Here is a 56379-nt window from a genome sequence, read left to right on the forward strand (position 1 = left end):
GCATGACCCATGCCTTTCATCGCAAGGCTGGGCGTCGTTGCAGGTCTAAGCCCTGTCGTCCTTCGGGCTGCCCATCACCACGAAGGTCGTGATCGACCGGACCTGCGGCAGGACGCCCAGCACCTCGGTGTGCCAGTGCTTGTAGGCGGCAAGATCGGCGGCCTCCACCCGCAGCAGGTATTCGACGGTGCCGGTGATGTTGTGACACTCCCGCACCTCTGGCGCGCGGGAAATGGCACGTTCAAACGCCTCTTGCGCGGTCTTGGTGTGGGTGCCAAGCCCGACCGTCACATAGGCGACAAAGCCCACGCCCATCCGCCCCGGATCAAGAACGGCGCGGTAGCCCCGGACCACGCCGCTGCGTTCCAGCGCCTGCACCCGGCGCAGGCAGGCCGAGGGCGAAAGCCCGACCCGGTCCGCAAGGGCAAGGTTGGACTGGCGACCATCACGGACAAGTTCGCGCAATATCCGGTGGTCAATATCATCGAGTGCGGTCATTTGTTGCAAGGATAAGTCACAGGGTCACAGCTTTGCAACCATTCACCGCCATAAGCGAAGCAGAGTTGCGCGCATGAGTTATGAAATCCTTCTCGCCCTTCTGGGCTTTGCCTTTGTCACCTCGGTCACGCCGGGGCCGAACAACATGATGCTCTTGGCCTCGGGGGTGAACTTTGGCCTCAAGCGGACGGTGCCGCATATGCTGGGGATCAGCCTTGGCCATGCGCTGATGGTGTTCCTGCTTGGCCTTGGGGTGGCGGGGACAATTCGCGCGTTGCCGCATGCCGGGACGATTCTGAAGGTACTGTCAGTGGCTTACATGCTGTGGCTGGCGTGGAAGATCGCCCATGCCGCCCCGCCAGGGGAAGGCAAAGCCGGGGGCAAGCCCTTCACCTTCCTGCAAGCGGCGGCGTTTCAATGGGTAAACCCCAAGGCATGGGCGATGGCGCTGGGCGCGGTCGCGGCCTATGCACCCTCGGGGTCGGTGGGGGCCGTGGCGATGATCGCGGTGGTCTTTGCATCGGTCAACCTGCCATCCGTCACGCTTTGGGCGGCGGCGGGGCAGGGCATCCGGGGCTGGCTGGAAGGGCCGGGGCGGCTGCAAGCGTTCAACTGGACGATGGCGGTGCTGTTGGTGCTGTCACTGTGGCCCGTGGTAACGATGGAGCTTTGACGGGCTGCGCTTTGGCGACGCGCGCGCCACCGGTTCAGCGGCCCGACAAGTCGACACGGTCGATGCCGGATCAGCGCAGCCAGAAACCTTCGCGCTTCAGGGTGTTGCGGATCATCTGTTCCCGGTGGGGCAGGGCGGCCCGGTCAAACAGCGCCCGGGCCTTCCGGCCCTTGTTCTGGTAGACCAGCACCCGCACCGCTTCCCAGTCGCGCAGCGTCGGGCGAATGGTCTTGTCCTTGGCCACCGCTTCCAGAACCGCCACGGCGTGATCGCTTTCCTTTGCGTAAAGCAGCGGCAGCGCCCGGTAGTGGCAAGTGGCGCTGCCATCCAGCGGCGCAAGCTCTGGCCCCGGGCGTCCTCCGCCGAACGAATGGATCACCAAGGGCAGGGTGATCTGGTCAAGCCATGGGAACAGCTCCTGACAGATCAGTTCGGCGGGCGGGGTGTCGCGGATGGCGGTGGCCCAGGTCAGAAACCGGCTGCCAAAGGCGCGGGGGCTTTCATGAAAGAACCAGCCGGCGTTGAAGTAAAGAAAGCGCTGCCAGTAGTCGTCGGGTTGTGTCAGATCAAGGCTGGCTGCGAAATCCAGACCAAAGCGGTCATGCAGCGCCTTCCATGTCTGGCTTGGGGTTGGCCCGTAAAGTTCAACCTTCGGCCAGGTATTTTCCCGCCGCATCGACGCTGAAGGCTTGGCAAAATCAAATGGCAGGGTCGAGACCGGGCCGGTGATCAACGTATCGGTGTCAAGGAACAGAAACGGCGCGTCGGGCAGGGCGGCAAGTGCCTCTATCTTGTTGCCATGGGGGTAGCTGGTCCCGAAGACCCGGTTTTCAAACGGCAGGATCACCGCGCCAAGGTCCGTCAGCAGCGCCTTTGTCCGATCAGACATCCTGGGATCATCTTGCCACTTCGGGCCGGGCTGAGGTTCACCAATGTAAAGCGTGCCGGAAAACCCGGGGTCGGAATGGCGCAGCGAGGCGGCAAGCAGGATCGCCTCGTATTCAAGGCGTCCGCCCTGACCGATGGCAAGGATGTTGAAGCTCATGCGCGGGGGGTAAAGCGCAGCGACAGGCAGGACATGCCGCCGTCCAGCTTGGCACATTCGGAATTGCCGATCTCGCGCAGGGCAAAGCCTGCGGCAAGGATCGCGTCGCGGGTTTTCGGAAAGCCTGCGGGCATCAGGACCACGTCGTTGAAGCGGATGGTGTTGGCAGCGGCTTCTTCCCCTTCGGCCACAGGGATCACCCGGTAGCCGCCAAAACAGCCTGATGCGGACAGGCGGGTGGTCGAAAGAATCGTATAGCTATCCAGCAGCGAACAATCGGTCTTGAAATGCAGCACCCCGGGTGGGGTGTGGACTTCGCGCACCGAATGGCCCCAGGGGGCGACAAGCCGGGTCAGTTCGGCAATCCCGGCGGCATTGGTGCGGGCCGAGCGGCCGACAAGGATTTCGCGTTCCGTGACCAGAATGTCGCCGCCTTCGATAAAGCTGTCAGCACCACTGATTTCCACGACCTGCCCGTAAAGCGCCCGCAGGTGCGGGGCCATCTCGGCCGCCTCGCCCAGACGCGACGGCGCGCCGGGGCGCATGATGACCGCGCCCTCGGGCAGGCACAGGGCAGTATCTTCCACAAAGACCGAATCCGGAAAAGCCTCCAGCGCCGGGAGTTCGATCACCGTCGCCCCGGTTTCGCGCAAGGTGGCGATATAGGCGGCGTGATGATCCAGCATCAGCGACAGATCCGGCGTGCCGATATCCACCGCGCGCAAGCCCGCAGTGATCGATGCCGCCGGACGGCGGGTGATGGCATGGGAGAAATGGGTCGAAAAGGACATGTGCGGCCCCGCAATTTTGGCCACTGTGTCGCACCACACCAAAACTTGTGCAAGACCCGCGCGGGAGCGTTGGGTGGGGTCAGCAGCCCCATGCCGAATGCAAGGATTGTGTGTGGGCCTATGCCCCGGCGATGTCACCATGCAAAACATGGTGGGCGACCCTGGAATCGAACCAGGCGTGGGTCGCCCCGGGGGAGTTACAGTCCCCTGCCGCACCTTGCAGCTCGTCGCCCGCCGGGGGTGGGTCTACTCAAGGGGGCGGGGGGCGTCAAGGGTCATTGGGTGACGTTTTCGGCTTGCATCGCCGGGCGGTCCTGCCACAGAGTCCGGGCCGGAATTCTGGGGGTAGGCCAATGAAGACGGGTGTGAAAAAGCCTGCCTGGGTGGTGGACAAGGAACGCGGCCACAAGCGGGAGGCGCGCGAGACGTTGTGGCTCTTCGGCCTCCATGCGGTGCGCGACGCGCTGGAGAACCCCAAGCGCGAAAAGCTGCGGCTGGTCCTGACGAAAAATGCGCTCGACAAGCTGGAGATGGCGGTTGCCGCCTCGGGGATGGAGCCGGAAATCGTTGATCCGCGCCGGTTTGACGTGCCGATCGACGAAGGCTCGGTCCATCAGGGGGCAGCGCTGGAAGTACGCAGCCTTGACTGGGGACGGTTGGAAGATGTCTGCATCTCGGGCGAGGGGCTGCCGCTGGTGGTGCTCTTGGACCGGGTGACCGACCCGCATAACGTGGGCGCGATCCTGCGGTCGGCCGAGGTGTTCGGCGCGCGGGCCGTGATTGCGCCCCGCCACCATTCGGCCCCCGAAACCGGCGCGCTGGCCAAGACGGCAAGCGGTGCCTTGGAGCGCCAGCCCTATCTGAAGGTCACAAACCTTGCCGAAGCGATGGAAGCCCTGAAAGACATGGGGTTCACGCTGATCGGTCTGGACGGTGAGGCCGAAGTCACGCTGGAGACGGCGGTGGCCGGTGCGGGCGGGCGGGCGATCGGGCTTGTGCTGGGGGCCGAAGGGCCGGGGTTGCGGGAAAAGACCCGCGAAACCTGTGACGTGCTGGCGCGTATCCCGTTTGCGGGCGGCTTTGGCAGCCTGAACGTGTCGAACGCGGCGGCGGTGTCGCTTTATGCGGCGACGCGCAAGTGATCACGAATCCGCGAAAGGTCTTTTATGGGGCGCTGGCGTTCCTAAATGACACTGTGGAGGCACGGGCCGGAACCCCGTCCTTGACTTCACTGTCCCTCGTTCCGCACTTGGCGCCCCGGGTATCCCCTGCGGGCGCCTTTTTCTTGTGCGGGCGCATTTTTCTTTGGGTGATGCGATGCCAACCGATGCTGAAATCCGCGAGATCCTGACTTCGGTGAAGACCATCGCGCTTGTTGGCTGGTCACCCAAGGCTGACCGGCCAAGTCACCGGGTTGCCGCCTATCTGGCCGGGCGGGGCTATCGGGTCATTCCGGTCAACCCCGGTCAGGCCGGACAGATGGCGCTTGGCGAAGCGGTGCGCTCCACCCTGGCAGAGGTCGGGCCGGTCGACATGGTCGATATCTTCCGCCGCAGCGAAGAAGCCGGCGCTGTGGTCGACGCAGCGATAGCGGCGGGTGCCAAGGTGGTCTGGATGCAGTTGGGCGTCATCGACGAAGCCGCAGCCGCGCGCGCGCGGGCGGCGGGGCTGCAAGTGGTTATGGACCGTTGCCCGGCAATCGAGATTCCACGGCTGGGGCTTTGAGCGGCAAAGTCCTTCGAAGGACTTTGCAAATCTTTTCGAAAAGATTTGCGGCCAGCGCCGTCAGCGTTGCGCCTTTTCCGTCAACCCCGAGGTGCCATCGCGCCGGTCAAGCTCGGCCACAACCTCGGCCAGCGTGACATCGCGAGAGGCAAGCATGACCAGCAGGTGATAAAGTACGTCCGCCGCCTCAGAGGTCAGCCTTGCGCGGTCACCCTTCACCGCCTCGATGATTGCCTCTATCGCCTCTTCACCAAATTTTTCGGCGCATTTTTCCGGCCCCTTGGCCAACAGCTTCGCGGTCCACGAGGTTTCCGGGTCAGCACCCTTGCGGGCGGCGATGGTGGCGGCAAGTCTTTCCAGTGTCATGACAGCCTCACGACAAGCGAACGGGGATGCCAGCTGCGGCCATGTGTGCCTTGGCCTGACCGATGGTATAGGTGCCGAAATGAAAGATCGAGGCAGCAAGGACGGCGCTGGCATGGCCTTCGGTGATGCCTTCGACCAGATGGTCAAGCGTGCCGACCCCGCCCGAGGCGATGACGGGGATATCCACCGCATCGGCAATCGCGCGGGTCAGGGGGATGTTGAAGCCCTGTTTCGTGCCGTCCCGGTCCATGCTGGTCAGAAGTATCTCGCCCGCGCCCTTGGCGGCCACGCTTCGTGCGAAGTCGACCGCGTCGATCCCGGTGGCCCGCCGCCCGCCGTGGGTGAAGATTTCCCAGCGGCCCGGGGCAACCGTCTTGGCGTCGATGGCGACCACGATGCACTGACTGCCGAAACGGTCAGCCGCCTCGGCCACCACATCGGGGCGGGCCACGGCGGCAGAGTTGAAAGACACCTTGTCGGCCCCGGCCAGCAGAAGTTTGCGCACATCTTCTGGCGTGCGGACCCCGCCGCCAACTGTCAGCGGCATGAAGCATTGTTCTGCGGTGCGGGTGACAAGATCAAACATGGTGGCGCGGTTGTCTTCGGTCGCCATGATGTCAAGAAAGCAAAGCTCGTCCGCCCCCGCGGCGTCATAGGCCTTTGCGGCCTCAACCGGGTCGCCCGCGTCGATCAGGCCGACGAAGTTCACGCCCTTGACCACGCGGCCATCGGCCACGTCTAGGCAGGGGATGATGCGGGTCTTCAGCATGGTTCTACCCTAGCGCGCGGGTGGGATCGGCGAAAGGGGGGCCAGCCCCCAAAGCTGCGTGCCGCAGCTTTTCCCCCCTGGGATATTTGGAGAAGGGAAAGCGTTCAGGGTTTCAGTGCCTGCATGGCCGATGCAAGATCAATCGCCCCGTCATAAAGCGCGCGCCCCGAGATTGCCCCGGCGATCACGCCGGTGTCGCGCAGCGCAATCAGGTCTTCCATCCGGGAGACGCCCCCGCTTGCGATGACCGGGATGGACACCGCGCGAGCCAGTGCTTCGGTCGCCTCGATGTTCGGGCCTTGCATCGCGCCGTCGCGGTCAATGTCGGTGTAGATGATGGCGGCAACACCTGCGTCTTCGAATGAGCGGGCAAGGTCTGTGGCCATGATGTCGGTTTCGGTGGCCCAGCCCTTGGTGGCGACGCGGCCCTTGCGGGCGTCGATGCCGACAGCGACCTTGCCCGGGAAGGTCTTGGCAGCCTCGCGCACCAGCGCCGGGTTTTCCACCGCCACGGTGCCAAGGATCACCCGGGCAAGGCCCTTTTCCAGCCATGCGGCGATGGTGGCCATGTCGCGGATGCCGCCGCCAAGCTGGCACGGCACGGTGACGCGGGCCAGGATGGCGTCAACCGCCGCGCCATTCACCGGTTGGCCGGCAAAGGCGCCGTTGAGGTCCACCAGATGCAGCCATTCGCAGCCCGCCGCCTGAAACTTGGCCGCCTGCGCCGCCGGGTCATCACCGAAGACGGTGGCAGCCTCCATCTCGCCGCGCAGCAGGCGCACGCATTGGCCGTCTTTCAGGTCGATCGCGGGATAAAGGATCATCGGCGGCCCCCTTGCTTTGGTTCGCCGGGTCTTTGGCATGGGGCGCGGCGAAAGAAAAGGTCCGCGACGCGACCCGAGGTCACGCGGTATCGCTGGTCTGCGTGGCGCAAGGGATGGGCCACAATTTCCGGAGCAGGAGATCCATATGGACCTGTCTGATCGCCGCAGTCCTTGCTGCCCGCTCGAAAGCATCTGGCAGACTCGCGACTGCGGCACATGGAAGTGGGTGAAGCAGGGCTTGGCGGGCTGGATTGTTCGATAAGGTCAAATAGAGGGCCGCGCGATTGCGAATTTACGGCTTCCATTGCAGGAAATTTGCAATCAGCCGCAGCCCGGCCGCCTGCGATTTTTCCGGGTGGAACTGGGTGCCTATGATGTTGTCGCGCCCGACGATGGCAGTGATCTCGCCGCCGTAGTCGCACCAGGCCAGACGCTGCGACGGGTCCGCGACGCGGAAATGGTAAGAGTGGACGAAATAGGCGTGATCGCCGGTCTTCAGCCCGGCAAGCACCGGGTGGGGGCGCTCGATCACCAGATCGTTCCAACCCATATGCGGCACCTTCATGCCGGGCGTGGCGGGGGTGATGCGTTCGACATCGCCCGCGATCCAGCCGAACCCTTCGGTCAGCCGGTATTCATGGCCACGGCTGGCAAGCATCTGCATGCCGACGCAGATGCCCAGAAAGGGGCGGCCCTTGCGCAGGACTGCATCCTCGATCGCCTCGAACAGCCCGCCATAGCTGCCAAGGGCGGCGCGGCAGGCCGGAAAGGCCCCGTCGCCGGGCAAGACGATGCGGTCAGCGCGGGCCACGTCTTCGGGGCGCGAGGTGACAAGAATATTGCCGCCCTCGCCCTCGGACGCCATGCGCTGAAAGGCCTTCTCGGCGGAATGGAGGTTGCCGCTGTCGTAATCGACCAGAACCGTCAGGCTCACAGCGCGCCCTTTGTCGTAGGCAGGGCGTCACCAAGGCGCGGGTCGGTTTCGACCGCTTCGCGCAGCGCGCGGGCGACGGATTTGAAGGCGGCCTCGGCGATGTGGTGGCTGTTCAGTCCGTGGATCAGATCGACATGCAGCGTGATGCCGCCATGCGTGGCCAGCGCCTGAAAGAATTCGCGCACGAGTTCAGTGTCGAAATTGCCGATCTTGGGCGCCGGGAAGGGCATGTTCCAGACCAGATAGGGCCGGGCCGAAAGATCCAGCGCGCAAGAGACCTGCGTGTCATCCATCGCCAGCCGGAAATGCCCGTAGCGACGGATGCCGCGCTTGTCACCCAGCGCTTTGGCGATGGCCTGACCAAGGGCGATCCCCACATCCTCGACCGTGTGGTGATCGTCGATGTGCAGGTCACCCTTCGCGCGGACGGTCATGTCGATCAGGCTGTGGCGGGCCAGCTGGTCAAGCATGTGGTCAAAGAAGCCGACGCCGGTCTTGCAGTCATGCGTGCCGGTGCCGTCGAGGGTAACGGCGACCGAAATTTCGGTCTCGGCGGTCTTGCGGCTTACCTCGGCACGGCGCATCACGGCTTCTCCCTTGCGATTGCGGCCTTATAGGGCGCGGGGGGCGTCATGGGAAGGCGGATCAGGGCAATTGCAACCGGCGCGCGGCCAGCCAACTGGCCATGGCCATGGCCCCGGCGGTGGCAAGGCACAGCGGCAGGCCGCCGAACTGGTAGCTGAGGCCAGACAGAAGCGTGCCGATCAGCCGCCCGGCGGCATTGGCCATGTAGTAAAATCCGACATCGCGGGTGATCCGTTCCGCCGATCCGAAGGCAAGGATCAGGTAGGAATGGACCGAGGAGTTGACAGCGAAAACAAAGCCGAAGAGCAAAAGCCCGACGACAAGCGTCAGGCTGAGCGCCAGCGAGGGCGCTCCGGCCCAAAGGGCGGCGGCGGCCAGCAGAAAGGGGATCGGCACGAGAAACCCCGCCCAGCGGATTGCCTTGGCGGCGATGGCGGCCTCGGGCTGACCCTTGCCGCCAAGCAGGCGCGGGGCCATGGCCTGCACCGCGCCATAGGCGATGATCCACAGCGCCAGAAAGCCGCCGATCAGAAAGAATGCCTCACGCCGGCCTTCGGGAGTGCCGTCGGACAAGACCATCTGGAAATAGATCGGCACGCCAACCACAAACCAGACATCCCGCGCGCCGAAAAGGAACATCCGGGCCAGCGACAAGCGGTTGACGCGCGGGTCTTTCGACCGCCAGCCGCCCCAGGCCTCGTCCGGTTTCATCCGGTCCGGCAGGCCTGCGGGCAGAAACAGGATCACCGCCAGCAAGATCAGAGCCAGCACCGCCGCCATTCCCCAGACTGCCGTCTGAAACCCGACCAGTGCCAGAAGGGCCGCGCCAAGAAAGAAGCCAAGCCCCTTGACCGCGTTCTTGGATCCGGTCAGCAGGGCCACCCAGCGGAAAAGGCCACCGCTTTCGGTCGGGGCCAGCAGCTTGACGGCGGATTTCGACGACATCTTGGCCAGATCCTTGGCCACACCTGACACGCCCTGCACCGCCATCACGAAGGCGACGGATGCCGCCACGCCCCAGCCCGGATCAAGCTGCGCGAGGGCCACAAGGGCCGCGACCTGAAGCCCAAGCCCGGCGTAAAGGGTGGCTGCAAGGCCAAAGCGCGCGGCCAGCCAGCCTGCCGCAAGGTTGGTCACGATCCCCGCCACCTCATAAAGAAGGAACAGCCATGCAAGTTGCAGCGGGCTGAAGCCAAGGCTGTTGAAGTGCAAGAGCACCAGCATCCGAAGCGCGCCATCCGTGGCCATGAAGGACCAGTAGGCCGCCGTCACCGCCGCATAGGCGCGCAAGGGGCTGGCGGTCATGTCCGGGGCCACCCCCGGGAGGGTACACCCCTCCCGAACCCACCCGGGATATCTGGAAACAGAAAATACGGCATCAGAACGCGCCAGCCACCATTCGGGCGATGTCGGCCAGACGGCAGGCGTAGCCCCATTCGTTGTCATACCAGGCGTAGACCTTCACCTGTGTGCCGTTGATGACCATGGTCGATTGCGCGTCGATGATGGCGGACCTTGGATCGTTGGTGAAATCCGATGACACAAGGGCGCGGGTCTCATGGCCGAGGATGCCTTTGAGTGGCCCTGCGGCAGCGGTCTGGAACAGGTGGTTCACCTCATCGACGGTGGTCGGGCGGTCGACCTCGAACACGCAGTCGGTAAGCGAGGCGTTCAGGAGCGGCACCCGAACGGCGTGGCCATTCAGGCGGCCTTTGAGTTCCGGGTAGATCAGGGTGATTGCCGTTGCACTGCCGGTGGTGGTGGGGATCAGGTTCAACAGGGCCGAACGCGCGCGGCGCATGTCCTTGGCAGGGCGATCAACGATGGTCTGGGTGTTGGTCACGTCATGGATTGTTGTGATCGAGCCGTGGCGGATGCCGATCCCTTCATGGATTACCTTTACCACCGGGGCGAGGCAGTTTGTCGTGCAGCTTGCCGCCGTGACAAGGGATTGCGAGCCGTCAAAGAGGTGATGGTTGACCCCGTAGACCAGATTGAGCGCGCCGCCGTCCTTGACCGGGGCGCTGACGACAACCTTTTGCACCCCGGCGGCATAGTAAGGGGCGACTTTGGCGGCGGTCTTGAAAACCCCGGTGCAGTCGATCACCAGATCGACGGCAAGCTCTGCCAGAGGCAGAGCCTCGATCGTCTTTTCATGGGTCAGGCGGATCGGCTGGCCGTTCAGCACCAGCGCGCCCGGTTGATGGCCGACCGGGGTTTGCCAGCGACCATGGACCGAATCAAACTCCATCAGCAGCGCGTGCTGTTCGGCGTCACCTGCGGGATCGTTCAGCAAGACGATCTCGCCCCCGGTGCCGCTGTCCACAAGGTTGCGAAGGACGAGTTTGCCGATCCGGCCCAATCCGTTCAAGGCGATGCGTGGCATGAGTCAGGTGTTCCCGTCGGTCAGGGCATCGGTGCCGATGGCATCGACGTGGGCTTGCAGGGACAGCCGCGACAGATTGTCGAACGGCAGTTCGACGAAGGCTGCGATCCGGCGACGGAGGGCGGCATAGGTCTGGGCAAAGACCAGCGCGCGTTCGGCCTCGGTGCCGGTGGCCTTGACCGGGTCGGGCAGGCCCCAATGGCCGGTGATCGGCTGGCCCGGCCAGGGAGGGCATTCTTCGGCGGCGGCGGTGTCGCAGACGGTGAAGACGAAATCCATCGTGATGGCACCCGGGGTCTGGAACTCTGCCACATGTTTCGACCGCAGGGTCGAGACGTCATGGCCGTTGCGCTGCAAAACCTCGATGGCCATGGGATTGAGGGTGCTGCCGGGGCGTGTGCCTGCGGAAAACGCCTGAAACTTGCCCTGCCCAAGGTCACGCAGCAGCGCTTCGGCAAAGATTGATCGGGCCGAATTGCCCGAGCAGATGAAAAGCACGTCAAATGCGGTGTCATGCATGGTAAACTCCTGTTGCGGGCGGAGAAGGGGAGGCAGAAGGTCGGGCCGCGCCCGGCCAAGATCGATTGCGAGGTAGCCGATCAGCGTTTCGGTCGCTTCCAGATCTGCCGCGTAGAACAGCGACCGCCCGTCACGGCGCATTTGCACCAGCCCTGCGGCGGCAAGTTCTGACAGATGATGCGACAGCGTGTTCTGCTTCAGCCCGAGCGCGGCGGCGATTTCGGTTGGCCGCACACCTTGTGGGGCAAAGCGCATCAAGAGCCGGAACACCGCAAGCCTGCCGGGGTGTCCCAGAGTGGCGAAGGATTGGGTTGCTTGGGCCAGTTCCATATTTCCAGAAATCAGGAAACAACTGGATCTGTCCAGTGAACTTTTCATGACAGGCGGCCATGATGACCGATGCCACAGAGCCACGGCGCGCCCGGAAACGACGAAGGCCACCCCGAAGGGTGGCCTTTGCGTTTGTCCCAACTGGAGCGGGCGAGGCGATTCGAACGCCCGACCCTAACCTTGGCAAGGTTATGCTCTACCCCTGAGCTACGCCCGCACCGGTTGGACGAGGGGTGATTTATTGCGCCGGGCGTTGGGCTGCAAGAGGTAAAGTGCAGAGGGAGCGATTTTTCCTGCGCGTGGCGGTTCCGGCTCGGTGCGAAAGCCCGGGCGGGCCATGCGGCCCGACCGATCTTGCGTCATTCAAGTTCGACCAGCAGATCCTTGGCGTCGATCTGCGCTCCGGGCTGGACGTGGATAGCCTTCACCACGGCCTCGCGGTCAGCATGAAGGCCGGTTTCCATCTTCATCGCCTCGATGGTCAGCAGAAGATCACCTGCCCGCACCTTCTGGCCCGGGGTCACGGCCAGCGAGGCGATGGACCCTGGCATCGGCGCGCCGACATGAGCGGGGTTGCCCTCTTGCGCCTTGGGCCGGGCCGCCGTCTTGGCTTTCACCGCACGGTTCGGCACGCGGATGACGCGGGGCTGGCCGTTCAGTTCGAAGAAGACCTTGACCTCACCTTCGTCGGTTGTCTCGCCCACGGCTTGCAGGCGGATTTCAAGCGTCTTGCCCGGGTCGATTTCAGCGGTGATCTCGTCTCCGGGGTTCATGCCGTAGAAGAAGGTCAGCGTGGGCAGCACCCGGACCGGGCCATAAAGCCGGTGGCGGGCGCGGTAATCCATGAAGACCTTGGGATACATCAGGTAGCCGTTCAGGTCTTCGTCATCCACCGTCTCGCCTTCGGCTTCTTCGGCCCCAAGGCGCAGCTCTTCGGCCAGTTTCGTGCGGGTGGCTTCAAGATCGACTGGCGGCATCGAGGCGCCGGGGCGGCCGGTCAGCGGGGCTTCGCCCTTGAGAACCTTCTTGAGGATGCCCGAAGGCCAGCCGCCCGGCGGTTGACCAAGGTTGCCTTTCAGCATGTCGGCCACGGATTCAGGAAAGGCAACCTCAATGCCGGGGTCTTCCACCTGCGCCCGGGTCAGGCCCTGCGCCACCATCATCAGCGCCATGTCGCCCACGACCTTCGAGGATGGCGTGACCTTCACGATATCGCCGAACATCTGGTTGGCGTCGGAATAGGCCTGCGCCACTTCGTGCCAGCGGTCCTCCAGCCCCAGACTGCGGGCCTGGGCCTTGAGGTTGGTGAACTGGCCACCCGGCATTTCGTGCAGGTAGACTTCGGACGCGGGGGCCGGGATTCCGGATTCAAAGGCCGCATACTGACCGCGCACCTGTTCCCAATAGTTGGAAATCTGCCGGATCGCGCCGATATCCAGCCCGGTGTCGCGTTCGGTATTTTTCAAGGCCTCGACGATCGACCCCAGGCAGGGCTGCGAGGTGCCGCCTGAAAACGCGTCCATCGCGGCATCGACGGCATCCACTCCGGCATCGCAGGCGGCGAGGATGGTGGCGGCCCCGGCACCCGAGGTGTCGTGGGTGTGGAAGTGGATCGGCAGGCCGACCTCTTGTTTCAGCGCCTTGATCAGCATCCGCGCGGCGGCGGGTTTCAGAAGGCCGGCCATGTCCTTCAAGCCCAGCACATGCGCGCCGGCGGCTTTCAGTTCCTTGGCCATGGCGACGTAGTATTTCAGGTCATACTTCGGGCGGGCAGGGTCCAGAAGGTCGCCGGTATAGCAGATCGAGCCTTCGCAGACCTTTCCGGCTTCAACCACCGCGTCCATGGCGACGCGCATGTTCTCGACCCAGTTCAGGCTGTCGAAAACGCGGAACACATCGACGCCGCTGTCGGCTGCCTGCCGGACGAAGGCCTGCACAACATTGTCGGGATAGTTGGTGTAGCCGACGCCGTTCGACGCCCGCAAAAGCATCTGCGTCATCAGGTTCGGCATGGCAGCGCGCAGGTCGCGCAGGCGCTGCCATGGACATTCCTGCAAGAAGCGATAGGCCACGTCGAACGTCGCGCCCCCCCAGCATTCCACGCTGAACAGCTGCGGCAGGTTCGCCGCATAGGTCGGCGCCACGCGGATCATGTCGATCGACCGCATCCGGGTGGCCAGCAAGGACTGGTGCCCGTCGCGCATCGTGGTGTCGGTCAGCAGCACCTTCGTCTGCGCCTTCATCCAGTCGGCCACCGCCTGCGGTCCCTTCTGTTCCAGAAGGTTGCGCGTTCCCATCGCCGGTTCGGCCTTCAACGCCGGGGGCTTCGGCGCCTTGGCCTCGGCCGCCGGCTTCGGGCGGCCAGCGGTTTCGGGATGCCCGTTCACCGTGATATCGGCGATATAGGTCAGGATCTTGGTAGCCCGGTCCTTGCGGCGCTTGAAGTTGAACAGCTCGGGCGTCGTATCGATGAACTTGGTCGTATAGGTGTCGTTCAGGAACGTCGGGTGCTTCAAAAGGTTGATCACGAACTCTATGTTCGTCGCCACCCCCCGGATCCGGAACTCGCGCAGCGCCCGGTCCATGCGGTGGATCGCCTTTTCCGGCGTCTGGGCATGGGCGGTGACCTTGACCAGAAGCGAGTCGTAGTACCGCGTGATCACCCCGCCCGCATAGGCCGTCCCGCCATCAAGGCGGATGCCATTGCCGGTGGCTGAACGGTAGGCGGTCAGGCGGCCATAGTCGGGGATGAAGTTGTTCAGCGGGTCTTCGGTCGTGACCCGGCATTGCAGCGCATGGCCGATCAGCGGCACGGCTTCCTGACTGGGAAGCCCCGTCGCTTCGGACAGGCTCTTGCCTTCTTCGATCAGGATCTGGGCCTGCACGATATCAACCCCGGTCACCTCTTCGGTCACCGTGTGTTCGACCTGTACCCGAGGGTTCACTTCGATGAAGTAGAACTGCTGGGTGTCCATATCCATCAGGAATTCGACGGTTCCGGCACATTCATAGGCCACATGGCTGCAAATGCGCTTGGCCATCTCGCAGACTTCGGCCCGCTGTTCGGGGGTCAGATAAGGCGCTGGCGCGCGTTCCACGACCTTCTGGTTCCGCCGCTGCACCGTGCAATCGCGTTCCCACAGGTGCCAGCAGTCGCCCTGCTTGTCGCCAAGGATCTGCACTTCCACATGGCGGGCGCGCAGGATCATCTTTTCCAGATAGCCCTCGCCATTGCCAAAGGCCGCTTCCGCCTCACGCCGACCTTCGCGGACCTTGGCCTCCAGTTCATCCTCGGACAGGATGGGGCGCATGCCCCGCCCGCCGCCACCCCAGCTTGCCTTCAGCATCAGGGGATAGCCCACTTCGGCGGCCTGCTTCTTGATCAGCGCCATGTCTTCGCCCAGCACCTCGGTCGCGGGGATGACGGGGACACCGGCTTCCACAGCCACGCGGCGGGCCGATGCCTTGTCACCAAGCGCGCGCATCGTCTCGGCGCGGGGGCCGATGAAGGTGATCCCGGCCTGATCGCAGGCATCGACGAAATCGGGGTTTTCCGACAAAAGCCCATATCCGGGATGGATCGCATCCGCCCCGGCCATCTTGGCCACACGGATGATTTCGGGGATGGAAAGATAGGCGCCGACCGGCGACAGCCCTTCGCCGATCCGGTAAGCCTCATCAGCCTTGAAGCGGTGGAGGCCCAGCTTGTCTTCCTCGGCATAGACAGCGACTGTCTTCTTGCCCATCTCGTTCGCGGCGCGCATGACGCGAATGGCGATCTCGCCCCGGTTGGCGATGAGGATCTTCTTGAACTCGGGCATTTGCGGCACTCCCAGCGGCAGAACCCGGACACCTTAGGGGCGCTGCGGTGCAGCGCAAGGGGGATTGCCGCCGTATACTCACAGAAATGCGACAGAGTGACCCCTGTGGCAATTGGCACAAACGGGCGCGTGTGATGGCCCGAACAATCTGTGAACGCGGGCCTTTCCCCGCGCGATGTTCCATATATACTGAGCGTCATGAATGGTTGGGATGAAGATGAGGCTTTTGCGGCTGCGGCTGCGGCTGCGCCCCCTGTGCCGCTGTCGCAGCGCGCATTGGCCGGGCGGGCTGCGCCCTATCTGGACGATCTGAACCCCGCACAACGGGCCGCGGTCGAGGCGCTGGATGGCCCGGTCCTGATGCTGGCCGGGGCAGGAACGGGCAAGACCAAGGCGCTGACCGCCCGGATCGTGCATCTGCTGCGCCAGCGGCAGGTGCGCCCGAACGAGATTCTGGCGGTGACCTTCACCAACAAGGCCGCGCGCGAAATGAAACTGCGCGTTGGCCGGATGCTGGGGGAAGTCGCCGAGGGCATGCCGTGGATGGGAACCTTCCACTCGCTTTCGGTCAAGATCCTGCGCCGTCATGCGGAACTTGTGGGCTTGAAGCCCAACTTCACCATTCTGGACACAGACGACCAGCTGCGCCTGCTGAAACAACTGATCGCCGCCGCGAATATCGACGAAAAACGCTGGCCTGCGCGGCTTCTGGCCAGCCTGATCGACGGCTGGAAGAACCGCGCCCTGACGCCCGAGAGGGTGCCATCGTCAGACGCCGGGGCTTATAACAACCGCGGGACGGAGCTGTATGAGGCCTATCAGGAGCGTCTGAAAACCCTGAACGCCACCGACTTCGGTGATTTGCTGCTGCATTGCGTGACGATCTTTCAAAAGCACGAAGACGTGCTTCAGCAATACCAGCGCTGGTTCCGCTATATTCTGGTGGATGAATATCAGGACACCAATGTCTGCCAATATCTCTGGCTGCGGCTTCTGGCACAGGCGCACAAGAACATCTGCTGCGTGGGCGACGATGACCAGTCGATCTACGGCTGGCGCGGGGCCGAAGTGGGCAACATCCTGCGGTTCGAAAAGGATTTCCCCGGCGCGACGGTGATCCGGCTGGAACAGAACTACCGGTCCACCGCGCATATCCTTGCCGCCGCGTCAGGCATCATCGAAGCCAACAAGGGCCGTCTGGGCAAGACGCTGTGGACAGCGGGTGAACCGGGCGAAAAGGTTCGTCTGATCGGCCATTGGGACGGCGAGGAAGAGGCGCGCTGGATCGGCGAAGAGATCGAGGCGGTGCAGCGTGGCACCCGTGGCCGCGATCCGGTGGACCTGAACCGTCAGGCGATCCTCGTCCGTGCCAGCCACCAGATGCGGGCGTTCGAGGACCGCTTTCTGACCATCGGCCTGCCTTACCGCGTCATCGGCGGCCCGCGTTTCTATGAACGGCAGGAAATCCGCGATGCGATGGCCTATTTCCGGCTGGCGGTCAGCCCCGAGGATGATCTGGCCTTTGAACGCGTGGTGAACCTGCCCAAGCGTGGCCTTGGCGACACGGCGCAGGCCAAGATCAACCAGCTTGCGCGCGGGGCGGGAGTGTCGCTTCTGGACGGCGCGCGTGAGGCGGTGGCCAAGGCTGTGATCACCGGCAAGGGCGGCGCGCAGTTGCAGGCCTTTGTCGAAGGCGTCGACCGCTGGCATACCGCCACCCTGCACCCTGAATATGACCATATCCGGCTTGCCGAGACGATCCTTGAGGAATCCGGCTATACCGAGATGTGGCAGAACGACAAGACGCCCGAAGCGCCCGGACGGCTGGACAACCTCAAGGAACTCGTCAAGGCGCTGGAGCAGTTCGAGAACCTGCAAGGCTTTCTTGAACATGTCAGCCTGATCATGGACAACGAAACCGAAGGGGCGGAAGAAAAGGTCACGATCATGACCCTTCACGCCGCCAAGGGCCTGGAATTTCCGGTGGTCTTTCTGCCCGGCTGGGAAGACGGGTTGTTCCCCAGCCAGCGCAGCATGGACGAAAGCGGGTTGAAGGGGCTGGAGGAGGAACGCCGTCTTGCCTATGTCGGCATCACCCGGGCGGAAGAACTTTGCACGATCAGCTTCGCCTCCAACCGCCGGGTCTATGGCCAGTGGCAAAGCCAGTTGCCCAGCCGTTTCATCGACGAATTGCCCGCCGACCATGTCGAGGTGCTGACGGCCCCCGGCCTTTACGGTGGCGGCTATGGTGCCGCAGCTCAGGTCGGCTTTGGCTCGCATCTGGAAGAACGGGTGTCCAAGGCCGATGTCTACAATTCCCCCGGCTGGCGGCGGATGCAGGAAAGTCAGGCCAACCGCCCGATGTCCCAACCGCGTGAAGCGCGGCATATGGTGATCGATGCCGAGGCGATCTCGCCCTATGTCCTTGGCGACCGGGTGTTCCACCAGAAGTTCGGCTATGGCGAGATCATGGGGATCGAAGGCGACAAGCTGGATATCGAATTTGACCATGCAGGGACGAAAAAGGTCGTCGCGCGCTGGGTGATTCCGGCCGATCAGGTGGACGACGTGCCGTTCTAGGTGCAGATCCCCGTCGCATGGATTAGGCACTCCTTTCGACAGGGCCTGTGGCTACCGCCGAAACCGTTCCAATCTGAAGACCGCCAGCCCCGCCACCAGCCCCCAGAAAGCAGCCCCGATCCCGAAGGCGGCAACGCCGGACGCGGTGACCGCCAGTGTCAGCGTCGCGGCAAAGCGTTGATCCGGGGCCGCAAAGGCCCCGGCCAAGGCCCCGGTCAAGGGTGACAGCAACGCCAGTGCCACCAGAGCCACGACCACCGGGCCGGGCAGGGCGGCCAGCAGCGCCAGCACCGTCGGGCTGAGAAGGCCAAGCACAACCCAAGCCCCCGCATAAGCCAGCCCCACCACCCAGCGCCGGTCCTTGTCGGGGTGGACATCCGGGCCAAGGCAGATCGCGGCCGTGATCGCCGCCATGCTGACGGTATGGGCGCCGAAAAAGGCGGTCACGCCGGAAATCAGGCCGGTGACTGTCAGGGCCGGGACCACCGGCGGTTCATACCCCGCCGCGCGCAGGGTGGCAAAGCCGGGCAGGTTCTGCGAGGCCATGGTGACCAGATAAAGCGGCACCCCAAGCCCAAGGATCACCGACAGCCGGAACTCCGGCAGGACCGGCACCAGCACAGGCGCGCTCAGACCAAGGCCGGACAGGTCCGCCCCGCCGATCAGGGCCAGGACGATCCCGGCGCCAAAGGACGCAAGCACCGCCAGCGCCGGGCTGACCAGCCGGACGACCAGAAAGACGGCCACCATCGGCAGCACGATGCCAGGCAAAGCCTCGGCCGCACCGGCACCTTTCAGGCAAAACGGCAGCAAGACCCCTGCCAGCATCCCGGCCGCGATCCCATCGGGAATCCGTGCCACCAGCGCGCCGAGGGGCCGGATCAGCCCGGTCGCAGCGATCAGCGCACCCGCCAGGATGAAGGCACCCACGCCCTCTGCCAAGGAAATCCCCGACGTCGCCGCAATCAGCGCCGCTCCGGGTGTGGACCAAGCCAGCACCACCGGCACCTTGGATTGCCATGACAGTACAGCGGACCCCACCGCCTTGCCCAGCGATACCGCCAGAAGCCAGCTTGCCGCTTGTGCCGATGTGGCCCCAAGCGCCAGCGCCGCCGCAAGAACAATCGCGACCGATGCCGCGTAGCCCACCAGCGCCGCCACGACGGCCGCCGAAATCACCGAAAGCCGCATGTCGTCCCCGCCGCAGTTCGCCGGACTATCCGGCGCGAACGAGCGATGTGCAAGGAGGGGCAATGTGGACGGGAAAGGAGGGGCGGCGACCCCAAGGGAGGAGGAGAGGGGCCGCCGCAATTTCAGGTGTCCAAGGGAGGAGGAGAGAACACCCGAAGCCGAAGGCGCGCATCCAGCCCGACAGGACGGGCGCGCCGGAATGAGGGGCGGCGGCTCCAGGGAGGAGGAGAGGAGCCGCCGCGGTATCAGACACCCAGGGAGGAGGAGAGGGCGCCCAATGCTGTTGGGCCAATCGGCCCGAAGAAGTGGGCGGCGGCGCCCGGGAGGAGGATAGGCACCGCCGCAGTCTCAGACGACCCAAGGGAGGAGGAGTGGGTCACCCGATGAGATGGAGCGCTTGGCCCCGTTGAAAAGATGCGGCGATATCAGGGAGGAGGTTGATATCGCCGCTGATCGCAAAGGCCCCCGGGAGGAGGTGGAGGCCTCACGAAAACTCACTTGCCGTAGGCGGCCTCATGCGCGATCCCGGTGATCGAAGCGCGGGCAATCCCCAGATCCGCCAGTTCGCGGTCGGTCAGGGCATTTAACTCGCTGACAGTCTGGCTGTAGACGCGACGCTGCTGGACCGCGGTCACGACGACATCCTTCAGGAACGCGACGCGGTCCATGAAGCCCTTGCGGGCAATGCGATTGGTGTTCACGTAAGCCATGTCTCTCAAGCCTCTCAAAGTCGCCAGCACCGTTCTTCCGTGCTGTTAGGGGTAACATGGGCCACTTGCTGCAACTGCACAATACCGGCGTGTTGCAATGCCGCCATGCAGCATTCGCATGGCTGCGTTCACAAGTTTGTCATGATTTCTCAGCGCCTTCGCCGGAATTTTGAGCATTTGGTCAACAGCCCTTGCCACAACCCTTGCCTCTGTGCGCAAAGATCACGACCTTAGTAGAAATCTTGTGCGGTGGAGGAAACGATGACGGTCGAACGCGAAGCGGTGATGCAGGTTCTGGCAGAGGTTGCGCACCCCGGCGGGGGGGATCTTGTCAGCCGTGACCTGATTCGCGCTCTGGTCATTGACGGGGGTGCGGTCCGTTTCGTGATCGAAGCCGCCACCCCTGATGAGGCCCGCGCGCTTGGCGCAGCACAGGCCGAGGCCGAGGCGAAGCTGAAGGCGCTGGCCGGGGTCACGTCCGTGCAGGCGGTCATGACGGCGCATGGGCCGGCGGCCAAACCCGCGCCGCCCAGCCTGAAGATCGGCCAGCACCCCACGCCGCAGCAGGGCGGGCCGCAGCGGATTTCCGGCATTGACCGGATCATCGCGATTGCCAGTGGCAAGGGCGGGGTGGGAAAATCCACCGTCGCTTCCAACCTTGCGGTGGCGCTGGCGCGGCAGGGCCGCCGGGTCGGGCTTCTGGACGCTGATATATACGGGCCAAGTCAGCCAAAGATGATGGGCGTCTCCAAGCGCCCTGCCTCGCCCGATGGCAAGATCATCGAGCCGTTGGTGGCGCATGGTGTGACCATGATGTCGATCGGGCTGATGCTGAAGGAAGATGAGGCGGTGGTCTGGCGCGGCCCGATGATCATGGGGGCCTTGCAGCAGTTGCTGGGGCAGGTGGCCTGGGGCAATCTTGATATCCTGATCATCGACCTGCCACCCGGCACAGGTGATATCCAGCTGACCTTGTGTCAGCGCACGCACCTGACCGGGGCCTTGGTCGTCTCCACCCCGCAGGACGTGGCGCTTCTGGATGCACGCAAGGCGCTGGACATGTTTTCCAAGCTCAAGACCCCAGTTCTGGGCCTGATCGAGAACATGTCCACCTTCTGCTGCCCGAACTGCGGCCATGTCACCCCGATCTTCGGGCATGGCGGTGTGGCGCTGGAGGCGGCGAAGCTTGACCTGCCCTTCCTTGGCGAATTGCCGCTTGCCCTTGATGTCCGCGTGGCTGGCGACAGCGGCACTCCGATTGCCGCCACCGACAGCCCGCTTGCCGCACCCTATATGGCGCTGGCGCAACGGCTGATCGCGGGCGGGATGGCCTGATCAGGCAGATCTGGCGGGATTCCGAATCATTTTCCATGGGAAACCATGGGAGAATGGGCCATTACGGCGCATTGGCTCTGGTTTTTCATGGGAAACTTGGTGAGGAACGCCTGTTCACGGCCTTGAATCCAACCAATGCGGAAGATTTTTCAACGCTGGCCAGCGTCAACGCATGGGCTGGGGGTTGAGAGCTTAGGCACAACATCTTGTGATCAGCTGGGCCGACTGGCCCACAAATTGCAGGTCGGGCTTGGCCGTGGCTTCTGCGGCCACATGTTCTGCTGGCTTTGCTTCACTCTCTCAGGTTTGATCCCCAAAGATTTCCATTGATTCCCATATCCTCCCATGGCATCCCTTTCCTCACGGCGATGCGATGGACAGTGATAGGCAGGGGCGGCTTCAAGACCCCGAACACCAGGCAAACGGCAGCTTCATACAGGCAGCTCCATTTCATCGTCGAAAAGAGATCCGGCGCGCGAGCGAGCAGACATCTCCCCCAGGTGGCGCGCGTAGCTGGACACCCAGCGATGGGACAGCGGCGGATCGGGTAGTGGCAGCAACCCGGTCCGCCTTTTCTATTTCATCGCACGGGAAAACGCAGGTTTTGAAAAGGCCGAAAGGCGATGGCAGAGGCGTTCAGAGGTGAGTTCTACCAGAAGGTAGATTCCAAGGGCCGGGTGTCGATCCCCGCCGCCTTCCGCCGCATCCTTGAAGCTGATGACCCCCCAAGCACCGATTTCCCCCGCGCCCGGGTCTACATGATCTACGGCGGGGCCAACCGGAATTTCGTGGAATGCTACACCAAGGCGGGCGCCGATGCGCTGGCCGAGGAAATCAGCCTGATGGACGAAGGTTCGGATGAACGCGAACAGGTTGAATTCGACCTTCTGGCCTGTTCGGTCATGGTCGAGGTCGAACCCGACGGCCGTATCGTGCTGCCGCCCCGGGTGCGCGAAAAGGTCGGGCTGGCGGGGGCCGATTTTTCGGGCGACGAGGCGGCGTTTCAGGGCCGCAACAACCGGTTCCGCATCTATCGCCGCGACACCTATGATGCCGCCGTGGCGCAGCGCCCGAATGCAGGCGTCGATGCGCTGGCCCTTCTGGGTCGTGCTAAGAAGGAGCGCGGAATGTGATGTCATCCCGCGACGCGCTGCCCCGTGAAGATCGCGCCCGTGACGATCTGCCCGCGCGAGACCCTCATATTCCGGTTCTCTTGCAACCGTTGCTTGCAGCCGTGGCCCCCGTGCGGGGTCTTTGGCTTGACGGGACACTGGGGGCCGGCGGCTATACGCGCGGGCTGCTGGAGGCCGGGGCGGATTGCGTGATCGGCATCGACCGTGATCCCCTCGCCTTGCAGATGGCCGCAAGCTGGGCTGCGCCCCATGGCGACCGGGTGCGTCTGGTCGAAGGCACGTTTTCGGCGCTGGATACCCTTGCGGGCGAGCCCCTTGACGGGGTGGTTCTGGATCTGGGCGTGTCCTCGATGCAGCTTGATCAGGCCGAGCGCGGGTTTTCCTTCATGAAGGACGGCCCCCTCGACATGCGGATGAGTCAGTCTGGCACCAGCGGCGCCGATCTGGTGAACACGGCCGAAGAAACCACCCTTGCCGATATCCTCTATCACTACGGCGAAGAACGCGCCTCGCGGCGGATTGCCCGCGCCATCGTCGCCGCCCGCACGCTGGAGCCGATCACCACCACCGCCCGGCTGGCCGAGATCGTGGCGAAATGCCTGCCGCGTCCAAAGCCGGGGCAAAGCCACCCGGCAACCCGCAGCTTTCAGGCGATCCGCATTGCGGTGAACACCGAATTCACCGAACTCGCCGAAGGCCTCGCTGCCGCCGAACGCGCGTTGAAACCCGGCGGCCTTCTGGCCGTGGTGACCTTCCACAGCCTTGAAGACCGCATCGTCAAGCGCTTCCTCCAGCTTGCCTCGGGCCAGGAGGCGAATGCCAACCGCTATGCCCCGGCGAAGACCGACACCAACGCCCGGTTCGATCTGGTGACCCGCCGTGCCGTCGGCCCCGATGACGCGGAACTGGCAGCCAACCCCCGTTCCCGGTCCGCCAAGCTGCGGGTCGCGCGCCGCACCGCCGCGCCCGCCATGTCGCTTGATCCCGCCGATATCGGCGTGCCGCAAATCGTGAAGAAAGGACGCCGCTGACATGCGCCCCGTGCTTTACGTCCTGACCTTTCTGGCCGTCATCGCGCTTGGCTTCTGGGCCTACCGCGAGAACTATGCCACTCAGTCCGCGCTGAAAGAGGTGCAGACCCTGCAACGCCAGATCGTCGGCCTGCGCGAGGGTCTTGCGCTGCAACGTGCCGAATGGGCCTATCTGAACCGCCCCGACCGGCTGCGTGACCTTGCCACCGCCAACTTTGACCGTCTGGGCCTGCTGCCGATGGAACCCGGCCAGTTCGGAACCCCGGCTCAGATTGCATATCCTCGCAGCACCTTTCCTGAAATCGACCTGCCGGTCGACATTCAGGGCGCTTTGGATCTGACCGAGGAGGGCCTTTAGATGCGCACACCGCTTCGCCCGCTGGCACGGATCCTTCAGGCCCGGGAAGACGGCCTGAACCCCGACTCGATCGAAAAGGAAAACCTTCGCCTGCGGCATGAGGCGATGCGCGAGCGCGCCCGGGGCCGTGCCGAGTTCCGCCTTCTGATCCTGTGCGCCAGCTTTGTGCTGGCCTTCGGTGCGATTGGAACCCGCATGGGCCTGATGGCCGCCTCCGTGCCGATGGAACCACGGGCCAGCGCGCCGGGTGCCGAGATCATCGCCCAGCGCGCCGATATCACCGATCGCAATGGCCGCATCCTTGCAACCAACATGACCACCCACGCGCTTTATGCCCACCCGAAGGTCATGGTTGACCCGAAGGGCGTTGCGGTGAAGCTGGCCGGGATTTTCCCCGAACTTGACGCCGAAGCACTTGCGCGCCGCTTTACCGATGGCCGCAGTTTTGTCTGGATTCGCAAGGTCTTGTCCCCCGAACAGATGCAGCTTGTGCATGAGATCGGCGACCCGGGCCTTTTGTTCGGGCCGCGAGAAATGCGGCTATACCCCAATGGCAATCTTGCCGCGCATGTTCTCGGTGGCACCTCATTCGGGGCCGAGGGCGTGCATTCCGCCGAAGTCATCGGCACCGCGGGGATCGAGAAGGCGCTGGATGCCCGCCTGCGCGACCCCGCCCAGGGCGGCAAGCCCCTTGCCCTGTCCATCGACCTGTCAATTCAGGCCACTGTCGAGGAAGTGCTTTTCGCCGGGATGTCGATGCTGAACGCCAAGGGCGCGGCAGCCATTCTGATGGACGTGCGGACGGGTGAGATTGTCGCGCTGACCTCGCTTCCGACCTTTGATCCGAACAACCGGCCGAACCCCCTGGTCGACAGGAATGCCGAACCGGGTGACAGCCCGTTGTTCAACCGTGCCGTGCAGGGCGTCTATGAACTTGGCTCTACCTTCAAGATCTTCGCGGTGGCGCAGGCGATGGAACTTGGGCTGGTAAACCCCGAAACCATGGTCGATGCCAATGCGCCAATGACCTGGGGCAAGCACCGGATCAAGGAGTTCGAGGGCAAGAACTACGGCCCTCTTCTTTCCGTCTCTGACGTTATCGCCAAATCCTCCAACGTCGGCACGGCGCATATGGCGCTGATGATCGGCCCCTTGCGCCAGCAGGCCTTCCTGAAATCGCTTGGCTTCTTCGAGGCAACCCCGCTTGAACTGATCGAGGCCCCTGGCGCGCGACCGCTGATCCCCAAGCGCTGGCCCGAGATCGTGACCATCACCACCTCCTATGGTCATGGCATGTCGGCCAGCCCGATGCACCTGGCGGCGGCCTATGCGGCAATTGCCAATGGTGGGGTCATGATCAAGCCCACGCTTCTGAAACGCGAAGGCCCGACCACCGGGGTGCGGGTGATGAGCGAGAAGACCGCGCTCGAATCGGTCAGGATGCTGCGCCGGGTCGTCACCGAAGGCACCGCCTCGCTTGGCGAAGTTCCCGGATACGAGGTTGCCGGCAAGACCGGCACCGCCGACAAGCCAAAGAAGACCGGCGGCTACTACAACGACAAGGTGATCAACACCTTTGCCTCGGTCTTTCCCGCGTCCAACCCGCAATATGTGTTGATCGTGACGTTGGACGAGCCGATGGACACCACCCTGTCGGAACCCCGGCGCACGGCAGGCTGGACCGCTGTTCCCGTCGCCGCCGAGATCATTCGCCGTGTGGCGCCCCTGATGGGGATCAGACCCAAACTTGAACCCCCCGCACCCGATGCGCTAACAGCCGCCAGCAACTAGACGGGGGGCATTCATGACCGAGCGTGTGACACGGCTTTCGGACCTCGGGTTGACGGCCCGGGCCGGGCGGGACACCGCATTGTCAGGCCTGACCGCTGACAGCAGGGCTGTGCGCCCCGGCATGCTTTTTGCGGCGCTTCCCGGCACCGCCACCCATGGGGCCATGTTCATTCCGGCGGCAATCGACCTTGGTGCCGCCGCGATCCTGACCGATGCGACCGGGGCAAGACTTGCCGCTGATGTCCTTGCCGACAGCGAGACCGCCCTTGTGGTTGCTGAAGACCCGCGTGCGGCGCTTGCCTGTGCGGCGGCACTATGGTTCGGCGCGCAGCCTGAAACCATGGTCGCTGTGACAGGAACCAACGGCAAGACCAGCGTGGCAACCTTTACCCGGCAGATCTGGGCAGCGCTTGGCCATGAGGCGATCAATATCGGCACGACCGGGATCGAGGGCGCCTGGACGGCCCCGTCCAGCCACACCACGCCGGATGCGATCACGCTGCAAAAACTGCTGGCGGCAGCAGCGGCAGATGGCGTGACCCATGCGGCAATGGAAGCCTCATCGCACGGGATCGACCAGCGCCGGATGGATGGCGTCCGCCTGAAGGCCGCGGGCTTTACCAACCTCACGCAGGACCATCTGGATTATCACGGCACGATGGCCGCCTATTTCGACGCCAAGGCCCGGCTTTTCACGCGGCTTCTGCCTGATGATGGCGTGGCCGTGGTCAATCTGAACGGTGCGATGGGGTCTCAGATGGCCGCCACCGCCACCGCCCGTGGTTTGCGTTGCCTGACCGTCGGCCATGGCGAGGCAGACCTGCACATCGCAGGCCAGCGCTTTGATGCGCGCGGACAAGACCTGCGGCTGGTCTGGCAGGGGCAACCCGTTCAAGTACGCCTTGGGCTGATCGGCGGCTTTCAGGCCGAAAATGTCGCGGTGGCGGCAGGTCTTGCCATCGCCTCGGGGTCCGACCCCGCCGCCGTCTTCGCCGCCCTGCCGCAGCTTTCGGGGGTGCGCGGGCGGATGCAGCTTGCTGCCACAAGGAAGAACGGCGCCTCGGTCTATGTCGACTACGCCCATACACCTGACGCCATCGAGACCGCGCTTCGGGCGCTGCGTCCGCATGTCATGGGCCGGATCATCATCGTCTTCGGTGCCGGAGGCGACCGTGACCGCACCAAGCGCCCCTTGATGGGTGCGGCGGCGAAAGCCCATGCCGATGTCCTTTACGTCACCGATGACAACCCTCGTAGCGAAGACCCCGGCCTGATCCGCGCCGCGATCCTTGCCGCCTGCCCCGAAGCGCATGAGGTGGGCGACCGCGCCGAAGCCATCCTGCGCGGCGTCGATGCCCTTCTGCCCGGCGATGCCTTGCTGATTGCGGGCAAGGGCCATGAATCCGGCCAGATCATCGGCACCGACATCTACCCTTTTGACGATGTCGAACAGGCCAGCGTTGCCGTCGCCGCCCTTGACGGGGTGATCTGATGCCCTGCCTTCCTCATTCATCTGTCCCCAAAATATCCTCGGGGGGAGGGGCCGCCCTGCGGCCCCGTGGGGGGCAGACAGCCCCCCGCGACCCCGGCCACGGAGACCTCTCATGACCCTTTGGACAGCCGCCGACGCCGCGACCGCCACCCAAGGACGCAGCACCGCCGACTGGCAGGCCCACGGTGTGTCGATCGACACCCGGACCTTGCAGCCCGGTGATCTTTTCGTGGCCCTGAAGGACGCGCGTGACGGCCATGATTTCGTGGCTCAGGCCTTGGCGAAAGGCGCTGCCGCAGCGCTTGTCTCTCGAATCCCCGAAGGCGTGCCGGACAGCGCGCCGCTTCTGGTCGTGCCGGATGTTCTTCAGGCGCTGGAGGCCTTGGGTGCCGCCGCCCGCGCCCGCACGGCGGCCCGCGTTGTCGGTGTGACCGGGTCGGTCGGCAAGACATCGACCAAGGAAATGCTGCGCGCCATCCTGTCCGGCCAGGGCAAGACCCATGCCGCCGAGGCCAGCTACAACAACCACTGGGGCGTTCCCCTGACCCTTGCCCGCATGCCCGCCGACGCCCGTTTCGCCGTGATCGAGATCGGCATGAACCACCCCGGAGAAATCGCGCCGCTTGCAAGGCTTGCGCACCTTGACGTGGCCATGATCACCACCGTCGCCCCGGCCCATCTGGAAGCTTTCGACAACATCGAAGGTATCGCCCATGAAAAGGCCTCGATCTTCGACGGATTGAAGGCTGGCGGAATCGCGATCTTCAACGCCGATCTGCCCACCACCCCCATCCTGCGGGCAAAGGCGATTGCCGTGGGCGCGAAGGCGGTCAGCTTCGGCATGGACGAGACAGCCGACTGGCGACTTCTGGAGGCGCGATTGACCGATGAGACCACCGTCGTGCGGGCAATCTGCGCTGCCCGAGCGACGGAGCCGGTCCTTTTCAAGGTGTCTACCCCCGGACGCCACTTTGCCTTGAATGCCCTTGGAGCCTTGGCGGTGGCCGGGGCGTTGGGCGCAGATCCGATGATCGCCGCGCATGATCTTGGCCGCTGGGCGCCGCCCGCCGGTCGCGGCCAGCGCGAAAGGATCACGCTCGACATTGTCGATGAGACATTCTTTGACCTGATCGACGACGCATTCAACGCCAACCCCGCCTCAATGGCGGCGGCGCTGGATGTCCTGATTGCCGCCAGACCGACGGACGGAATCGGTCGCGTTGGTGGGGGCCGCCGCATCGCCATTCTGGGCGACATGCTGGAGCTTGGCCCCGATGAGGCCGCGCTGCATGTGGCCATCGCGCAGCATCCCGGCCTTGGGGCCCTCCATGTGATCCATTGTGTCGGCCCAAGGATGCGGGCGCTTTATCAGGCGCTTCCGCGCCGCCTGCGTGGCGAGTGGGTCGAGGCGGCCAGCGATCTTGCGCCCCGCGCCCGCACCCTGATCGATGCAGGCGACATTCTTCTCGTCAAGGGCTCCAAAGGGTCGAAAGTCAGCCTGGTCGTTGACGCGCTTCGGAAAATGGGGCAGGCCACGGCGCCGAAGGAAGGGACCGTTTAAATGTTTTTCTGGCTCACCGAGTTTTCTGATGGCGGCGACGTCTTCAACCTCTTTCGCTACATCACCTTCCGGGCTGGCGGTGCCTTCACCACCGCGCTGATCTTCGGGTTCCTGTTCGGTCGGCCCCTGATCGACCTTCTGCGCCGCAAGCAGGGCAAGGGGCAGCCGATCCGCGATGACGGTCCGCAGTCGCATCTTGCCAAGGCCGGCACGCCCACGATGGGTGGCCTGCTGATCCTGTCATCGCTGATGGTGTCGACCCTTCTTTGGGCGCGGCTCGACAATCACTATGTCTGGATCGTGGTGCTGGTGACACTGGCTTTCGGGCTGATCGGCTTTGCCGATGACTATGCCAAGGTCACCAAGCAGAACACCAAGGGAGTTTCTTCACGCCTGCGGATTGGGCTGGGTCTTCTGATCGCTGCTCTCGCGGCTTATGCCGCCTCGATGTTCCACCCGGCAGACCTGACAAACCAGCTGGCCTTTCCCTTCTTCAAGAACGCGCTGCTGGACCTTGGGCTGTTCTTCGTGCCGTTCGGCATGATTGTGATAGTCGGTGCCGCCAATGCGGTGAACCTGACCGACGGGCTTGACGGGCTTGCCATCATGCCGGTCATGATTGCAGCCGGAACGCTTGGCGTGATCGCCTATGTGGTCGGCAACTCCAACTTCACCGAGTATCTGGAAGTCCACTTTGTCCCCGGCACGGGTGAGCTTTTGATCTTCGCCTCGGCTCTGTTCGGCGCCGGGCTTGGGTTTCTTTGGTACAACGCCCCCCCCGCGGCCGTTTTCATGGGCGACACCGGTTCGCTTGCGCTTGGTGGCGCGCTTGGGGCCATCGCCGTCTGCACCAAGCACGAGATCGTGCTGGCCATCGTGGGCGGGCTGTTCGTGGTCGAGGCGTTAAGCGTGATCATCCAGGTGCTTTACTACAAGCGCACCAAGAAGCGCATCTTCCTGATGGCCCCGATCCACCACCACTTCGAAAAGAAAGGTTGGGCCGAACCGCAGATCGTGATCCGCTTCTGGATCATCTCGCTGATTCTCGCGATGATCGGGCTGGCCACGCTGAAGGTGCGCTGACCGTCACTGGCGCCTTTCCCTTTCCTTCATCCTCGCCTATCCCTGATCCGGCAGGTCAAAGGGGGGGGCAGTCATGATCCCGGTGAAGGGCTACAAGGGTCAGAAGGTTGCGGTCCTTGGCCTTGGTCGATCTGGTCTTGCCGCTGCCGCAGCGCTTGTGGCGGGGGGCGCTGAACCGCTTTTGTGGGATGACAGCCCCGAGGCCCGCGCGAAGGCCGAGGCCGAAGGTTTCGCGACAAGTGATCTGGCCCGCAACGGGGCGTTTGACGGCGTGGCGGCACTGATCACCTCTCCGGGCATCCCCCATCTTTATCCCGCTCCGCATCCGATCATCGCCCGGGCGATGGCGGCTGGAATTCCTGTGGACAACGATATCGGCCTGTTCTTCCAAAGTGCCGCCTCGACCGAATGGGCCGAGATGGAGACCCCGCCGAAAGTGGTTGCCGTGACCGGATCGAATGGAAAATCCACGACCACGGCCTTGATCCACCATATCCTGCAAGTCGCCGGGCGGCCGACGCAGATGGCGGGCAACATCGGCACGGGGGTTCTTGCGATCGACCCGCCGCAGGATGGCGAAGTGGTGGTTCTGGAGCTGTCCAGCTACCAGACCGAACTGGCCCGCGCGCTGACCCCTGACGTCGCGGTCTTCACCAACCTTTCGCCGGACCACCTGGACCGTCACGGTGGCATGGGTGGCTACTTTGCCGCCAAGGCGCGGCTTTTCACCCAAGGCGGCCCTGATAGGGCCGTGATTGGCGTCGACGAGGCCGAGGGTTGGTTTCTGGCCGGCCAACTGGCACAGGGTCCGGGCGATGACCGGGTGATCCGCATCTCATCCGGCCAGAAGCTTGACAGCTTCGGCTGGAGCGTCTTTGTCCGCAAGGGCTTCCTGGCCGAGTGGCGGCGGGGCAAGCAGGTAGCCTCGATCGACCTGCGCGAGGTCAAGGGCCTGCCGGGCGCGCATAATCACCAGAACGCCTGTGCGGCCTATGCTGCCTGCCGCAGCCTTGGGCTGGCACCAAGGCTGATCGAGGGCGCGCTGCAAAGCTTTGCGGGGTTGCCTCACCGCAGCCAGTTGGTTGGTGAACGGGGCGGGGTGCGCTTTGTCAACGATTCCAAGGCCACCAATGTCGACAGTGCTGCAAAGGCGCTGCAAGCCTTCCCGAAGATCCGCTGGATCGCCGGGGGCATGGGCAAGGATGGCGGCATCGCCGGACTGAAACCCTTTCTGCCTGCCGTTGCGAAAGCCTATCTGATCGGCCATTCCGCCCGGGACTTCGCGCTGCAACTGGGCGACACCCCGCATGAAATCTGCGAGACGATGGACCGCGCCGTCGCCAGCGCGGCCGCAGAGGCCGAAGCGGGGGATGTGGTCCTGCTGGCCCCGGCCGCAGCCAGTTTTGACCAGTACCCAGACTTCGAAAAGCGCGGCGAGGATTTCACCCGGCTGGTGCAGGCCTTGCCCGGTTGACTGGGGCGCGTGTCCAACCGGATTGAGCGCTTGCGCGCACGGCTTTCCTCTCGCCTCTGCGCGCTTGCGCGCAACCGGCTCGGACGATGGGGGCATTCTGCCCCCGAACCCCCTGAGAGTATTTTTGAAAAGAGCAAGTAGATTGCGCTTTTTGCCAATACTTCGGGGAGCTCGAGGGGCTGGCCTCTCGTCAGCCTTGCAACCGCGCTCCTTCGCGCGGCTGCAAGGGCATTGGCTTGCGCCTTCCGGCGCGCATCTTGATGCCAGCTCCGCTGCGTCAGACGGGCAGGAGGCGTCCGCCCTCGGCCGCTGAAGCCTCGGCCCGATCCAAAAGGCGCTGAAGCGCGGCGCCACGGGCAAAGTCGGGCTCGGGTCTGGCTTCGCCCCTGATGGCGGCGATGAAGCGCTGGTAGATCGTGGGGACAGGGGGGCAATCAATGTCCTCCCAGGTTCCCGACTGGATATTGTCGCCAAGACAGGCGCGCAGGCGGCTTTGCGCTTTCTCGAACGTCACCTCCAGCCCGCCGGTCTGGCCGTAAAGCCGCAGGCGCAGGTCATTCAGGTGGCCGGTGGCAAACCGTGTGGCGGCGACGGTTCCCAGCGCGCCGTTTGACAGGCGCAGCTGCATCGTGGCGCTGTCATTTGCGTCAAGGGTGTAGTCGCCGATCTTGCCACCGGGGGCCTTGTCGAAGGTTTGCAGCAGGCAAGAGACTTCTGCCGCGTCCATGCCGGCAACGAAGGTGGCGAAGTCGAGGATGTGGATGCCCACATCGCCCAGAACACCCTTTGAGCCATGCGCGGTCGACAGCCGCCAGAGCCATTGTGCCTCACGGTCCCAATGACCCCATGCGGGCTGGGTCAGCCAGCTTTGCAGGTAGGACGCTTCGAAATGCCGGATGGTGCCAATGGCGCCCTCACGGACCATCCGGGCGGCCTGCTGCAAGGCTGGCACGTTGCGGTAGCTGAGGTTGACCATGTTCACCACGCCCGCTTGCGCGGCGGCACCGGCCATTTCCTCGGCATGAGCGGCGTTGGTGGCCAAGGGCTTTTCGCACAGCACATGCTTGCCAGCGGCAAGGAAGGGCAGGGTGGTGGCGTAATGTGCCGCATCCGGGGTGACGTTGGTCACAGCGTCGAATTCCCCCCAGTTCAGGGCGTCTTGCACGGATGCGAAACCGTGCGGGATGTTGTGAGCGCCCTGAAAGGCGGCCAGACCGTCTGGCCTTGTGTCGATGCCCGCGACAAGGCTGACACCGGGAATGGCGGCAAAGCCTTCGGCATGGTTCTTCGCCATGCCGCCGGTGCCGAGGATGAGAAGGCGGACGGGTTGCATCAGCGGAATCCTTCTTCGCCGTCGTGATGAAGGCGGGGACCGCGTTCCTTGATCTTCTCAAGCGCCGTGGCCACCGGGGTGTTCGGGGCGTCATTCGGATTGGCGATGCGGTCTTCGGGGTTATGCGCCCAGCGAACCGCATTGGTGATGACCTTCTGCACCATCGGCTGGTGATAGGTCGGGTAGGTTTCATGCCCCGGGCGGAAATAGAAGATACTGCCCGCGCCGCGCTTGTAGGTCAGGCCCGAGCGAAACACCTCACCCCCGGCAAACCAGCTGACGAAGACGGTTTCCAAGGGCTCCGGCACGCCGAAGGGCTCGCCATACATCTCTTCATGCTCGATCTCGAAGTGGTCGGGGATGCCGCGCGCGATGGGGTGCTGGCGTGAGGTGACCCAAAGCCGTTCGCGTTCGCCCGCCTCGCGCCATGTCAGGTTGCAGGGCGCGCCCATCAGCCGCTTGAACGGTTTGGCGAAATGGGCGGAGTGCAGGAAAATGATCCCCATGCCGCCCCAGACGGCATTGCAGACACGCTCCACCACCTCATCGGCGACATCGCCATGGGCGGCGTGGCCCCACCAGATAAGGACATCGGTTGCCGCCAGTTTGGCAGGGGTCAGGCCGTGTTCGGGGTCTTGCAGGGTGACAGTGCTGGCCTTGATTCCGGATTCATGGTTCAGAAACCCGGCGATCGTGCCATGCATGGTCGCAGGATAGACCTGAGCCACGATCTTGTTCTTCTGTTCGTGGACGTTTTCGCCCCAAACGGTGACGCGGATGGTCATGGGTAGTCTCCTTCTTGCGCGCGGTTTTTGGCGCGGGTCTGGTATCAGCGGATCGGGTGGCCATCTCCATCGAAGCGATGCAACTGGTCAGGCAGTGGCGCAAGCGAAACCTGCGAGCCTACGGGAATGTTCGCCTTGCCGGGGCGGCGGACGATGACGGGTTCATCGCTGCCGATTTCGACGAAAAGGTAGTGGTCGGACCCAAGGTCTTCGACATGCAGCACCTCGCCCCGCAAAGGGCCGGAGTCGTGAAGTTCCATTTGTTCGGACCGGATGCCAAGTGTGGTGCAACCATGGGTGGCGGCGAAATCGCCGGTCAGGAAGTTCATCTTCGGACTGCCGATGAAACCGGCCACGAACAGCGAGTTCGGGCGTTCGTAGAGTTCCGCTGGGCTGCCGGCCTGTTCCAGCTTGCCATCGCGCAAGACAGCGATGCGGTCGGCAAGGGTCATCGCCTCGACCTGATCATGGGTAACGTAGATCATTGTCACCTCTTTCATCGCATGGTGCAGCTTGGCGATTTCCGGCCGGGTCTGCACCCGGAGCGCCGCGTCAAGGTTCGACAGCGGCTCGTCGAACAGGAACACGCGCGGGTCTCGGACAATCGCGCGGCCGATGGCGACGCGCTGGCGCTGCCCGCCGGAAAGCTGCTTGGGGAGACGGTCAAGCAGGTGGTCGATCTGCAGGAGCTTCGCCGCCGCCACGACCCGCTTTTTCACCTCTTCCGGGCCAGTCTTGTCCAGCTTCATCCCGAAGGCCATGTTGTCGTGGACCTTCATATGCGGATAAAGCGCATAGCTTTGGAACACCATTGCGATGCCGCGTTTCGACGGGATCAGGCTGTTCACCGTTTCGCCGTCAAAGGTCATGTCGCCGGTGGTGATTTCCTCCAACCCCGAAACCAGCCGCAGAAGCGTGGACTTGCCGCAGCCTGATGGCCCGACGAAGACCATGAACTCACCCTTCTCGATGGTGAGGTCGATGCCCTTGATCACCTGCACGGCGCCGTAGGACTTGGTGACGTTCTTCAACTCGATCTTTGCCATGATGTCAGCCCTTCACGCCGCCCGCGGTCAGGCCCGCGACGATCTTGCGTTGGAAAATGAGGACGAGGATGATCAGCGGCACCGTCACGATGACGCTTGCCGCCATGATCGGACCCCAGGGGATTTCCTGCTGGCTTGCCCCGGACAGCAGGCCGATGGCCACCGGCACCGTCCGGGTTGTCTCGGAACTGGTGAAGGTCAGGGCGAACAGGAACTCGTTCCAGGCCCCGATGAAGGCCAGCAGGCCAGTCGTCACAAGGGCGGGCCAGAGAAGCGGCAGGAAGACCTTGGTGATGACGATCCAGGGGGTCGCGCCGTCAACGATGGCGGCCTCTTCGATTTCCACCGGCAGGTCGCGCATGAAGGTGGTCAGCACCCAGACCCAGCGGCCGGACTCGAGGATGCGCAAGCTCAGATAGTTGTCGAACCCGATCCACTGGCCGCCATAAAGGTCAGACAGGGTGGTGTCGGTCAGCGAAAACCAGATCGTGCGGATCAGCGGCCAGGCGGCCACGAAGCACAGCGCTGCCAGCATGGGGGCAAGAAACCAGAATGCCGCGCGCTGGCGTTGTTGTGACAGGCTTAGCCCGCCGTTTGCCTTTGTCATGATACCCTCCCCGAACGGGCCTTCTTCGGCCCTTTGCGAACGGACGGGCGGCTTTCGGGGCCGCCCGCCACAGGGGGCAGTCCAGTCCGGGAGGACTTACCAGCCCGACCCCTTGATGTCGGAAAGTTCCAGTTCCAGCAGTTCAAGGTTTTCAGCGACCGAGCCATTGCCAGACAGGGTGCTGTGGACGGCCGACCAGAACTTGGCCGAAACCTCGTTGTACTTGCCCAGCGTCGGGGCCGAGGGGCGCGGAACGGCGTTCAGGAACACATCCTTCCACTGCGGGATGATCGGCTGGGCGGCGGCGATTTCGGCATCATCGTAAAGCGCCATGATCGTCGGCAGGTTGGATTCGTTGATCGCGCGCTTCTTCCTCCTGATGGGCCAGAGCGCCGCCCGGGCTGATCGTGCCGACCCAGCCTTTGACGGCTTCAAGCGCTGCCACGGCGTTCGGGTTGTTGATGCTGATTGTGCCGTATGCTTCAACAATCTGCCCGCCTCCGAAGGATTTAACCCATTCCAGCGCATTGCAGGTCAGGCCTTCATGGGCGTTGCCCTGCCAGACAAAGCCCCACATGTCGGTATTGCCGGCGGCGCGTTCGCCGTCCTGAATTTCCTGCGCGGTTGCGGTCAGTTCGTCCCAGGTCTTCGGCGGTTCCTTGCCGTATTTCTCCAGAAGATCGGTGCGATAATACAGCGCTGGCGCGTCAGTGAAGATCGGCAGCGCGACCAGCTTGCCATTCACCGTCTGGCTCTCGATGATCGAGGGGAAATGGGTGGGCGCAAGGTCAGCAGCCACTTCGGTCAGATCGACGAAATGGTTGGCCAGTTGCGGCGCCCAGATCACGTCAGTCTGGTAAAGGTCGATGTCCGACGCGCTGGCCGCCAGCCAGAGGCGGTATTGCCCGAACTGATCGGTGGTCGAGGCAGGCATTGGCACGATGGTGACAGTGTGGCCGGTGGCTTCCTCCCACGGCTTGACCAGCGCCTTGAAGTCTTCGACCGCGTTGCCGACGGCACCCGAGACGTAGAACAGCTCGTCCGCCATGACCGGTGCGCCAAAGGCGGCAAGCATGGCTGTGGTTGCGGCCGAGCGCAGGGCGCGGCCATTCATGATTGTCATCTGTATTCCTCGCTTTGGGCGCGACTGGGGCGCCTTTCCCGTTCAAAACGCCGGACTGTGGGCCTGCGCATGCAGGAAAAGTCGATCCGAAAGGTTTCGGATGAATTGCGCTCCAAAGCGCTTTCAGTCAACGATTCGCTTTTGGGGAACGCGCCGTCAGCGGCTCTGGATGTTGGCGGCAGAGTTTCGCTCGATAAAACTGTAGTTGCCGATGCGTTGCAGGCCAGCCAGCGGCTTGCCTTCGATCGCCCCGGTCAGACAGTCGGCCAAAGGTTCCCAACTGTCGCGCAGCGGGGCCTTTGTGACAGTCAGCGCGGGAAAGAAGGCCGAGGCGCGCAAGGTGGGCAGATGGTCGTCATGGGCTACGACCGACACATCGCCGGGAACGGAAAGGCCAAGCGCCTCCAGAGCCTGATAGACACCACGCGCCAGCCTCACATTCCCGCAGACGATGCCGGTTGGCCGTGGCCCGCCATCGGAAAACAGCCGGACCGTGGCGGTCAGCCCGGTGGCTTCGTCCATGTCGCCGTTCAGGTGCAGGCGCCGGTCCGGCGCAATCCCCGCCTGAGACAGCGCATGCAGGTAGCCGCGTTCGCGCACCGTCACATAACTGCGCCCGGAAATCCCGTTCAGAAAGGCAATGCGACGGTGACCGCGCGCGGCAAGAAAAGACGTAAGTTCGCCTGCAAGTCTTTTATTTTCAATATCAAAATAGGGATAGTCTGGTGCCTCTGTCGTTCTGCCATGGACCACGAAGGCAAGCCCGGCCTTGCGCAGGAAATCCACGCGCGGATCATGGTCGAGTGGATCGATCAGCACAAAGCCATCCAGCATCGCCTTGCCGATCAGCTTTTGATAGACGGGCAATACCGGCTCGTTCTCGGCCATGATGTGTAAGACGAAATGCATGCCGCGGCCCGAAAACTGGGCCGATAGCCCCGCGACGACTTCCAGAAAGATTCCATCCTGCCCGATGCTGCGATGCTGCGGAACCACAAGTCCCACCATCCCCGACCGCCCCGAGACCAGCTTTCGGGCCGAGACATTGGGATGGTAGTTCATTGCCCGCGCCGCGTCCTTGACACGCAGCCGGGTTTCCTCATTCACGTCGGAATGGTCGTTCAAGGCCCGGCTGACCTGAGTGATCGACAGATCAAGCGCGCGGGCAATGTCTTTCAGGGTAGCCATCGGGCTGGTTTCCTCCAACATCATTTCCGAAACATTTCGGATGGAGAATCAACTGCAAAATGCAAGACGCCTACCTGCCATTTCCCGCACATTCTTCGCAAGGACGTCCCAATGCGGGACAGGGGGAGGCCCTGCTGGTCTGGTGCAAAGGAAATCAGGCAAGTGCCGGTGGTGCGCGCCTGCACCCTGCATGCGGAATGGGTGCAGAGTGGTCTTGGGGACCGGTCCTGTGGGTCGGCTCTGCTTTGGGTTGCGTCGGGCGAAAGCGGCAGGCCGTCGGCGCTGTCCCTGACCGGAAGAAAAGCGCCGGAGTGCAGGGAAAAACAGCACATGACGAAGGTTTGTCGGCCTTGATCCGATTGCGAGCATTGCTTCGTTGACAGGCCCACGGGAATGCAGGGTAAGGTTCGTGCGCAGGCGCCGTCTTGCCCGGCTGACATGCCCCTGTTGCGGGTCTTGTCCATGCTGACGCGGGGAAGGCGCCTATTGCGTGACTGAACCACAATAACCGGGGACAGCCCGTGCCTCTGATCGTTAGAAACCAGGGAGACCATTCGTGAAAAACACCACTTCAGCCTTCAGCCGTCGCCGGTTCCTGCAAGGCTCTGCCGCAGGCGCAGGCATCCTTGCCGCGCCGGCACTTATCTCGTCCAAGGCGCTTGCCTCGTCGGGGGAAATCAACTTTGTCGGCTGGGCGGGCTATCCCGCGCTGCCAGAGAAAGTTTTCCCGGCCTTTGAAGCCGCGACCGGCATCAAGGTCAACTTCAAGGAACTGCCCGATCAGGACACCATGTTTGGTGAAGCCAAGGTCGCGCTGGAAGCTGGCGGCATTGACATCATCGAACCGACCATCGACCGCGTCGGCGCATGGGATTCCAACGGCCTTCTTGGTGCGTTCGATGAATCCAAGCTCGCGATGGACAACTACCTCCCCGGGCTGGCCGATGGCGCTGCCGGTGAGCGGTCGCGTCCGGGCGGGATGTTGAAATACGTTCCGTCGAACTGGGGAACCGAAGCGCTGGTCGTCAACGTCGCCGATGCCAAGCTGTCGACCCCGCCGTCGCTCGGCGATCTTTTCAGCCCCGAAAATCAGGTCACCCTGCGCCCTCATTCGGCACTGGCAGCGATGGGTCGCTGGCTGGATGCGACCGGTCAGCTGCCGCGTCCGTGGATGGACGGCTACACCGACATGGGCGCCATGGTCGAACTGTGGGACATCGCGCTGGCCAAGGCCATCGAGATGAAGGGCAATGTCGTGCAGTGGTGGTCGGGCGAGAACGAGGCCAACGCCGGCTTCATCGCCAACGGTGCCACCATCGGCCTGTGCTGGGATTCGACCGGCTACAACCTGCGCAATGACGGCTATGCCTATGTGGCGCCGGTTGAAGGTGCAATTGCGTGGCATCAGGGCTTCGTGCTGATGAAGAACGCAGCAAACGTCGAGCAGGCGCACGAGTTCGTGAAGTTCGTCTCGACCCCGGAAGGTGCCGCGGGCTGGGCCACGGCCTTCTCGTCCAACCCGGTCGGCAAGGGCGCGGCAGATCTTCTGGATCCGGAAGTGTCGAAATACTACAACGGCACCTTCAATGACGAAGCGCTGTCGAAGCTGTGGTGGTGGCCCGACCAGTCGGCCGAGTTCCTCGCCAAGCGCGCCGAGTATGCCGACAAGTACAAGGCTGCCTGAAACTTGTGCAAATGACTGGACGCCGGGCCTGAAAGGGCTCGGCGTGCCTTTTTCATGCTCTGCAGTGTCGATCTGGACTGAACCGCAGGCTGCAACTGGCGATACCCATTGCACGGGCAGGGCTGCCTGCTAGCCTGCAATAAAAAGACGGCACACCATCAGGGGGACCACGCGGCATGAGCGCCGGAATTGACCTAGAAAACGTCTGCTGCGATTTCGGCACCTTCCGGGCGGTCGACAATGCCAATGTCTCGATCAAACCGGGGGAGTTCTTTTCCTTTCTTGGCCCCTCTGGCTGCGGCAAGACGACGATCCTGCGCATGGTGTCGGGGTTCATCGAGCCGACACAGGGCGTGATCCGCATTGGCGGCACCGATGTGAAAGGCACCCGCCCGAACCAGCGTCCCACAGCGCTGATCTTCCAGAACCTGGCGCTGTTTCCGCTGATGCCGATCTGGGAAAACATCTCTTTCGGGCTGGAAGTGCGGGGCGTCGACAAGGCCACCCGCCGCAAGAAGGCCGAGGATCTCTTGACGCTGGTCGACCTGCCGGGTGCTGCCGACAAGATGGTAAGCCAGCTTTCAGGGGGCCAGAAGCAGCGCGTGGCGATTGCCCGGGCGCTTGCGGTCGAACCGCAGGTCATGCTGCTGGACGAACCGCTGTCCGCGCTTGACCTGAAGCTGCGCCAGCACATGCGGGCCGAACTTCGTGCCATCCAGAAGCGGACGGGCGTGACCTTCATCTACATCACCCATGATCAGGGTGAGGCCTTGGCGATGTCGGACCGCGTTGGCGTCATGAGCCAGGGCCGCATCCAGCAGATCGCCGACCCGCGTGAGATCTACAACAACCCGGTGAACGGCTTTGTCGCCAGCTTTGTGGGCGAAAACAACATCTTCGAGGGGGAGGTGGAAACGTCCGCCTCAGACATGGCCCGCTTTTCCACAGCCCATGGCACCTTTCGCGCCCGGCTGGGTGACCTTGGCGAAAACAAGCGGGCGAAGCTTTATGTCCGGCCGGAACACACGCTGTTGTCGGCCACCGCGACGGCGGAAAACGCGATTCCGATCACCGTTGGCGACGTGTCGTTCGAGGGCAACTTCATCGCCGTCCATGCCGTCAGCGAAACCGGGGCGCATCTGACCTCGGAAATTCGCAACGATGGCTCGGCCACGGTGCCGGAAAAAGGGGCCAAGCTGTTCATGACCTTTGATGCAGCCCGCGCCTCGATCCTGCCCGACGCGAATGTGAGGGGCTGACGTCATGCAGGACATGCTGCGCCGCTACGGCCTTGGCCTGACGCTGACGATCTGCCTTCTGGTCGCGTTCTGGCTGGTGGTGCTGGTGATCGTGCCGAACATCACTTTGTTTGAGCAAAGTTTCCGCCCCTATCTGCCAGTGGTCGAGGTGGGCGGCCCGCGCGACACTTACAGCTTCAACAACTACCTCAAGGTCTTTGACGGCCTTGTGCAGAAAAGCCTGTTCGGGATCAGCTTCATGATCCCGGTGCATGTCTACACCTTCGGGCTGACGATCTTCTATTCCATGCTGGTGACGGTTATCTGCTTCGCCATGGCATATCCCCTGGCCTATTACATGGCCAAGATCGTCAACCCCCGCTCGCTGCCGACGCTGATCCTGCTGTTGTTCATCCCACTTTGGGTGTCCGAGGTGCTGCGGGCCTTTGCGTGGTGGATCATCCTTGCCTTCCGAGGCCCGCTCAATGCCCTTCTGCTGTGGATCGGCGCGATTGAAGACCCGATCCGCTGGACGAACATGGGCTATACCGGTGTCGTGGTCGGCCTGATCTACACCTATGTCCTGTTCATGCTGTTTCCGGTCTACAACGCGATCCAGTCGCTGGACACCAACCAGATCGAGGCCGCTGAAGACCTTGGCGCGCCGTGGTGGAAGATTCACTGGCGGATCGTGCTGCCCCATTCCAAGCCCGGCATCGCCTCGGGCTCGGTCATCGTGTTCATGCTGTCGGCGGGGTCACTTCTGGTGCCGTCGATCCTTGGCTCCACCACCTCGCAATGGTTTACCCAGACCATTGACCAGTGGTTCAAGGATGCGCTCGACTGGAACACGGCCAGCGCCTACGCCTTCCTTCTGCTTCTTCTTTGCACCGTCTTCGTGACCATCGCGATGTGGGTGTTCAAGGTAAAGCTTTCCGACATCGCGAAATAGGAGAGGGAGGTCATGCACAAATTCCGCCAGAACCTCGCGCATCTCTACATGCTGCTGTTTGTCTTCTACCTGCTGGCGCCGCTGGTGGTGATGTCGGGGGCTGCGTTCAACGATTCCAAACTGCCGTCGATCGTGCCGTGGAAGGGCTGGACCACCATGTGGTTCAGCGAGATGATCTCGGATCAGCGGATGATGCTGGCTTTTGGCAACACGCTTTGGGTTGCGGTGGCCGTTGCGGTCATTTCCATCATCGTTGGCACGGCCAGCGCCATCCTGATCAACTCGGTTTCAGGCCGGGCCAGAACGGTGCTTTACGGGATGATGATCTCGACCATCCTGATCCCCGGTATCGTCATCGGCATCTCGACCATGATCATGTGGACCAAACTTGGCGGGGCGCTGTTCGGGCCGGGTGGCAAGCCGTGGCCGTTCATTCCCGGCCTGCATCTCAGCGTGCTGGGGCAGGTCAGCTATATCGCCGCGATGGTGATGCTTCTGGTGCTGGCGCGGCTGCAAAGCTTTGACTCCGGGTTGGAGGAAGCGGCACTGGACCTTGGCGCAAGCCACGCGCAGGTGATGCGGCGCATCCTGTTGCCGCATCTTTACCCCGCCATCGGGGCGGGGGGGGCAGTGGCCTTCTTCCAGTCGATCGAGAACTTCAACGTGACCCAGTTCACCAGAGGGGGGGCGGATACATTGACAGTCTATGTCTTCTCCAAGGTCCGTGCAGGAATCACCCCCACGATCAACGCGCTGGCTTTCCTGCTGATCGTGGTGACCCTGTTGCTTGCGGTCCTTTACGAAGTGAACCGCCGCCGTCGCGCAAGGATTGAAGCTGCACGAGAGGCCGAGGCCCGCCGCGCCGAAGAGGCGCTTCTGATCTAGGAAGGTTGCGTCACATCGTCCCGCGGCCCTGACACAGGGGCCGTGGGACGGGTGTCAAAGCCCAGCCAGAACCGCCTCGCACAAGGGCGATGCCGGGTCTTCCAGCGCGTCGATCACATCAAAATGGTGCTTGCCGGGGTCTGGCGTCCACGGGCAGTCCCATTCTTCGGCCAGAACCCGCGCCTGCCACAGGAAGGCGGGGCGTTCCCCGGCCCCCACCCAGACATGCGCCGCCACTTCGGGCCGCAAGGCAAGCCGTGCCGGGCTTTCGCGGGCAGCCTCATCCGCGTCAATCCCAAGGACATCATTCATCGCCGTTGCCTGAAGCGGCCCCAGTTCCGTGAGTGGCGAGATTGGCACCACGCGGTCCAGTCGCCCCGTTTGATCGGCGCAAGCCATCCGCGCGGCCAGATGGCCGCCAGCGGAATGTCCGGTCACCACAAGTGGCCCGGAAAACTGTCCCCTCGCCCAGTCGCAGACCCGGGCAATCTCGGCCGTGATTGCGGCGATGCGGGCGTCTGGCGCAAGCGTGTAGGATGGCATCACCACCCGGAACCCGCGCGCCAGCGGCCCGGCAGCCAGATGCGACCAGAGGCTGCGATCAAAGGCCTTCCAGTAGCCGCCATGCACAAAGATCACAGTGCCGCGCGGATCGGTTTCGGGGGCGAACAGGTCCAGCCTCTGCCGTTCCTCGCTGCCATAGGCGATGTGGCCCTGAAGCCGATGCCCAAGTGCGGTGCGGAAAGCCGCAGCCTTGGCCGCCCAGTGGGCAGGATAGTCGGCCCCGCCGGGAATGAAGTCACCGTTGGCATAGTCGCGGTCGGGATCGGGCCAGCGATAGGGTGGGGTGGTCACATCACCGCCCCGATCTGCCACGGCACGAACTCGGCCCCGCCAAAGCCAAGCTCTTCGGACAGGGTCTGTTCGCCGCTGGCCACGGCGATGATCTTGGCAAGGATCTCTTCGCCCTTGGCCGCGATGCTGGTGCCGTCAAGGATATCGCCGCAGTTGATGTCCATGTCTTCTTTCATCCGGCCATACATCTCGGAATTGGTGGCCAGCTTGATGCAGGGGCTGGGCTTGTAGCCCGAGACCGACCCGCGCCCGGTGGTGAAGACGATCAGAGTTGCTCCGGACGCGATCTGCCCAGTGACCGAACAGGGGTCATAGCCGGGGCTGTCCATATATGTGAAACCGGGCGAGGTGATGGGTTCGGCGAACTTGTAGACACCCGAAAGCGGTGCGGTCCCGCCCTTGGCTACGGCACCAAGGCTTTTCTCAAGGATCGTGGTCAGCCCGCCGCGCTTGTTGCCGGGGCTGGGGTTGTTGTCCATCTCGCCGCCGTTCCTTGCGGTGTAGTCCTCCCACCAGCGGATGCGTTCCAAAAGCCGCTCGCCCACTTCGGGGCTGACTGCGCGGCGGGTCAGCAAGTGTTCGGCCCCGTAGATTTCCGGCGTTTCCGACAGGATCGTGGTGCCGCCCATCCGGACCAGCAGGTCAGACGCATGGCCAAGTGCCGGGTTGGCGGTGATCCCCGAATAGCCGTCAGAGCCGCCGCATTGCAGCCCGACCATCAGTTTCGACACCGGGGCCGGTGCGCGCACCGCTTGCCCCGCAACCTTGGCCATCTCGCGCAGCACTTTCAGCGCGCGGTCAATCGTCGCCCGCGTCCCGCCTTCGCCCTGAATGGTCATGTAGCGGAAATTGCCATCCGGGCGCAGGCGGCCCTGGCCCACAAGGTCCGGCACCTGCATCACTTCGCAGCCAAGCCCGACCAGCAGGATGCCGCCGAAATTGGGGTTCCGCGCGTAGCCTTTCAGCGTCCGCATCAAGGTCTCGTAGCCCTCATTCACCCCCGACATGCCGCAGCCGGTGGAATGGACGATCGGCACCACCCCATCAAGCCCGGGGACACCAAGGATCTCGGGGTCTTTCTCGGCCGCCTCGGCGATAAAGCGGGCGACGGAGCCGGAACAGTTCACCGATGTCAGGATGCCCAGATAGTTCCGGGTTCCCACCGATCCATCCGCGCGGTGAAACCCCATGAAGCTGCGCGGCTCCAGCGGGGGCAGGGGGCGACATTCCGCGCCGATGGCATAATCGCTGGAATGTGGCCCCATCCCAAGGTTGTGGCTGTGGATATGCGCGCCTGCCGGAACATCCTCGGTCGCCTGCCCGATGATCTGGCCATAGCGGATCACCTGTTCACCCTTGGCAATCGGGCGGACGGCGATCTTGTGGCCGCGCGGCACCGGACCGGGCAAGGGGACGTCAATTTCCGTTACGGCGCTGCCTGCGGCCAGATCCTGCAAAGCAATGACCAGATTGTCGGCCGGATGCAGCCGGATCACCCCTTCAGCCATGTCAGCCCCTTCCTTGACAGCGCGGCACAGTCGCCTAACATGTTAGCATGTTACAACCAGCCGCCCTCAGCAAACAAGACCCCAGCGCTACCCGACGGTTGCGGCCCTTGGCTGACTATTCCGGGTCGCTGGGTCAGCGCGTCTATCAGACCCTGCGCGAGTCGATCCTGTCGCTGGCCTACCGTCCCGGAGAAATCCTTCGCAAGCCCGATATCTGTGAGGCGCTTGGCGTCAGCCGCAGCCCGGTTGCCGATGCTGTTGCCCGGCTTCAGGCCGAGGGGTTGGTGGATGTGGTGCCGCAGGCGGGAACCTTCGTTGCCCGCTTCTCGATGCAGGAAATCCGCGAAGGTGCCTTTCTGCGCGAGGCGATCGAGGTCGCTGCTATCGAGCGGGTTGCCGCTATCATAACGGATGACCAGTTGCAGCTGCTTCGCCGCAATCTGACCGTGCAGGCAGCCCTGGTGGCCGATGCCGATATTCCGGGCTTTTATGCGATGGACGCGGCGATGCACGAACTTCTGCTGTCGCTTACCGGCTTTCCCCGGTTGGCGCAGGTGTCTGAAACCGCCTGGCTTCATGTCAACCGCGCGCGCCAGTTGATCCTGCCGGTGCCGGGCCGGATTCAGGCGACTCTGGCTGAACATCAAGCCATTCTGGCTGCGCTTGAAACACGGGATCCCGTCGCCGCACGGACGGCGGTCCAATCGCATCTGCGCCAGCTTGTCACCTACCTTGAACCGTTGGAACGTGACCGCCCCGACCTTTTCAATCCCACCTGAGGTGTCATGACCCCGCCGGCCCCCCCCCGCCCCAATCGTCTGCGCCCAAATCGCCTTCGTTATGCTGCGCGGCTGAATGCCTTCAAGGTCAAGGGCGGGACTGTGGCCGACATGATCGCAGGCGCGGGCCGTGTCGGGGGGGTTACCGCCGCAGACCTGAATTATCCGGATCACTTCGCGGCGCACGACACCGCTGCCCTGTCAAATCTGCTGGCGGATCAGGGGATGGTGCTGAATGGTCTTGCCCTGCGCTATTACACCGAAGACGGCTTCAAGCTTGGGGCCTTTACCCACCCCGACGCCACCATCCGGCGCGCCGCGATTGACCTTACGAAGCGCGGCATTGACGCCTGCGCCGCGATGGGCGGCACGCAGATGACGCTCTGGATGGGGCAGGACGGTTTTGACTACAGTTTTCAGGCCGACTACGGGCGGATGTGGGATGACACCATCGCCGCACTGGCCGAAGTTGCCGACCACAACCCGACCATCGACATCGCCGTCGAATACAAACCGAACGAGCCGCGCGCCCATTCCCTGATGCCTGACATGGCGACCACCCTTTTGGCACTGGATGAGGTGGCACGCCCGAATACCGGCGTCACACTTGACTTTGCCCATATGCTTTACGCTGGCGAGATGCCCGCCAAGGCCGCCATGCTGGCCGCCCGCAAAAGCCGGATCCTTGGCCTTCACCTGAATGACGGCTACGGCAAGCGTGACGATGGCTTGATCGCGGGCAGCGTGCATCCGGTGCAGACGGTGGAGCTTCTGGTCGCCATGCTGCGTGCCGGCTACGCGGGGGTGATCTACTTCGACACCTTCCCCGATCATTCGGGCATCGACCCGGTGGCCGAATCGCGGGCGAACATCCGGTTGACCGACCGGCTGCTGGATGTGGCGCATCAATTGGCCGACGATCCGGCCCTTGCGGCAGCCCAAAGCCGTCAGGATGCCGCCGCCGCGACCACGCTTGTCATGGCGGCCCTCATCGGGGCGTAAGGCATTGCAACGGGATTTGCGCGCTGGCCCTTGCCAGATGCATACCATCGCCTACCATCCTGCACGCACGCAGCCTTACTGACGCTTACCCATGTCCCGTTCCAACCCAATCCTTCCGACAGCGCCCGTCCTTCCATGCCCGAGCAGTCAAGATGCCGTCTGATCCAGTCCTCATCTGTGCCGGGTCGCTGCATCACGATGTGATCGTCGGCGCCCCCGCACTTCCCCGCGTTGATCAGACCCTGACCGGCAGTTCCGTCCGCTATGCCTTTGGTGGCAAGGGCGGCAATCAGGCCGCCGCCGCCGCCCGCGCCGGAGCCGAGGTTCACATGGCTGGTGCTGTCGGTTCAGACGATCTTGCCATGACGCTGCGCGCGGCGCTCGACGCGGCCGGGGTCCGTCGGTCCGGTGTGCAGACCCATCCCGGACCCTCTGGCATGTCGGTGGCGATCTCGCTGCCGGACGGATCTTACGGCGCGGTCATCGTTTCGGGGGCCAACCTGTTGTTGCGTCCCGAAGCGGTCCAGTTTCCCAGGGATTGTGCGCTGATGCTTTTGCAGTCCGAGATTTCCGAGGTCGCAAACCTGACATTTGCCCGCCGCGCCCGGGAGGCCGGCATGGCGATCGTGCTGAACGCGGCACCCGCGCGCCCGGTCGCACCGGAACTGCTGGCCCTGACCGACCTTCTGGTCGTCAACCGGGGCGAAGCGGCGGATATTCTGGGTCGCCCGGAACAGGGCATCGACGCCACCCGCGCCGCCGAGGATCTGGCGGCGGTGGGTCCGGCTGCCGTCATCGTCACGCTTGGGGCTGAGGGTCTGGTCATTTCCCATCAGGGGCGGCTTACGATCCAACCCGCCCAGCGGGTAAAGGTCGTGTCCAGCCATGGCGCCGGGGATGCTTTCATCGGGGCGCTTGCCGCGGAATGGGCGCGCGGTGCCAGCCTTGATGCCGCTGCGGCCTTCGGTCAGACCGCAGCCGCGCTTCTGGTCAGCATGACCCCGGGCGAACGGCAAGCCATCACCGAAGCCGCCATCCGGGCGCGTATGTAAGCCCCCCAGGTCTTTCCCTGATCCAAATATCCCCGCCGGAGGCAGCGGAGCCAAGCGGCCACACGGCCGCGCCAGCGACCTGAAAGGCTTGCGGCCGGAAAGGCCGCTCTGCATGGCAACAGTTGGGAAGGGCGCTTGCCTAGGCGATCAGACCCTCGGCCTCCAGTTCCTGCCACAGCGCTTCGGGAACCTTGGCCCCTGCCGCTCGGATATTGCTGTCCATCTCGGCCAGCCCCTGCCCGCCGGGGATCACGCTGACCACCGCCGGATGGCGCAGCGGGAACTGGAACGCCGCATCCACCAACCGGATGCCATGGCCTTCGCAGATGCCTTGCAGCCGCGTGGTGCGGGCAAGGATGTCTTCGGGGGCCGGGGCATAGTTGTAATGCGCCCCCGGTCGTGGCCCGGTGGCAAGGATACCCGAGTTGTATGGCCCCCCGATCACCACGCCCACGCCCTGTGCCGCCGCCCGGTCCATGAAACCCGCAGCACCCTGTTCCAGCAGCGTATAGCGCCCGGCCAGAAGGAAGATGTCGAACTCGCCGTGGTTCAGCAGCCAGTCGCAAGGCTCCCATTCGTTCACACCCGCGCCAAAGCCCGCGATCACGCCCTCGTCGCGCAGCCGGGTCAGCGCCCGGTAGCCACCTGCCATGAATTCGGCCAGCCGCGCGGCCCTTGCCGATTCTGACCCATGGGTAAAGATATCAAGATCATGGACATAAAGGATATCCACCCGGTCCAGCCCCAGTCGTTCCAGACTGGCCTCAAAGCTGCGCAAGACCCCGTCGTGGCTATAGTCGAACCGCTCCTTGCGCGATGGCACGTCGATCCATTTGCCCGCCCCGTCCCCATTGCCGGGCGGCACGGCTGACAGCAGCCGCCCGACCTTGGTAGAGATCACATATTGATCCCGTGGCTTGCCGCGCAGGAAATGGTTGATCCGCGTCTCTGACAGGCCCAGCCCGTAAAGCGGTGCGGTGTCGAAATAGCGCACACCTGCGGTCCATGCCGCATCGAGCACCGCTTGCGCCTCGGCTTCGCTGATCGCCTTGAAAAGGTTGCCCAAGGGTGCCGCGCCAAAGCCCAGTTCGGTGAAGGACAATCCTGCCGCCCCTTGCCGGTTCCCGCGCCCGTTCCACTGTCGTCTTGCCTGCATGCCTGCCTCCGCCATTGCTGACATGCTAGTATGTTGCACCCTTCCAGACCACCCGCTTTCACGCTAGCCTTGCGGCAAGGGGGAGTGAATCATGACACGTTTCGAACAGGTCTTCGGGCAGAAAAAACCCGTCATCGCGATGGTGCATCTTGGCGCGATGCCCGGCACGCCGCTGCATGATGCGGCAGGCGGGGTCGAGGCGATCTTGCAAGGGGCCGCTGCCGATCTTGCCGCCCTTCAGGCCGCCGGGGTTGATGCGGTAATGTTCGGCAACGAAAATGACCGCCCGTATGAGCTGAAGGTTGACGCCGCATCCACCGCGACGATGGCCTATGTCATCGGCCGTTTGCGCGACCGGATCACCGTGCCGTTCGGGGTCAATGTGCTGTGGGATCCGATGGCCAGCATGGCGCTTGCCGCCGCCACCGGGGCGGCCTTCCTGCGCGAGATCTTCACCGGCACATACGCCAGCGACATGGGCCTTTGGGCGCCTGATGCAGGTGCCGCCCGCCGCTATGGCTCGCGGATCGGCGCGGGCAATGTGGCCACGCTTTACAACGTCTCCGCTGAATTCGCAGGCTCGCTTGACCCCCGGCCTTTGCCGGACCGGGCGCGGTCGGCCGTGTTTTCCTCGATCCCCGATGCGGTGCTGGTGTCGGGCGCAATCACCGGCGAGGCGGCGCGGATGGAAGATCTGGAGGCGGTCAAGCGCGTGTTGCCGACGACTCCCGTCCTTGCCAACACCGGGGTCAAGCACGCCACTGTGGCCGATGTGCTGAGCATCGCGGATGGCTGTATCGTCGGATCGGCACTGAAGGTCGGGGGCGACACATGGGCCGCTGTGGACCCCGACCGCGCCAAGGATTTCATGGACCGTGTCCGCGCAGCGCGGGGCGGCAAATGATCCGCGATCTTGTGACGGAACTGATGCTGATCCCCGGCTTGTCGGGCCATGAACAGCGTGTCGCTCGCGCCATTGCCGCGCATCTTGACGGGCTGGGTCTGCTGCACGGGTCTGACCGGCTTGGCAACCTGATGACCACGATCCCGGGCGACCCGGACCTGCCCTCGGTCATGGTCTTCACCCATATGGATCAGCTTGGATTCATCGTCCGCAAGGTGGAAGCCAATGGCCTGATCCGGCTTGAACGGCTTGGCGGGGTGCCGGAACGCGCGCTGCCGGCGCAGGCGGTCGTCCTTTGCACGGACAAGGGCGATATTCCCGGCCTCATCGCCAACAAGTCGCACCACGCGACCGGGCCGGATGAGAAATACAAGGTTCTGCCCTATTCTGAACTTTACGTCGATGCGGGTTTTGCCAGCGCTGATGAGGCGCTTGCCGCCGGGGTGCGGATCGGCACGCCCGTCACCTATCTGCCGCGCGTTCTGCCCTTGCATGGCAGCCGGATTGCCGGAACCTCGGTTGACGACCGGGCAGGCTGTGCTGTTCTTTTGGCGCTTGCTGCGGCGCGCAAGGGCAAACCGGGGCCGACGCTGCACCTCGTCTGGTCGGTGCAAGAGGAATACAACCTGCGCGGCGTTCTGCCTGCGGCGACCGCGCTGCAACCCGATATCGCCTTGCAGATCGACCTTCTTCTGGCCTGCGACACGCCCGACATGACCGCGCGGGGCGATGTGACACTGGGCGGCGGCCCCGGGATCAGCCTCTATTCCTTCCACGGGCGTGGCACGCTGAACGGGGTGATCCCGCATCCGGCATTGGTCAAACTGGCTGAAGCGGCGGCAGAGGCGGGCGGTTTGCCCTTGCAACGGTCGGCCCATACCGGGGCGCTGACCGATCTGTCCTACATTCAGTTCATGGGGCCGGAAGGGGTGGCTTGCCTCGATGTCGGGTTCCCCATGCGCTATTCGCATTCGGCGCTGGAGGTGGTGGATACCGCCGATCTGGACGGGTTGGCCCGGCTTCTGGACCTGATGCTTGACGCCATCACCCCGCAACTGACGCTGGCGCGAACCCCATGACCCATACCCTTGGCATCGACATCGGCACCTTTGAAACCAAGGGCGTTCTGGTCGCCGCTGACGGATCAATCACCGCCACGGCCACGCGGCCCCACAAGATGATCGTGCCACGCCCCGGCTGGGCCGAACACCGCGCGGACGAAGACTGGTGGGGCGATTTCGTCCATGTGACACGGGCGCTTCTGGCGCAATCGGGGATTGATCCCAAAGCCATCCGCGCGGTGGCCGTCAGTGCCATCGGGCCATGCATGCTGCCGGTGGACGCCGCTGGTGAGCCCCTGATGAATGGCGTGCTTTACGGTGTCGATACCCGCGCCAGCGCCCAGATCGCGGCGCTGAATGCCGCGATTGGCGAAGATGTGATCCTTGCGACCTGCGGCAATGCGCTGACCTCGCAATCCGTGGGGCCAAAGATCCTGTGGCTGAAGGAAACCCACCCCGACCTCTTTGCGCGCACCGCAAAGGTGCTGACCTCGACCAGCTATCTGACCTGGAAGCTGACCGGCGAACATGTGATCGACCACTATACGGCGGCCAATTTCTCTCCGCTTTATGATGTCAACACGCTGGGTTGGACGGAATCGCTTGCCGATATCCTGCCGCTGGACCGGTTGCCCCGGCTGATGTGGTCCACCGATATCGCGGGCCAGATCACCGCCGCTGCGGCAGCCGAGACCGGGCTTGCGCAAGGCACGCCCGTCACCTGCGGCACCATCGACGCGGCGGCCGAGGCGGTCAGTGTGGGTGTCCAGAGCCCCGGCGAGATGATGCTGATGTATGGCTCGACCATCTTCATCATTCAGGTGACCGCAGCCCCGGTGCGCGACGCGCGGCTTTGGTATGCGCCATGGCTTTTCCCGGGTCTGCATGCCTCGATGGCCGGGCTTGCGACCTCGGGGACGCTGACCCACTGGTTCCGTGACCAACTGGCGCGGGACAGCGATTTTGCCACCCTTGCGGCTGAGGCGGCGGCCAGCCCGAAAGGGGCCAAGGGTCTGATCTGCTTGCCCTATTTTTCGGGTGAGCGGACGCCGATCCATGACCCCATGGCCAAGGGTGCCTTCTTCGGGATGGACCTGACCCATACCCGCGCCGACCTTTTCCGCGCCGCACTGGAGGGGGTGGCCATGGGCACGGCACATGTCTTCGACACCTACCGCGAGGTGGGTGCGGCCCCGGAAAAGGTGCTGGCGGTGGGCGGCGGGACGCAGAACGCGGTCTGGTTGCAGGCGACATCCGATATTGCCGCAACCCCGCAACTGGTCTGCGAAAAGACCATGGGGGCAAGCTATGGCGACGCCTTCCTTGCCGCCGTCGCCATTGGCGCGGTCATGCCGGATGAGATCACGCGCTGGAACCCTGTCGCCCGCACGGTCACCCCCAAGGCGGTTCCGGCCTACGACCGGCAATACCCGCTGTGGAAGGCGCTTTACACCCAGACCCGGGATATCGCCCACGCGCTTGGAAACGGGGGTGGGTGATGCAGTTTGACCGGATGCGCCCGCACCAGATTGACGAGGCGATTGCCACGAATGTCCCGGTTGTGCTGCCAATCGGGGTGATGGAATACCACGGGCAACACCTGCCCGCCGGGGTGGATCTGTTGATCGTGACCGAGACGCTCAAGCGTCTGGGTGACAGGATCATCACCCTGCCACCCTTTGCCTATGGCGCGGCCAGCCATGCGGTTTCGGGGCCGGGGGCAGGGACGCTGCATCTGGACCCCGCCACCTACCTGCCCATGGCCGAGGCGCTGTTTTCGGCGCTTCTGACCACAGGTTTTCGCAACCTGCACGGTGTCATCCACCACCAGACCGAGAATTTCGTCCAAGGCATGCCGACGGACCTGAGCTTCCGCCTTGCCGCCCGCAACGCGATCTTTCGCCATCTGGAAACCGCGCGCGGCCCCGGCTGGTGGGGCGACCGGGCAATGCAGGATTACTACGGCCAGCACGAAGCAGGGGCCGACCCGTTCAACTGGATCCGCATTCATCCGCTGTTTCCCAAAGGCGCCGATTTCCCATTTGATCATGCCGGCGTCGGAGAGACGGCGCTGATGCTGGCCCTTGCCCCCGAAACAGTGGACATGTCGCGCGCGCTGGAGGGCGGGCATTGGTATACCGAAACTGCCCCTCAGGCGACGGCTGATCTGGGTGAGAAGGGTGTCAGGATTGCGCTTGCAAATATAACCAAGGCACTGGGGCTTGCCGGCTAAAGAGGTGGCAGGTCGATTACCCCCTTTTTGAGGATAAAGCAGCCATATGGACCGCTATCAGCAGTTCGGATGATGCAAAAAGCCTGCTTTGCGGCCTTGTAGAAGGCGAAGCGCTCCAAGCTTTGCATCGTTACCGGGCGGCCCTCTGCGCTGTCTGCGACAGCTTGCATTCGGGCAAATATCGGCCGTTCGGCCGCTGGCTCTCCCACCACCTGCATCCGGGTTACAGGTGCCTCGACAAAGGTATCCAGCGGCATGAGCGAAAGGATCGCACGCGCCGCCGTGGGAATGTCGCAACCGGGCATGTCGATCAGGCGGCCGTAGGTGGTTTCAGCCGCAATGGTGGCGGCAGGGTGGTTCACGTCGCAGATCACCAGATCATCGCCATGCCCCATCAGCATCAGGACATGAACGATTTCAGCCGACAGGCGTTGGTCGATGCCCTTCAACATGGCAGCGGTCCGGGGCCGGTCACTTCACCGCCCCGGCGGCCATGCCCTTGATGATGAACCGTTCCAGCACGACGCCGATCACGATCAGCGGCAGGATCGCCGCCGTCGACAGCGCGGCCATCGACCACCAACTGATCCCCTGACTGCCGGTCTGGCTGGCAACCATCACCGGCAGGGTGTTGGCGTGGGTCGAGGTCAGAAGGGCCGCGAAGAAATACTCGTTCCAGGTCAGGACCAGCGACAGGATGAAGGCCGCGACCATGCCGGGCAGGGCAATCGGCAGGATGATGGTGAAGAACGCCCCCCAGACGCCGAGGCCATCGACCATTGCGGCTTCTTCCAGTTCCGTGGGTATCCCGGCGAACTGGTCGCGCATGATCCAGATGACGATGGGCAGCACGGTCAGCGTGTAGAGCAGGATCAGCCCGATCCGCGTGTCCAAAAGAGCCATTTCCTTGTAAAGCACGAGGAAGGGCAGGGCGAGGACAACGGGCGGCAGGATCAACTGGCTGAGGAAGAAGAACGATATGTCGTCATTCTTCATGAAGCCGAACCTGAAGCTGAACCGTGACAACCCGTAAGCCGCCAGCGACCCAAGGATCACCGCCAGCGTCGAGGCCGACAGCGCCACGATGGTGGAGTTCAGGAAGCGCTTCATGAACTCGTCCCGGACGGTGGAGTCGTTGCCGATGGTGTCGGGCGACAGGCCCAGAGACCGCCAGCCCAGCCATGCCGGATCATAGTCGACCCAGGGAATCAGGTTCCCCTTCATCACATTCGGGGCCATCTTGAAACTGGTGGTGATGGTCCAGTAGATCGGAAACAGGCAGATGATCGCCCAGAAGATCAGCACGCCATAGACCACCAGCCGGTTCGCAAACCATTTTGCGCGGAAGCTGCGGTCCGCCTCGGAATCCTTGAAGATGGCGGTTTGCGTCATGTGCGCGGTCCTGCCCAGCGGGCTGCAAGTTTCATCAGGATCGTCATCACGATGACGATGATCACCAGATAGACCATGGCCAGCATGGTGCCGTAGCCCACGTTCGACCGGTCGCGGTATTCGCGGAAGATGAAGCTGGTCACGGTGTCGGTCGCCCCCCCGGGGCCGCCCGCAGTGACATTGATCACGATGTCGGCCAGCTTCAGCTTGAAGATGATCCGGATCAGGATCGCGGTGATCGACACCGGAAGCATCAGGGGAAAGGTCACCTCCCAAAAGCTTTTCCAGCCGGTCGCGCCATCAACGCGCGACGCCTCGGTCAGTTCTTTCGGGATGGCCTGAAGTCCGGCCAGCAGCATGATCATCATGAAGGGAATGAAGGTCCATGCGTCCATCAGCATGATGGTGATCTTGGCAACTTCGGGCGAGCCGAAGAAGGACGGATTGTCCCAGCCAACCCAGCGGGCAAACCTTGCAAGCGGGCCAAAGCGTGCTTCCAGCATGGATTTCCCGATCATCCAGCTGACGGCAACGGGAGACAGCATGAGCGGCAACAGGAAAGCCACGCGAAAGAACTTGCGCGCCCGGATCTGCCCGGCCAACAGCAGCGCCAACCCGAAGGCGATGGCATATTCGACAATGATGGCAGCTGTATACCAGACCATGTTGCCCATCGCGTTCCAGTAGAACGGGTCGGTCCACATCTGGCGCAGGTTATCCAGCCCGTTGAAGGCGCGGCCTGTCGGGCTGGACAGGTTCCAGCTGGAAAAGGCAATGACCAGTCCGAACAACAGCGGAAACACGGTCAGCGAGATGACGAACAGGGCGGCAGGCAGTACGAACAACGTGCGCTTGCCCTGTTCGCCCCGGATGATGACCTGCGCCCAGCACAGGCAGGTGGCCCAAAGGCAATAGGCGTATAGCGTTGGCCGCCATGTCTGAAAGCCAAGGTTCCACCAGCCCGAAGTCTGGCCCAGTTGCGCCAGGGCCACCCCGGCCAGCACTGCGGCAGAGCCCCAGATCAGGCCGCGGCCCATGCGCCTGCGGCTGTCGGTGATGGTGTCGCTGGTGACGACGTGAAGGTGATCGGTCGTTGACATGCTAGCATATTAGCCGGGGGTGCGCGCCGGGCAAGCGGCAATCCACCGCAAGGACGGTTCCGACGGGCATAAACTCTCGTTCATGGGGCCGGATTCAACCACAGTTCATTGGCGTGATCCCTCGGTTTATGGACGCAACCGGCAGTTGCCCTATTCTCGATCCATCCGCTGCAACATGAACGAGGATCCCACCATGAAGAAAATCGTTACCCTTCTGACTGCCCTTGGCGTGACCGTGACCGGACTGACCGGGACGGCAGCCGATGCCGGCGCCCCGGCAGTCAAGCTGTTTGGCAGTTCCGCCCGGGCCGAAGCTGGCAAGCCGATGGATTTCCGCGCCAAAAGCTTTCAACTCACTTCTCCCGAGCTTGAATCGATGCTGGTGCAAGTCGATGACAAGCAGAAGTGGAAACGCGTGAAGCGTGATGGGAAATGGGTCTGGATCATGGTCAGGAATGGCGGGTCGGACAGCAATTCGAACTCGAACAGCAATTCGAGCAGCAACAGCAACAGCAACAGCAATTCGAACTCGAACAGTAACTCCAACTCGAACAGCAACTCGAATTCCAGCTCGAACTCGAACAGCAACAGCAATTCCAACAGCAACTCGAACTCGAGCAGCAACAGCAACAGCAATTCGAACAGCAACTCGGACTCTGACGACGATTGATCGCCTTGGCCTGTGGCCTAACTGGACGTCGCGCATAGCGCCAAAGGATGGGGCCACCCCGGCGACGGGGTGGCCCCTTCAGTCCTGGTTGTCCCCGATTACTTGCGCTGGGCGCGGGCGTCTGTGCGATACCAGCCCGCCCCGGCGCGGGTGTTGCGGTTGACCTTGTCGCGCGCCTCGGCATCGGCGGGGGTTTCGGCCCCGATCTCGGCGGGAAGCTCGGTGCTGTCGCGGCGGAAGGGGATGACCTGTATCAGGGGTGAGCCCTTTTCGATGACATGCAGCCCGTCCGGCCCGGTGGCAAAGAACGGGAAATGTACCGGCGCGGTGTAGGTGTCGGTGTCGACCACGCCGGCGATGACCTCGAACAGCCCGTTCGGACGGTTGAGCGGGCTGACAAACAGGCACGACCAGCCGGGCGGCGTGACGATGGTCCAGAAGTTGTGGAACTTGCAGGGCGGCCTGTCGCCCCACGGGCTGCCGTTCACCTGATGCGCGCCGTGGCCCGAGGCCATGGTCCGGTCAAAATCCCAGCCGGTTTCTACATGACGACCGTTGTCCGAAATCGTCATCCGGACCTCGGCGGCGAAGGGGATGATCCAGCCGGTTGTCATCGCGTCAAGAAACGGCATGCAGCGTTTGATGGTAAGGCCTGTGTCGGTGACCGAGACCTTTTCAGGGTCCACGGCAGGAAGTCTGCGGAACCAGGCAGGCAGATACTCCTTTGCGGGGACAGGCGGGGCGATCACGCCTTCGTCGCGCGGTTCGCACAGAAAGCGGATCTTGGCGGGTGGGCTGGACTTGCGGCCGAACATGCGGGG

General features: G+C 63.6%; 53 protein-coding genes and 2 tRNA genes. 25 read left to right on the plus strand and 30 right to left on the minus strand.

The features are described 5' to 3' along the window. Positions 1-45 precede the first annotated feature (45 nt). Positions 46-498 carry an Lrp/AsnC family transcriptional regulator gene (locus tag QUV21_RS16270; RefSeq protein ID WP_300856321.1) on the minus strand — a complete coding sequence of 151 codons (453 nt, stop codon included), beginning with the start codon at positions 496-498 and terminating at the stop codon, positions 46-48. Positions 499-571: 73 nt separating this feature from the next. Here QUV21_RS16270 and QUV21_RS16275 point away from each other — a divergent pair, with 73 nt between their 5' ends. Continuing rightward, positions 572-1171 (plus strand): LysE family translocator, encoded by a 600-nt coding sequence (locus QUV21_RS16275; protein ID WP_300856322.1) that lies wholly within the window; start codon positions 572-574, stop codon positions 1169-1171. 70 nt (positions 1172-1241) lie between these two features. On the opposite strand, the gene QUV21_RS16280 is transcribed toward QUV21_RS16275, so the two are convergent. From QUV21_RS16280 to QUV21_RS16290, 3 genes are all read right to left on the minus strand, one after another. Then, positions 1242-2273, minus strand: coding sequence for a hypothetical protein (locus QUV21_RS16280; protein WP_366908214.1), 1032 nt, complete (start codon positions 2271-2273; stop codon positions 1242-1244). Then, a complete protein-coding gene (locus QUV21_RS16285; protein WP_300856323.1) occupies positions 2213-3007 on the minus strand; it encodes a dimethylarginine dimethylaminohydrolase in 795 nt (264 codons plus the stop codon). Before QUV21_RS16285 ends, QUV21_RS16280 begins: the two co-directional genes overlap by 61 nt. 149 nt (positions 3008-3156) lie before the next feature. Further along, positions 3157-3240 (minus strand) — tRNA-Tyr (locus QUV21_RS16290). 120 nt (positions 3241-3360) lie between these two features. On the opposite strand from QUV21_RS16290, the gene rlmB reads away from it, so the two are divergent. Both rlmB and QUV21_RS16300 read left to right on the plus strand, forming a co-directional pair. Beyond that, complete coding sequence (rlmB, locus tag QUV21_RS16295; protein ID WP_300856324.1) at positions 3361-4149, plus strand: 23S rRNA (guanosine(2251)-2'-O)-methyltransferase RlmB; 789 nt, start codon at positions 3361-3363, stop codon at positions 4147-4149. Between the two features lie 175 nt (positions 4150-4324). After that, positions 4325-4732 carry a CoA-binding protein gene (locus tag QUV21_RS16300; protein WP_300856325.1) on the plus strand — a complete coding sequence of 136 codons (408 nt, stop codon included), beginning with the start codon at positions 4325-4327 and terminating at the stop codon, positions 4730-4732. 60 nt (positions 4733-4792) lie between these two features. Here QUV21_RS16300 and QUV21_RS16305 read toward each other — a convergent pair whose 3' ends face one another. From QUV21_RS16305 to QUV21_RS16350, 10 genes are all read right to left on the minus strand, one after another. Beyond that, positions 4793-5098 carry a phosphoribosyl-ATP diphosphatase gene (locus tag QUV21_RS16305; protein ID WP_300856326.1) on the minus strand — a complete coding sequence of 102 codons (306 nt, stop codon included), beginning with the start codon at positions 5096-5098 and terminating at the stop codon, positions 4793-4795. Positions 5099-5105: 7 nt separating this feature from the next. After that, positions 5106-5867, minus strand: coding sequence for an imidazole glycerol phosphate synthase subunit HisF (gene hisF / locus QUV21_RS16310; RefSeq protein WP_300856327.1), 762 nt, complete (start codon positions 5865-5867; stop codon positions 5106-5108). A gap of 104 nt (positions 5868-5971) precedes the next feature. Beyond that, positions 5972-6691, minus strand: coding sequence for a 1-(5-phosphoribosyl)-5-[(5-phosphoribosylamino)methylideneamino]imidazole-4-carboxamide isomerase (gene hisA, locus QUV21_RS16315; RefSeq protein WP_300856329.1), 720 nt, complete (start codon positions 6689-6691; stop codon positions 5972-5974). 292 nt (positions 6692-6983) lie between these two features. Beyond that, complete coding sequence (gene hisH, locus QUV21_RS16320) at positions 6984-7625, minus strand: imidazole glycerol phosphate synthase subunit HisH (RefSeq protein WP_300856331.1); 642 nt, start codon at positions 7623-7625, stop codon at positions 6984-6986. Continuing rightward, positions 7622-8209, minus strand: a complete 588-nt coding sequence (gene hisB / locus QUV21_RS16325; protein WP_300856333.1) for an imidazoleglycerol-phosphate dehydratase HisB — start codon at positions 8207-8209, stop codon at positions 7622-7624. The genes hisH and hisB overlap by 4 nt, the downstream gene beginning before the upstream one ends. Positions 8210-8270: 61 nt before the next feature. Next, positions 8271-9515 carry an organoarsenical effux MFS transporter ArsJ gene (arsJ, locus tag QUV21_RS16330; protein WP_300856334.1) on the minus strand — a complete coding sequence of 415 codons (1245 nt, stop codon included), beginning with the start codon at positions 9513-9515 and terminating at the stop codon, positions 8271-8273. A gap of 73 nt (positions 9516-9588) precedes the next feature. Beyond that, a complete protein-coding gene (locus QUV21_RS16335) occupies positions 9589-10596 on the minus strand; it encodes an ArsJ-associated glyceraldehyde-3-phosphate dehydrogenase (protein ID WP_300856335.1) in 1008 nt (335 codons plus the stop codon). 3 nt (positions 10597-10599) lie between these two features. Then, the gene (locus QUV21_RS16340; RefSeq protein WP_300856336.1) at positions 10600-11445 is read right to left on the minus strand and encodes a metalloregulator ArsR/SmtB family transcription factor; all 846 of its coding nucleotides are present in this window, start codon (positions 11443-11445) and stop codon (positions 10600-10602) included. 142 nt (positions 11446-11587) lie between these two features. Continuing rightward, positions 11588-11662 (minus strand) — tRNA-Gly (locus tag QUV21_RS16345). Positions 11663-11804: 142 nt separating this feature from the next. After that, positions 11805-15266 (minus strand): pyruvate carboxylase, encoded by a 3462-nt coding sequence (locus QUV21_RS16350; protein WP_300856337.1) that lies wholly within the window; start codon positions 15264-15266, stop codon positions 11805-11807. Positions 15267-15464: 198 nt separating this feature from the next. Between QUV21_RS16350 and QUV21_RS16355 the strand changes: the two genes are divergently transcribed. Further along, positions 15465-17846, plus strand: coding sequence for an ATP-dependent helicase (locus tag QUV21_RS16355; RefSeq protein WP_300856338.1), 2382 nt, complete (start codon positions 15465-15467; stop codon positions 17844-17846). Positions 17847-17897: 51 nt separating this feature from the next. On the opposite strand, the gene QUV21_RS16360 is transcribed toward QUV21_RS16355, so the two are convergent. Together QUV21_RS16360 and QUV21_RS16365 are read right to left on the minus strand one after the other, a co-directional pair. After that, positions 17898-19037 (minus strand): benzoate/H(+) symporter BenE family transporter, encoded by a 1140-nt coding sequence (locus QUV21_RS16360; RefSeq protein WP_300856339.1) that lies wholly within the window; start codon positions 19035-19037, stop codon positions 17898-17900. A 494-nt stretch (positions 19038-19531) separates the two neighbouring features. Next, the gene (locus QUV21_RS16365; RefSeq protein ID WP_300856340.1) at positions 19532-19747 is read right to left on the minus strand and encodes a DUF1127 domain-containing protein; all 216 of its coding nucleotides are present in this window, start codon (positions 19745-19747) and stop codon (positions 19532-19534) included. 261 nt (positions 19748-20008) lie between these two features. On the opposite strand from QUV21_RS16365, the gene QUV21_RS16370 reads away from it, so the two are divergent. The 9 genes from QUV21_RS16370 (at position 20009) to murD (ending at position 31005) form a co-directional block, all read left to right on the plus strand. Then, positions 20009-21082 (plus strand): Mrp/NBP35 family ATP-binding protein, encoded by a 1074-nt coding sequence (locus QUV21_RS16370; protein WP_300856341.1) that lies wholly within the window; start codon positions 20009-20011, stop codon positions 21080-21082. A 623-nt stretch (positions 21083-21705) separates the two neighbouring features. Further along, the gene (locus QUV21_RS16375) at positions 21706-22215 is read left to right on the plus strand and encodes a division/cell wall cluster transcriptional repressor MraZ (RefSeq protein ID WP_300856342.1); all 510 of its coding nucleotides are present in this window, start codon (positions 21706-21708) and stop codon (positions 22213-22215) included. Beyond that, positions 22215-23246: a 16S rRNA (cytosine(1402)-N(4))-methyltransferase RsmH gene (gene rsmH / locus QUV21_RS16380; protein ID WP_300856344.1), complete on the plus strand. Its 1032-nt coding sequence runs from the start codon at positions 22215-22217 to the stop codon at positions 23244-23246. Before QUV21_RS16375 ends, rsmH begins: the two co-directional genes overlap by 1 nt. Position 23247: 1 nt before the next feature. After that, a complete protein-coding gene (locus QUV21_RS16385) occupies positions 23248-23604 on the plus strand; it encodes a cell division protein FtsL (protein ID WP_300856345.1) in 357 nt (118 codons plus the stop codon). Next, the gene (locus QUV21_RS16390) at positions 23605-25395 is read left to right on the plus strand and encodes a penicillin-binding protein 2 (RefSeq protein ID WP_300856346.1); all 1791 of its coding nucleotides are present in this window, start codon (positions 23605-23607) and stop codon (positions 25393-25395) included. It abuts the gene before it with no gap. A gap of 13 nt (positions 25396-25408) precedes the next feature. Then, a complete protein-coding gene (locus tag QUV21_RS16395; protein WP_300856347.1) occupies positions 25409-26887 on the plus strand; it encodes a UDP-N-acetylmuramoyl-L-alanyl-D-glutamate--2,6-diaminopimelate ligase in 1479 nt (492 codons plus the stop codon). Between the two features lie 112 nt (positions 26888-26999). After that, positions 27000-28448: a UDP-N-acetylmuramoyl-tripeptide--D-alanyl-D-alanine ligase gene (murF, locus tag QUV21_RS16400; protein ID WP_300856349.1), complete on the plus strand. Its 1449-nt coding sequence runs from the start codon at positions 27000-27002 to the stop codon at positions 28446-28448. Then, positions 28449-29531, plus strand: coding sequence for a phospho-N-acetylmuramoyl-pentapeptide-transferase (gene mraY, locus QUV21_RS16405; protein WP_300856350.1), 1083 nt, complete (start codon positions 28449-28451; stop codon positions 29529-29531). It begins immediately after the preceding gene. Between the two features lie 73 nt (positions 29532-29604). Beyond that, positions 29605-31005, plus strand: coding sequence for a UDP-N-acetylmuramoyl-L-alanine--D-glutamate ligase (gene murD, locus QUV21_RS16410; RefSeq protein ID WP_300856351.1), 1401 nt, complete (start codon positions 29605-29607; stop codon positions 31003-31005). Positions 31006-31282: 277 nt separating this feature from the next. Here murD and QUV21_RS16415 read toward each other — a convergent pair whose 3' ends face one another. From QUV21_RS16415 to QUV21_RS16445, 7 genes are all read right to left on the minus strand, one after another. Further along, a complete protein-coding gene (locus tag QUV21_RS16415; RefSeq protein ID WP_300856353.1) occupies positions 31283-32338 on the minus strand; it encodes a Gfo/Idh/MocA family oxidoreductase in 1056 nt (351 codons plus the stop codon). Further along, a complete protein-coding gene (locus QUV21_RS16420; protein WP_300856355.1) occupies positions 32338-33123 on the minus strand; it encodes a ThuA domain-containing protein in 786 nt (261 codons plus the stop codon). The genes QUV21_RS16415 and QUV21_RS16420 overlap by 1 nt, the downstream gene beginning before the upstream one ends. 44 nt (positions 33124-33167) lie before the next feature. Continuing rightward, positions 33168-34169, minus strand: coding sequence for an ABC transporter ATP-binding protein (locus tag QUV21_RS16425; protein WP_300856356.1), 1002 nt, complete (start codon positions 34167-34169; stop codon positions 33168-33170). A gap of 4 nt (positions 34170-34173) precedes the next feature. Beyond that, positions 34174-34776, minus strand: coding sequence for an ABC transporter permease subunit (locus tag QUV21_RS16430; RefSeq protein WP_300856358.1), 603 nt, complete (start codon positions 34774-34776; stop codon positions 34174-34176). Positions 34777-34872: 96 nt separating this feature from the next. Then, complete coding sequence (locus QUV21_RS16435) at positions 34873-35109, minus strand: hypothetical protein (RefSeq protein ID WP_300856359.1); 237 nt, start codon at positions 35107-35109, stop codon at positions 34873-34875. Further along, on the minus strand, positions 35093-35899 hold the full coding sequence (locus tag QUV21_RS16440; RefSeq protein WP_300856360.1) for an extracellular solute-binding protein: 807 nt from the start codon (positions 35897-35899) through the stop codon (positions 35093-35095). The genes QUV21_RS16435 and QUV21_RS16440 overlap by 17 nt, the downstream gene beginning before the upstream one ends. Before the next feature lie 156 nt (positions 35900-36055). Then, positions 36056-37087 carry a substrate-binding domain-containing protein gene (locus QUV21_RS16445; protein WP_300856361.1) on the minus strand — a complete coding sequence of 344 codons (1032 nt, stop codon included), beginning with the start codon at positions 37085-37087 and terminating at the stop codon, positions 36056-36058. Between the two features lie 556 nt (positions 37088-37643). Between QUV21_RS16445 and QUV21_RS16450 the strand changes: the two genes are divergently transcribed. The 4 genes from QUV21_RS16450 (at position 37644) to QUV21_RS16465 (ending at position 41846) form a co-directional block, all read left to right on the plus strand. Beyond that, entirely contained in the window at positions 37644-38771 is a 1128-nt protein-coding gene (locus QUV21_RS16450) for an extracellular solute-binding protein (RefSeq protein ID WP_300856362.1), read from the plus strand. Between the two features lie 176 nt (positions 38772-38947). Beyond that, on the plus strand, positions 38948-40030 hold the full coding sequence (locus tag QUV21_RS16455; protein WP_300856363.1) for an ABC transporter ATP-binding protein: 1083 nt from the start codon (positions 38948-38950) through the stop codon (positions 40028-40030). A gap of 4 nt (positions 40031-40034) precedes the next feature. Next, a complete protein-coding gene (locus tag QUV21_RS16460) occupies positions 40035-40961 on the plus strand; it encodes an ABC transporter permease (protein WP_300856364.1) in 927 nt (308 codons plus the stop codon). Between the two features lie 12 nt (positions 40962-40973). Beyond that, positions 40974-41846, plus strand: coding sequence for an ABC transporter permease (locus tag QUV21_RS16465; RefSeq protein ID WP_300856365.1), 873 nt, complete (start codon positions 40974-40976; stop codon positions 41844-41846). Between the two features lie 54 nt (positions 41847-41900). On the opposite strand, the gene QUV21_RS16470 is transcribed toward QUV21_RS16465, so the two are convergent. Further along, entirely contained in the window at positions 41901-42701 is an 801-nt protein-coding gene (locus QUV21_RS16470) for an alpha/beta hydrolase (RefSeq protein ID WP_300856366.1), read from the minus strand. Then, positions 42698-44209, minus strand: a complete 1512-nt coding sequence (locus QUV21_RS16475) for a UxaA family hydrolase (RefSeq protein ID WP_300856367.1) — start codon at positions 44207-44209, stop codon at positions 42698-42700. The genes QUV21_RS16470 and QUV21_RS16475 overlap by 4 nt, the downstream gene beginning before the upstream one ends. A 107-nt stretch (positions 44210-44316) precedes the next feature. Between QUV21_RS16475 and QUV21_RS16480 the strand changes: the two genes are divergently transcribed. The 3 genes from QUV21_RS16480 (at position 44317) to QUV21_RS16490 (ending at position 47042) form a co-directional block, all read left to right on the plus strand. Continuing rightward, a complete protein-coding gene (locus QUV21_RS16480) occupies positions 44317-44988 on the plus strand; it encodes a GntR family transcriptional regulator (protein WP_300856368.1) in 672 nt (223 codons plus the stop codon). A 6-nt stretch (positions 44989-44994) separates the two neighbouring features. Next, entirely contained in the window at positions 44995-45990 is a 996-nt protein-coding gene (locus QUV21_RS16485; protein ID WP_300856369.1) for a sugar phosphate isomerase/epimerase family protein, read from the plus strand. Positions 45991-46142: 152 nt separating this feature from the next. Then, positions 46143-47042, plus strand: a complete 900-nt coding sequence (locus QUV21_RS16490) for a PfkB family carbohydrate kinase (RefSeq protein ID WP_300856370.1) — start codon at positions 46143-46145, stop codon at positions 47040-47042. A 139-nt stretch (positions 47043-47181) separates the two neighbouring features. Here the strand turns inward: QUV21_RS16490 and QUV21_RS16495 are convergent, their stop codons facing one another. Then, on the minus strand, positions 47182-48198 hold the full coding sequence (locus QUV21_RS16495) for an aldo/keto reductase (protein WP_300856371.1): 1017 nt from the start codon (positions 48196-48198) through the stop codon (positions 47182-47184). A 91-nt stretch (positions 48199-48289) separates the two neighbouring features. On the opposite strand from QUV21_RS16495, the gene QUV21_RS16500 reads away from it, so the two are divergent. From QUV21_RS16500 to QUV21_RS16515, 4 genes are read left to right on the plus strand one after another with little or no spacing between them, the layout of a single operon-like run. Next, the gene (locus tag QUV21_RS16500; RefSeq protein WP_300856372.1) at positions 48290-49102 is read left to right on the plus strand and encodes a BtpA/SgcQ family protein; all 813 of its coding nucleotides are present in this window, start codon (positions 48290-48292) and stop codon (positions 49100-49102) included. Next, a complete protein-coding gene (locus QUV21_RS16505) occupies positions 49099-50181 on the plus strand; it encodes a M20/M25/M40 family metallo-hydrolase (protein ID WP_300856373.1) in 1083 nt (360 codons plus the stop codon). Before QUV21_RS16500 ends, QUV21_RS16505 begins: the two co-directional genes overlap by 4 nt. Further along, positions 50178-51662 carry an FGGY-family carbohydrate kinase gene (locus tag QUV21_RS16510; protein ID WP_300856374.1) on the plus strand — a complete coding sequence of 495 codons (1485 nt, stop codon included), beginning with the start codon at positions 50178-50180 and terminating at the stop codon, positions 51660-51662. The genes QUV21_RS16505 and QUV21_RS16510 overlap by 4 nt, the downstream gene beginning before the upstream one ends. Next, on the plus strand, positions 51662-52396 hold the full coding sequence (locus QUV21_RS16515) for a creatininase family protein (RefSeq protein WP_300856375.1): 735 nt from the start codon (positions 51662-51664) through the stop codon (positions 52394-52396). Before QUV21_RS16510 ends, QUV21_RS16515 begins: the two co-directional genes overlap by 1 nt. Here QUV21_RS16515 and QUV21_RS16520 read toward each other — a convergent pair. From QUV21_RS16520 to QUV21_RS16530, 3 genes are read right to left on the minus strand one after another with little or no spacing between them, the layout of a single operon-like run. Continuing rightward, positions 52393-52848 (minus strand): RbsD/FucU domain-containing protein, encoded by a 456-nt coding sequence (locus tag QUV21_RS16520; protein ID WP_300856376.1) that lies wholly within the window; start codon positions 52846-52848, stop codon positions 52393-52395. The genes QUV21_RS16515 and QUV21_RS16520 overlap by 4 nt on opposite strands. A gap of 19 nt (positions 52849-52867) precedes the next feature. Next, positions 52868-53788 (minus strand): carbohydrate ABC transporter permease, encoded by a 921-nt coding sequence (locus QUV21_RS16525; RefSeq protein ID WP_300856377.1) that lies wholly within the window; start codon positions 53786-53788, stop codon positions 52868-52870. Beyond that, entirely contained in the window at positions 53785-54888 is a 1104-nt protein-coding gene (locus QUV21_RS16530; protein ID WP_300856378.1) for a sugar ABC transporter permease, read from the minus strand. The genes QUV21_RS16525 and QUV21_RS16530 overlap by 4 nt, the downstream gene beginning before the upstream one ends. A gap of 193 nt (positions 54889-55081) precedes the next feature. Between QUV21_RS16530 and QUV21_RS16535 the strand changes: the two genes are divergently transcribed. Then, on the plus strand, positions 55082-55558 hold the full coding sequence (locus QUV21_RS16535; protein ID WP_300856379.1) for a hypothetical protein: 477 nt from the start codon (positions 55082-55084) through the stop codon (positions 55556-55558). A gap of 98 nt (positions 55559-55656) precedes the next feature. Here QUV21_RS16535 and QUV21_RS16540 read toward each other — a convergent pair whose 3' ends face one another. Next, positions 55657-56373 (minus strand): DUF6065 family protein, encoded by a 717-nt coding sequence (locus tag QUV21_RS16540; protein WP_300856381.1) that lies wholly within the window; start codon positions 56371-56373, stop codon positions 55657-55659. Positions 56374-56379: the final 6 nt, after the last annotated feature.

It is taken from the genome of Tabrizicola sp. (genome assembly GCF_030373185.1).
GTDB lineage: Bacteria > Pseudomonadota > Alphaproteobacteria > Rhodobacterales > Rhodobacteraceae > Tabrizicola.

Coding starts and splice junctions, on each gene's coding strand:
- QUV21_RS16460 (WP_300856364.1), top strand. CDS start 40,035: ATGCAGGACATGCTGCGCCGCTACGGCCTTGGCCTGACGCTGACGATC.
- QUV21_RS16390 (WP_300856346.1), top strand. CDS start 23,605: ATGCGCACACCGCTTCGCCCGCTGGCACGGATCCTTCAGGCCCGGGAA.
- QUV21_RS16280 (WP_366908214.1), bottom strand. CDS start 2,273: ATGTGCCAAGCTGGACGGCGGCATGTCCTGCCTGTCGCTGCGCTTTAC.
- QUV21_RS16395 (WP_300856347.1), top strand. CDS start 25,409: ATGACCGAGCGTGTGACACGGCTTTCGGACCTCGGGTTGACGGCCCGG.
- QUV21_RS16350 (WP_300856337.1), bottom strand. CDS start 15,266: ATGCCCGAGTTCAAGAAGATCCTCATCGCCAACCGGGGCGAGATCGCC.
- QUV21_RS16500 (WP_300856372.1), top strand. CDS start 48,290: ATGACACGTTTCGAACAGGTCTTCGGGCAGAAAAAACCCGTCATCGCG.
- QUV21_RS16465 (WP_300856365.1), top strand. CDS start 40,974: ATGCACAAATTCCGCCAGAACCTCGCGCATCTCTACATGCTGCTGTTT.
- QUV21_RS16285 (WP_300856323.1), bottom strand. CDS start 3,007: ATGTCCTTTTCGACCCATTTCTCCCATGCCATCACCCGCCGTCCGGCG.
- QUV21_RS16300 (WP_300856325.1), top strand. CDS start 4,325: ATGCCAACCGATGCTGAAATCCGCGAGATCCTGACTTCGGTGAAGACC.
- QUV21_RS16305 (WP_300856326.1), bottom strand. CDS start 5,098: ATGACACTGGAAAGACTTGCCGCCACCATCGCCGCCCGCAAGGGTGCT.
- QUV21_RS16430 (WP_300856358.1), bottom strand. CDS start 34,776: ATGACAAAGGCAAACGGCGGGCTAAGCCTGTCACAACAACGCCAGCGC.
- hisA (WP_300856329.1), bottom strand. CDS start 6,691: ATGATCCTTTATCCCGCGATCGACCTGAAAGACGGCCAATGCGTGCGC.
- rsmH (WP_300856344.1), top strand. CDS start 22,215: ATGTCATCCCGCGACGCGCTGCCCCGTGAAGATCGCGCCCGTGACGAT.
- QUV21_RS16385 (WP_300856345.1), top strand. CDS start 23,248: ATGCGCCCCGTGCTTTACGTCCTGACCTTTCTGGCCGTCATCGCGCTT.
- QUV21_RS16495 (WP_300856371.1), bottom strand. CDS start 48,198: ATGCAGGCAAGACGACAGTGGAACGGGCGCGGGAACCGGCAAGGGGCG.
- QUV21_RS16445 (WP_300856361.1), bottom strand. CDS start 37,087: ATGGCTACCCTGAAAGACATTGCCCGCGCGCTTGATCTGTCGATCACT.
- QUV21_RS16355 (WP_300856338.1), top strand. CDS start 15,465: ATGAATGGTTGGGATGAAGATGAGGCTTTTGCGGCTGCGGCTGCGGCT.
- QUV21_RS16525 (WP_300856377.1), bottom strand. CDS start 53,788: ATGACGCAAACCGCCATCTTCAAGGATTCCGAGGCGGACCGCAGCTTC.
- QUV21_RS16360 (WP_300856339.1), bottom strand. CDS start 19,037: ATGCGGCTTTCGGTGATTTCGGCGGCCGTCGTGGCGGCGCTGGTGGGC.
- QUV21_RS16270 (WP_300856321.1), bottom strand. CDS start 498: ATGACCGCACTCGATGATATTGACCACCGGATATTGCGCGAACTTGTC.
- QUV21_RS16420 (WP_300856355.1), bottom strand. CDS start 33,123: ATGACCATCCGCGTCACCGTTTGGGGCGAAAACGTCCACGAACAGAAG.
- rlmB (WP_300856324.1), top strand. CDS start 3,361: ATGAAGACGGGTGTGAAAAAGCCTGCCTGGGTGGTGGACAAGGAACGC.
- QUV21_RS16520 (WP_300856376.1), bottom strand. CDS start 52,848: ATGTTGAAGGGCATCGACCAACGCCTGTCGGCTGAAATCGTTCATGTC.
- QUV21_RS16340 (WP_300856336.1), bottom strand. CDS start 11,445: ATGGAACTGGCCCAAGCAACCCAATCCTTCGCCACTCTGGGACACCCC.
- mraY (WP_300856350.1), top strand. CDS start 28,449: ATGTTTTTCTGGCTCACCGAGTTTTCTGATGGCGGCGACGTCTTCAAC.
- QUV21_RS16535 (WP_300856379.1), top strand. CDS start 55,082: ATGAAGAAAATCGTTACCCTTCTGACTGCCCTTGGCGTGACCGTGACC.
- QUV21_RS16485 (WP_300856369.1), top strand. CDS start 44,995: ATGACCCCGCCGGCCCCCCCCCGCCCCAATCGTCTGCGCCCAAATCGC.
- murF (WP_300856349.1), top strand. CDS start 27,000: ATGACCCTTTGGACAGCCGCCGACGCCGCGACCGCCACCCAAGGACGC.
- QUV21_RS16530 (WP_300856378.1), bottom strand. CDS start 54,888: ATGTCAACGACCGATCACCTTCACGTCGTCACCAGCGACACCATCACC.
- arsJ (WP_300856334.1), bottom strand. CDS start 9,515: ATGACCGCCAGCCCCTTGCGCGCCTATGCGGCGGTGACGGCGGCCTAC.
- QUV21_RS16505 (WP_300856373.1), top strand. CDS start 49,099: ATGATCCGCGATCTTGTGACGGAACTGATGCTGATCCCCGGCTTGTCG.
- QUV21_RS16415 (WP_300856353.1), bottom strand. CDS start 32,338: ATGCAACCCGTCCGCCTTCTCATCCTCGGCACCGGCGGCATGGCGAAG.
- hisF (WP_300856327.1), bottom strand. CDS start 5,867: ATGCTGAAGACCCGCATCATCCCCTGCCTAGACGTGGCCGATGGCCGC.
- QUV21_RS16275 (WP_300856322.1), top strand. CDS start 572: ATGAGTTATGAAATCCTTCTCGCCCTTCTGGGCTTTGCCTTTGTCACC.
- QUV21_RS16455 (WP_300856363.1), top strand. CDS start 38,948: ATGAGCGCCGGAATTGACCTAGAAAACGTCTGCTGCGATTTCGGCACC.
- QUV21_RS16490 (WP_300856370.1), top strand. CDS start 46,143: ATGCCGTCTGATCCAGTCCTCATCTGTGCCGGGTCGCTGCATCACGAT.
- QUV21_RS16335 (WP_300856335.1), bottom strand. CDS start 10,596: ATGCCACGCATCGCCTTGAACGGATTGGGCCGGATCGGCAAACTCGTC.
- QUV21_RS16540 (WP_300856381.1), bottom strand. CDS start 56,373: ATGTTCGGCCGCAAGTCCAGCCCACCCGCCAAGATCCGCTTTCTGTGC.
- QUV21_RS16435 (WP_300856359.1), bottom strand. CDS start 35,109: ATGGCGCTTTACGATGATGCCGAAATCGCCGCCGCCCAGCCGATCATC.
- murD (WP_300856351.1), top strand. CDS start 29,605: ATGATCCCGGTGAAGGGCTACAAGGGTCAGAAGGTTGCGGTCCTTGGC.
- QUV21_RS16370 (WP_300856341.1), top strand. CDS start 20,009: ATGACGGTCGAACGCGAAGCGGTGATGCAGGTTCTGGCAGAGGTTGCG.
- hisB (WP_300856333.1), bottom strand. CDS start 8,209: ATGCGCCGTGCCGAGGTAAGCCGCAAGACCGCCGAGACCGAAATTTCG.
- QUV21_RS16425 (WP_300856356.1), bottom strand. CDS start 34,169: ATGGCAAAGATCGAGTTGAAGAACGTCACCAAGTCCTACGGCGCCGTG.
- QUV21_RS16475 (WP_300856367.1), bottom strand. CDS start 44,209: ATGGCTGAAGGGGTGATCCGGCTGCATCCGGCCGACAATCTGGTCATT.
- QUV21_RS16375 (WP_300856342.1), top strand. CDS start 21,706: ATGGCAGAGGCGTTCAGAGGTGAGTTCTACCAGAAGGTAGATTCCAAG.
- QUV21_RS16440 (WP_300856360.1), bottom strand. CDS start 35,899: ATGACAATCATGAATGGCCGCGCCCTGCGCTCGGCCGCAACCACAGCC.
- QUV21_RS16365 (WP_300856340.1), bottom strand. CDS start 19,747: ATGGCTTACGTGAACACCAATCGCATTGCCCGCAAGGGCTTCATGGAC.
- QUV21_RS16510 (WP_300856374.1), top strand. CDS start 50,178: ATGACCCATACCCTTGGCATCGACATCGGCACCTTTGAAACCAAGGGC.
- QUV21_RS16515 (WP_300856375.1), top strand. CDS start 51,662: ATGCAGTTTGACCGGATGCGCCCGCACCAGATTGACGAGGCGATTGCC.